General features: G+C 71.4%; 33 protein-coding genes and 1 tRNA gene (1 of these 34 cut by a window edge). 16 read left to right on the top strand and 18 right to left on the bottom strand.

Annotated elements, in window-relative coordinates:
• Positions 1 to 181: 181 nt before the first annotated feature.
• Both uvrB and ACZ6SA_RS33900 read right to left on the bottom strand, forming a co-directional pair.
• Entirely contained in the window at positions 182 to 2,290 is a 2,109-nt protein-coding gene (gene uvrB / locus ACZ6SA_RS33905; RefSeq protein ID WP_465832783.1) for an excinuclease ABC subunit UvrB, read from the bottom strand.
• Positions 2,291 to 2,326: 36 nt separating this feature from the next.
• Positions 2,327 to 2,560, bottom strand: a complete 234-nt coding sequence (locus ACZ6SA_RS33900; RefSeq protein ID WP_347642844.1) for a helix-turn-helix transcriptional regulator — start codon at positions 2,558 to 2,560, stop codon at positions 2,327 to 2,329.
• Positions 2,561 to 2,714: 154 nt separating this feature from the next.
• On the opposite strand from ACZ6SA_RS33900, the gene ACZ6SA_RS33895 reads away from it, so the two are divergent.
• The 3 genes from ACZ6SA_RS33895 (at position 2,715) to ACZ6SA_RS33885 (ending at position 6,498) form a co-directional block, all read left to right on the top strand.
• Complete coding sequence (locus tag ACZ6SA_RS33895) at positions 2,715 to 4,340, top strand: SPFH domain-containing protein (RefSeq protein WP_347642843.1); 1,626 nt, start codon at positions 2,715 to 2,717, stop codon at positions 4,338 to 4,340.
• Positions 4,341 to 4,475: 135 nt separating this feature from the next.
• Positions 4,476 to 5,714 carry an SPFH domain-containing protein gene (locus tag ACZ6SA_RS33890; RefSeq protein WP_347642842.1) on the top strand — a complete coding sequence of 413 codons (1,239 nt, stop codon included), beginning with the start codon at positions 4,476 to 4,478 and terminating at the stop codon, positions 5,712 to 5,714.
• 10 nt (positions 5,715 to 5,724) lie between these two features.
• A complete protein-coding gene (locus ACZ6SA_RS33885; RefSeq protein WP_465832780.1) occupies positions 5,725 to 6,498 on the top strand; it encodes a sporulation protein in 774 nt (257 codons plus the stop codon).
• Here ACZ6SA_RS33885 and ACZ6SA_RS33880 read toward each other — a convergent pair.
• The gene (locus tag ACZ6SA_RS33880) at positions 6,495 to 7,280 is read right to left on the bottom strand and encodes a class I SAM-dependent methyltransferase (RefSeq protein ID WP_347642840.1); all 786 of its coding nucleotides are present in this window, start codon (positions 7,278 to 7,280) and stop codon (positions 6,495 to 6,497) included. The two genes, ACZ6SA_RS33885 and ACZ6SA_RS33880, sit on opposite strands and share 4 nt — an antisense overlap.
• A gap of 183 nt (positions 7,281 to 7,463) precedes the next feature.
• Between ACZ6SA_RS33880 and ACZ6SA_RS33875 the strand changes: the two genes are divergently transcribed.
• Positions 7,464 to 7,706 (top strand): hypothetical protein, encoded by a 243-nt coding sequence (locus ACZ6SA_RS33875; RefSeq protein ID WP_347642839.1) that lies wholly within the window; start codon positions 7,464 to 7,466, stop codon positions 7,704 to 7,706.
• A gap of 42 nt (positions 7,707 to 7,748) precedes the next feature.
• On the opposite strand, the gene ACZ6SA_RS33870 is transcribed toward ACZ6SA_RS33875, so the two are convergent.
• Positions 7,749 to 8,333 (bottom strand): TetR/AcrR family transcriptional regulator, encoded by a 585-nt coding sequence (locus ACZ6SA_RS33870; protein ID WP_465832777.1) that lies wholly within the window; start codon positions 8,331 to 8,333, stop codon positions 7,749 to 7,751.
• Between the two features lie 97 nt (positions 8,334 to 8,430).
• On the opposite strand from ACZ6SA_RS33870, the gene ACZ6SA_RS33865 reads away from it, so the two are divergent.
• Complete coding sequence (locus ACZ6SA_RS33865; RefSeq protein ID WP_347642837.1) at positions 8,431 to 9,255, top strand: SDR family NAD(P)-dependent oxidoreductase; 825 nt, start codon at positions 8,431 to 8,433, stop codon at positions 9,253 to 9,255.
• A 3-nt stretch (positions 9,256 to 9,258) separates the two neighbouring features.
• Here ACZ6SA_RS33865 and ACZ6SA_RS33860 read toward each other — a convergent pair whose 3' ends face one another.
• From ACZ6SA_RS33860 to polA, 8 genes are all read right to left on the bottom strand, one after another.
• Positions 9,259 to 10,650 carry a glycoside hydrolase family 43 protein gene (locus tag ACZ6SA_RS33860; protein ID WP_465832775.1) on the bottom strand — a complete coding sequence of 464 codons (1,392 nt, stop codon included), beginning with the start codon at positions 10,648 to 10,650 and terminating at the stop codon, positions 9,259 to 9,261.
• Positions 10,651 to 10,757: 107 nt separating this feature from the next.
• Positions 10,758 to 11,360, bottom strand: coding sequence for a dephospho-CoA kinase (gene coaE / locus ACZ6SA_RS33855; RefSeq protein WP_465832773.1), 603 nt, complete (start codon positions 11,358 to 11,360; stop codon positions 10,758 to 10,760).
• Between the two features lie 42 nt (positions 11,361 to 11,402).
• Entirely contained in the window at positions 11,403 to 11,879 is a 477-nt protein-coding gene (locus tag ACZ6SA_RS33850; protein WP_465832796.1) for a GNAT family N-acetyltransferase, read from the bottom strand.
• A gap of 13 nt (positions 11,880 to 11,892) precedes the next feature.
• Complete coding sequence (locus ACZ6SA_RS33845; RefSeq protein WP_465832794.1) at positions 11,893 to 13,638, bottom strand: alpha/beta fold hydrolase; 1,746 nt, start codon at positions 13,636 to 13,638, stop codon at positions 11,893 to 11,895.
• A gap of 115 nt (positions 13,639 to 13,753) precedes the next feature.
• Positions 13,754 to 14,887 carry an epoxide hydrolase family protein gene (locus tag ACZ6SA_RS33840; protein ID WP_465832771.1) on the bottom strand — a complete coding sequence of 378 codons (1,134 nt, stop codon included), beginning with the start codon at positions 14,885 to 14,887 and terminating at the stop codon, positions 13,754 to 13,756.
• A 243-nt stretch (positions 14,888 to 15,130) separates the two neighbouring features.
• Positions 15,131 to 16,615 (bottom strand): 30S ribosomal protein S1, encoded by a 1,485-nt coding sequence (rpsA, locus tag ACZ6SA_RS33835; protein WP_347642833.1) that lies wholly within the window; start codon positions 16,613 to 16,615, stop codon positions 15,131 to 15,133.
• Positions 16,616 to 16,807: 192 nt separating this feature from the next.
• Positions 16,808 to 17,869, bottom strand: coding sequence for a polysaccharide deacetylase family protein (locus ACZ6SA_RS33830; RefSeq protein WP_465832769.1), 1,062 nt, complete (start codon positions 17,867 to 17,869; stop codon positions 16,808 to 16,810).
• Positions 17,870 to 18,036: 167 nt separating this feature from the next.
• Positions 18,037 to 20,727, bottom strand: coding sequence for a DNA polymerase I (gene polA / locus ACZ6SA_RS33825; RefSeq protein WP_347642831.1), 2,691 nt, complete (start codon positions 20,725 to 20,727; stop codon positions 18,037 to 18,039).
• Between the two features lie 92 nt (positions 20,728 to 20,819).
• Between polA and ACZ6SA_RS33820 the strand changes: the two genes are divergently transcribed.
• From ACZ6SA_RS33820 to ACZ6SA_RS33795, 6 genes are all read left to right on the top strand, one after another.
• Positions 20,820 to 21,203, top strand: coding sequence for a PaaI family thioesterase (locus tag ACZ6SA_RS33820; protein ID WP_347643138.1), 384 nt, complete (start codon positions 20,820 to 20,822; stop codon positions 21,201 to 21,203).
• A gap of 399 nt (positions 21,204 to 21,602) precedes the next feature.
• Entirely contained in the window at positions 21,603 to 22,892 is a 1,290-nt protein-coding gene (locus tag ACZ6SA_RS33815; RefSeq protein ID WP_465832766.1) for a branched-chain amino acid ABC transporter permease, read from the top strand.
• A gap of 16 nt (positions 22,893 to 22,908) precedes the next feature.
• Positions 22,909 to 23,907: a branched-chain amino acid ABC transporter permease gene (locus tag ACZ6SA_RS33810; protein WP_347642829.1), complete on the top strand. Its 999-nt coding sequence runs from the start codon at positions 22,909 to 22,911 to the stop codon at positions 23,905 to 23,907.
• 4 nt (positions 23,908 to 23,911) lie between these two features.
• Positions 23,912 to 24,835, top strand: coding sequence for an ABC transporter ATP-binding protein (locus ACZ6SA_RS33805; RefSeq protein ID WP_347642828.1), 924 nt, complete (start codon positions 23,912 to 23,914; stop codon positions 24,833 to 24,835).
• On the top strand, positions 24,832 to 25,617 hold the full coding sequence (locus ACZ6SA_RS33800) for an ABC transporter ATP-binding protein (protein ID WP_443151688.1): 786 nt from the start codon (positions 24,832 to 24,834) through the stop codon (positions 25,615 to 25,617). Before ACZ6SA_RS33805 ends, ACZ6SA_RS33800 begins: the two co-directional genes overlap by 4 nt.
• 71 nt (positions 25,618 to 25,688) lie before the next feature.
• On the top strand, positions 25,689 to 26,090 hold the full coding sequence (locus ACZ6SA_RS33795) for a hypothetical protein (RefSeq protein WP_347642827.1): 402 nt from the start codon (positions 25,689 to 25,691) through the stop codon (positions 26,088 to 26,090).
• A 56-nt stretch (positions 26,091 to 26,146) separates the two neighbouring features.
• Here the strand turns inward: ACZ6SA_RS33795 and ACZ6SA_RS33790 are convergent, their stop codons facing one another.
• Entirely contained in the window at positions 26,147 to 27,448 is a 1,302-nt protein-coding gene (locus ACZ6SA_RS33790) for an ABC transporter substrate-binding protein (protein ID WP_443151689.1), read from the bottom strand.
• A gap of 192 nt (positions 27,449 to 27,640) precedes the next feature.
• On the opposite strand from ACZ6SA_RS33790, the gene ACZ6SA_RS33785 reads away from it, so the two are divergent.
• Positions 27,641 to 28,480, top strand: coding sequence for a putative periplasmic lipoprotein (locus ACZ6SA_RS33785; protein ID WP_465832762.1), 840 nt, complete (start codon positions 27,641 to 27,643; stop codon positions 28,478 to 28,480).
• A gap of 45 nt (positions 28,481 to 28,525) precedes the next feature.
• Here ACZ6SA_RS33785 and ACZ6SA_RS33780 read toward each other — a convergent pair whose 3' ends face one another.
• Together ACZ6SA_RS33780 and ACZ6SA_RS33775 are read right to left on the bottom strand one after the other, a co-directional pair.
• Positions 28,526 to 29,827 (bottom strand): ABC transporter substrate-binding protein, encoded by a 1,302-nt coding sequence (locus ACZ6SA_RS33780; protein WP_347642824.1) that lies wholly within the window; start codon positions 29,825 to 29,827, stop codon positions 28,526 to 28,528.
• Positions 29,828 to 30,157: 330 nt separating this feature from the next.
• Positions 30,158 to 30,802: an ANTAR domain-containing response regulator gene (locus ACZ6SA_RS33775; RefSeq protein WP_347643136.1), complete on the bottom strand. Its 645-nt coding sequence runs from the start codon at positions 30,800 to 30,802 to the stop codon at positions 30,158 to 30,160.
• A gap of 47 nt (positions 30,803 to 30,849) precedes the next feature.
• On the opposite strand from ACZ6SA_RS33775, the gene ACZ6SA_RS33770 reads away from it, so the two are divergent.
• Together ACZ6SA_RS33770 and ACZ6SA_RS33765 are read left to right on the top strand one after the other, a co-directional pair.
• Positions 30,850 to 30,932 (top strand) — tRNA-Leu (locus tag ACZ6SA_RS33770).
• 269 nt (positions 30,933 to 31,201) lie between these two features.
• Positions 31,202 to 31,948 (top strand): YbaB/EbfC family nucleoid-associated protein, encoded by a 747-nt coding sequence (locus ACZ6SA_RS33765; RefSeq protein ID WP_465832760.1) that lies wholly within the window; start codon positions 31,202 to 31,204, stop codon positions 31,946 to 31,948.
• Positions 31,949 to 32,000: 52 nt separating this feature from the next.
• On the opposite strand, the gene ACZ6SA_RS33760 is transcribed toward ACZ6SA_RS33765, so the two are convergent.
• Positions 32,001 to 33,890 carry a LysM peptidoglycan-binding domain-containing protein gene (locus tag ACZ6SA_RS33760; RefSeq protein WP_465832758.1) on the bottom strand — a complete coding sequence of 630 codons (1,890 nt, stop codon included), beginning with the start codon at positions 33,888 to 33,890 and terminating at the stop codon, positions 32,001 to 32,003.
• 279 nt (positions 33,891 to 34,169) lie between these two features.
• Between ACZ6SA_RS33760 and ACZ6SA_RS33755 the strand changes: the two genes are divergently transcribed.
• Complete coding sequence (locus ACZ6SA_RS33755) at positions 34,170 to 35,111, top strand: methionyl-tRNA formyltransferase (protein ID WP_465832756.1); 942 nt, start codon at positions 34,170 to 34,172, stop codon at positions 35,109 to 35,111.
• Here the strand turns inward: ACZ6SA_RS33755 and panD are convergent.
• The gene (panD, locus tag ACZ6SA_RS33750; protein ID WP_443151694.1) at positions 35,098 to 35,505 is read right to left on the bottom strand and encodes an aspartate 1-decarboxylase; all 408 of its coding nucleotides are present in this window, start codon (positions 35,503 to 35,505) and stop codon (positions 35,098 to 35,100) included. The two genes, ACZ6SA_RS33755 and panD, sit on opposite strands and share 14 nt — an antisense overlap.
• A gap of 117 nt (positions 35,506 to 35,622) precedes the next feature.
• Between panD and ACZ6SA_RS33745 the strand changes: the two genes are divergently transcribed.
• Complete coding sequence (locus ACZ6SA_RS33745) at positions 35,623 to 36,591, top strand: ABC transporter substrate-binding protein (protein ID WP_465832753.1); 969 nt, start codon at positions 35,623 to 35,625, stop codon at positions 36,589 to 36,591.
• Here ACZ6SA_RS33745 and ACZ6SA_RS33740 read toward each other — a convergent pair.
• Positions 36,584 to 52,318, bottom strand: partial view of a non-ribosomal peptide synthase/polyketide synthase gene (locus ACZ6SA_RS33740; RefSeq protein ID WP_465832751.1) — the 3' portion only. Its footprint extends 6,828 nt past the window's final position; only the last 15,735 of its 22,563 coding nucleotides appear in the window; its start codon lies beyond the right edge, outside the window; the stop codon is at positions 36,584 to 36,586. The two genes, ACZ6SA_RS33745 and ACZ6SA_RS33740, sit on opposite strands and share 8 nt — an antisense overlap.

Raw genomic sequence — 52,318 nt, 5'->3', positions numbered from 1 at the left:
CCCCCCCCCCCCCCCCCCCCCCCCCCCCCCCCCCCCCCCCCCCCCCCCCCCCCCCCCCCCCCCCCCCCCCCCCCCCCCCCCCCCCCCCCCGGCCCTCATCCCGCTGCTCCCCCTGGTCACCGAGCGTCGGGAGGGAGCGGGCCGGGCCGTCGACGCGTGGCGCCAACCGCCAGGGGATCGGTTATTCGACGCCTGCCTCGCGCATGTCGCGCAGCTCGCGCTTGAGCTCCTTGATCTCGTCGCGCAGCCGGGCGGCCACCTCGAACTGCAGGTCGGCCGCGGACTGGTGCATCTGCTCGGTCAACGAGTCGATCAGGGACTCCATCTGCGCCCTGGGCATGTCGCCGGCGATGGCCTTGGCGTGCTGACCGGCCTGCCGGGCGGCGAAGCCCGACACCGGCGCCTTGCCGCGCGACTGCTGGCGCCCCCCGCCGAGCAACCGGTCGGTGTCGGCGTCCTCGCGCTGCAGCGAGTCGAGGATGTCGGCGATCTTCTTCCGCAGGGGCTGCGGGTCGATGCCGTTGGCTTCGTTGTAGGCGATCTGCTTGGCCCGGCGCCGGTTGGTCTCGTCGATCGCCCGCTCCATCGACGGAGTGATCTTGTCGGCGTACATGTGGACCTGGCCGGAGACGTTGCGGGCGGCACGGCCGATGGTCTGGATCAGGGACGTCTCCGAGCGGAGGAAACCCTCCTTGTCGGCGTCGAGGATCGACACCAGCGAGACCTCGGGCAGGTCGAGGCCCTCGCGCAGGAGGTTGATGCCGACGAGCACGTCGAACTCGCCGGTGCGCAGCTCGCGCAGCAACTCGATGCGGCGCAGCGTGTCGACCTCGCTGTGGAGATAGCGGACCCGGATGCCGAGCTCCAGGAGGTAGTCGGTCAGGTCTTCCGACATCTTCTTGGTCAGCGTGGTGACCAGGACGCGCTCGTCGCGCTCGGCGCGCTCGCGGATCTCGTGGACCAGGTCGTCGATCTGGCCCTTGGTCGGCTTGACCACGATCTCGGGGTCGACCAGGCCGGTCGGGCGGATGACCTGCTCGACGACCTCGCCCTTGACCCGGCCCAGCTCGTAGGGCCCCGGAGTGGCCGACAGGTAGACCGTCTGCCCGATGCGCTCCAGGAACTCCTCCCACTTGAGCGGCCGGTTGTCGAGCGCCGACGGCAGCCGGAACCCGTGCTCGACCAGCGTGCGCTTGCGCGAGGCGTCGCCTTCGTACATGGCGCCGATCTGCGGCACGGTCTGGTGGGACTCGTCGAGCACCAGGACGAAGTCTTCGGGGAAGTAGTCGAGCAGCGTGTTGGGGGCGCTGCCGGCCTCGCGGCCGTCCATGTGGCGCGAGTAGTTCTCGATGCCGGAGCAGGTGCCGATCTGGCGCATCATCTCGATGTCGTACGTCGTGCGCATGCGCAGCCGCTGCGCCTCCAGCAGCTTGCCCTGGCGCTCCAGCTCCGACAGGCGTTCGGCCAGCTCCGCCTCGATGCCCGCCACGGCGGCGGCCATGCGCTGCTCGCCCGCGACGTAGTGGGAGGCGGGGAAGATGTAGAGCTCTTCGTCTTCGGTGATGACCTCGCCGGTCAGCGGGTGCATGGTCGAGAGCTTCTCGATCTCGTCGCCGAACATCTCGATGCGCACGGCCAGCTCTTCGTATTTCGGGATGATCTCGATCGTGTCGCCGCGCACCCGGAACGTGCCCCGCGTGAAGGCGAGGTCGTTGCGGGTGTACTGCATGTCGACCAGGCGGCGCAGCAGCTGGTCGCGGTCGACGTCCATGCCGACGCGGAGCCTGGCCATGCGGTCGACGTATTCCTGCGGCGTGCCCAGGCCGTAGATGCACGACACGGAGGCGACCACGATGGTGTCGCGCCGGGTGAGCAGCGAGTTGGTCGCCGAGTGGCGCAGGCGCTCGACCTCGTCGTTGATCGAGGAGTCTTTCTCGATGTAGGTGTCGCTCTGCGGGACGTAAGCCTCAGGCTGGTAATAGTCGTAGTAGGAGACGAAGTATTCGACCGCGTTGTTCGGCAACATCTCGCGGAGCTCGTTGGCGAACTGCGCGGCCAGGGTCTTGTTGGGCTGCATCACCAGCGCGGGCCGCTGCAGCCGCTCGATCAGCCAGGCGATCGTGGCCGTCTTGCCCGTGCCGGTGGCGCCCAGCAGGACGCTGTCCTTCTCCCCGGCCTTGACGCGGCGCTCCAGCTCGGCGATGGCCGTGGGCTGGTCGCCGGAGGGAGTCATCTCGGTGACGACCTCGAAGGGCGCCACCTTCCGCTGCAAATCTGTGACCGGTCGCATGGTGCCCACTGTAGGCGGCCGGACTGACAGAAAACGTCAAGCGGACCGCTCGCCGATCCTGGGGAAGGGGCTGGTGGAGAAGACCACTTCGACGGGCACCTCGAAATAGCCGGCGATGCGCAGCGCCAGGTGGAGGCTGGGGCTGTACTCGCCGCGTTCGAGATAGCCGACGGTCTGGTAGTGGACTCCGAGGGCCTCGGCGAGCTGCCTGCGGGTCACGTTCCGCTCCGCGCGCAGCAGCGCGATGCGGTTGTGGACGGTCTCGCTCATGGAACTCCTTGCGCGCATCCCCGACATAGCACGTCCACTACATACGCAGCACACCTGCTACCAACAGCAATACATATGTGACGCCGCATTGCAAGCGAACAGTAAGTCATTCCCGATACGGTCGGAATCGCCTGTAGCGGAAAAGGAAGGTCCAATGTCACGTCCCAGAGAGGCACTACGCCAAGCAGGTCAGGGCATCGCCCAAGCGATGGCGCAAGGGGGTGACGTACGCCAGGCGATGGGTCAGGCCGCGGAGCAGTTCGCCGGCCAGATGGGGCCCCAAGGCGGTGGGGGCCAGGCCCCGGGCTTCGCGCTGAACCCGCACGACTTCGCGGCGGCCCGCGACGGCGGCGCCTCCATCGGCACCCTCATCGAGGCCAGGACGGCGTCGCTGAACGAGGCCGGCGAGATCGTCAACCGCAGCTTCGCCGACAACGGCATGCACGTCATCTCGCCCGTGGTGATCCCCAAGGGCAGCACCGCGAAAGTGCTCGTGCCCCTTGTCATCCTCGTGGTGCTCGGCCTCATCGGCGCCCTCGGCAACGTCATCCCCAACACCGACCTGATCTTCGGCCCGCACTACTGGTTCGTGCTGGTCCTGGCCGCCGTGTTCCTGTGGTGGCGGCGGAGCGTGGTGATGGTGCCCGAGGGATGCAAGGCGCTGATCACCAAGTTCGGCAAGCTGGTGCACATCGCGGACCCCGGGCGGGTGACGCTGTTCAACCCGTGGAAGCGGGTCAGCTACATCGTCAACACCACGCGCGAATACCCGTTCAACGCGCCGATCAGCGAAGCGCCGACCCAGCAGGGCGTCAAGGCGAGCGTGGACCTGTTCCTGCAGTTCAGGATCGAGAACCCGGCCGAGTTCATCTTCGTGCTCGGCTCGGTCAGCGGCTTCCAGTCGAAGCTCCAGAACGCCATCAGCGAGGTCACCCGCTCCCTCATCTACGCCCAGCGGGCCGAGGAGATCTACGACCTGGTGGGCGAGAGCACGCTCGGCATGCTGGAGAGCCTCAACCAGCAGTTCCTGCCCGCCGTGCGGCTCACCGACGTGAACATCACGCACGCCGAGCCCTCCAGCCAGGAATACCGCATGGACCTGGCGGCCCCCGAGATGGTGCGCGTCGCCAAGGAGGCCTACACCTACGAGTACGAGCTGAACCTGCGCAAGGAGCAGAACGAGGGCGACCTGATCAAGGAGCTGGCCGGGCTGCAGGAGACGCTGAGCGCCATCCAGGCCGAGATCGCCGGCTACCAGGCCCGCATGGACACCGCGCTCGAACGCGCCACCCACCAGGCCACGGCGCAGGCCAGGCAGCGGCTGGTCGAGGCCGAGTCCACGGCCAACGCCAACGCCGCGCTCCTGGAGGCCCAGGCCCTGGACATCAGGGCGCTGTCGGCCGCGGAGGCGCCCGAGATCCTCGACTACCGCTTCCAGCAGGACCTGCTGACCAGGCTGGAGTCCGTCTCGGCCCGGCTGCCGCAGGTGGTGCAGGTGGGCGAGCAGACCGACATCGACTTCCTGGCCCTGGCGCAGCAGCTGGTGGGCGGGAAGGGCGCGGTGCTGTTCTCCCCCGAGGACATGGCCGCCATCCGCTCCAGGCTCGACGAGATCGGCGCGCGCGTGGCGGGCCGGGAGGACGAGATCGTCGCCCTGCTCAAGAAGGCTGCCGCCGACGTGGGCGAGGCCGTGGAGACCCCGGAGCCGGACCCGGAGCTCGATCGGACCGTCGAACGCCTCCTGCCGGGCGGCCGGGCCCAGGGAAGTGAGCTCCTGTGAACAGAGAGCAGAACCGACGCGTGTTTGAGGAGCTGAGCGACCGATGAGCAGGGAGCGAACCCGACGCAGTGAGCGGAGTGGAGGGCCGAGGAACGAGGCACTCCGCGGAGCGAATGAGGAGCTGGTGAGCGACCGATGAGCAGGGAATTCTCGAAGATCAAGGAGTCGCTGGCCTCCTGGAGCGAGATTCGCCAGCTGCTGCGCGGAGGCGAGCAGGGCCAGCTCGTCCCCGTCGTGATCCCCAAGGACCGCCGCGGCTTCGCCTGGATGGCGCTGGTGTTCCTGGCGCTCTACTGCGCCGGCATGGCCGCGCTGACCGACCTCACCATCATCGCCGCGCTGGCGGCGCTGGTCTTCCTGGCCCTGGCGCTGGTCACGATGTGGCGCAAGGCGATCATCGAGATCGAGGAGGGCACCACCGGCGTGCGCAGCCGTTGGGGCGCCATCACCAGCACGCTGCCCCCTGGCCGCCACTACCTCTGGCTGCCGTGGGACCGGGTGGACGCGGTCGTCGACACCTCGACCGAGATCCCGTACTCGGCGCCGATCGTGGCCTGCCCCACGGCCGAGAACGTGCCGCTGAAGTCGATCGAGTTCTTCCTGAAGTTCCGCATCGTGGACCCGGTCGCGTTCGTCCGCACGATCGGCGCGGGCAACTTCGACCTGGTGCTCTCCAGCGCGGTGCAGGACGCGATCAGGCAGCGCAGCCGCAGGGTCCACACCGAGCGCGCGTACGACCTGCGCGGCTCCGACGTCGGCGACATGCAGGACGCGCTCAACCGCCAGCTCGGCAGGTACGGCGTGCGCATCACGGGCGCCAACATCCCCGACGTCCAGCTGCCCGACCAGTACCAGCAGCACCTGTCCACCCGGGAGAAGGTGGCCAAGGAGATGTCGGCTTACGAGCGTGAGTGGGAGCTGACCCGCAAGCGCCGCATCGACACCCTGCTGATGGAGATCGAGCGCTCCAAGAAGACCCGTGACGCCCGCGTGGTCGAGGTCAAGGCCGCCCACAACACCGCGCGCAAGGACGTGGCGCGCATGCTGGAGGAGCAGGAGACCGAGGCGCAGCGGGTGACGTGGGAGATCGAGGCGCGCGGCAGGGCCGAGCTGACCGCCGCCGAGAACGAGGCCAAGGCGCTGCGCCGGCTGGCCGAGTCGTACCGGGACAACCGGGCCGTGCTGCAGTACGAGCTGGCCCGCAAGCGCCTCGACGTGGGCGCCAAACTGGCGGAGAACGCGCCCCAGCCGCTGGTCGTACGCACCCAGCAGGGGCAGTCGGACTCCGCGCTCTCCACCCTCCTCCTGGCCCAGCTGCTTCCCCGCATCTCGGGCACGGGCTCCGGCCAGAACGGCCACACACCTTCCGCATAGGAGAACCCCCATGGTGTTCCGCAAGTTGATGGCCGCGTTCGGCGCGGGCGTCGAGGTTGACACGGTGCTGACCAACACGGGAGTGCGCCCTGGCGAGCTGCTGCGCGGGGTCGTCCAATTCCGCGGCGGCAAGGCGGACTACAAGGTCGAGGGCATCCACATCGACCTGACGGCCGTCGTGGAGGTCGAGTCGGGCGACAGCGAGTACAAGTCGACCTACAGCTTCCTGCGCCAGCAGGTCTCGGGGCCGTTCCAGCTCGCCGCGGGCGCGCAGCACCAGCATCCGTTCGAGGTGGCGATCCCGTGGGAGACGCCGATCAGCGCGATCGCGGGGCAGCCGCTGCGCGGGATGAGGCTGGGCGTGCAGACGGAGCTGGCGCTGGCGGGCGCGCTCGACAAGGGCGACCTCGACCCGCTGTTCGTCAGCCCGCTGCCCGTCCAGGAGCACGTGATCGCCGCGCTCGACCGGTTGGGCTTCCGGTTCAAGAAGGCCGACCTGGAGCGCGGCACGCTCTACGGCTCGACGATGCCGTTCTTCCAGGAGATCGAGTACTACGCCGGCGGTAAGTGGCGGCGCTACTTCAACGAGCTGGAGCTGACGTTCATCGCCGGGCCCGGGAAGATGGACGTCATCCTGGAGGCCGACAAGCGGGGCGGCTTCCTGACCTCCAGCCATGACGCCTACAACCGGTTCACCATCCGCTACGACGATCCGCCGGGCGCGGCGGAGCAGGCCCTGGAGCGCGGGCTGGAGAAGATGGCCCGCCACCGCGGGTGGTTCTAGACCCGTGTCACGGCCAGCAGGTGACCGCTGGCCCCCAGGAGCGACGGCTCGCACTCGACCTTGCGGGCGGCGTCGAGCAGCAGCTCGCGCCGCCCGTCGTCGTCCAGCCAGGCGTTCACGTCCCCGTAGAGCCAGAACACTCCCTCCAGGCCGTAGCGGCGCGGCTCGGGCAGCCCGGCGTCGGTGAACTCGCCGGGGATCTCCTCAGGGGTGTGCAGGTAACCCCGGAATCCCGTGTCCACGGTCGAGATGATCGTGCCGGTCTCGACGGAACGGTAGTCGGCGGCCCGCGCGGCCTGCTGCGTGAAGGTCCCGTGGTAGACGCTGTCGTGCAGGGCCGCGTACCTGCTGATGAAGGCTGCGGCGATCGTGCCGCCGGGCCGTGCGGCCCGCCGCGCCTCGGCCAGCGCCCGGACGCGGTCGGCCCGCTCGGGCAGGTGGTAGAGCGGCCCCAGCAGCAGCACCGCGTCGGCCTGCCCGCCGGGGACCGGCAGGTCGCGGGCGTCGCCGAGCCGCGCGCTCACCCCCGGCAGCGCCGCCGCCTCCTCGACGTGCAGGGGCACCGGGTCGATCACCTCCACGGCGTACCCGTCGGCCGCCAGCCACTCGGCGTGCACGCCGGCGCCGCCACCCACGTCGAGCACCCGGGCGGGCGGCGGGGGCAACGTGCGGCGCAGCACGTCACGGGTGCGGTGGAACTCCAGCCTGCCGCGCCCCTGGCGCAGCCTGGTCAGCTCTCCGCCGCGCTCGTAGTAGGCGCGGACTTCCGGATCCATGATCATGCCGTTGGATCCTACGTCGGGCCGCGATCCGGGTTCGACCTGTTATCCGGCCGGCCCTTGCTCTCGCACGGGTGTCTGAGGAAAAGTCCGCACCTGTTGTGTGCCGTATGCCGATGAGTTCCGCCGCCGTTCGCGGTCTATTCAGAGGGTGCCGGCGAACGGCACGTATGAGAGGAGCCCGACATGTTCACCACGACCGAGCTGGCCCAGGTGCTCTTCGCGACCGCTCTGCAGCCGTCGGACCGGCTGACGCCCGTCCAGATCCGCGAGGCCGTGAACGAGCGGCTGTGCGCGTGCGGCGGCGACCCGGCCTGGTGCGCGGCGTACGTGGCGCAGGAGGCCGGCGACCACCCCGAGACGTACGTGAGGCGGATGCGCTGGGCGCTGGGCGCGGTCGCCGGCGCCTACACGCTGGCCGCCGCCTGACACGCAGGGCGCTCGGCGGGCGAGCGGCGCCCGGCGGCGCCGTCACGCGTCCGAGGTGCCCGACATGGGACGGCCCAGCAGGTCTCCGGCCACGGCCGCCACGTGCGGGGCGAGGTCGTCGAGGCCGGCCTCGGCCAGCGCCGGGGTGGCCACGACCGAACGCAGGATGCCGATGCCGACCAGCCAGGCGCTGAGCAGCTCCGCCCGCAGCTCGGCGTCGTCGCCCTCGGCGAGGTCCTCAAGGGCCCTGACGTAGGTGGTGCAGACCTCCTCGCGGATGCGCTGCCTGGTGTCCTCGTGGGCCGAGGAGCGCAGCATGGCGAGCAGCGGGTGCTCGCCGCCGTAGCGGGTCCAGTCGGCGAAGACCACGGAACGCACCATGCGGGCGACCAGCTCCTCCTCGGGGCCGTCGAGCAGGTCGGCGGGAATGTCGGCGGGGATGTCGGCGGTGACCTCGTCGAAGAGCCGCTTCTTGTTGCCGAAGTAGCGGAAGATCAGGCCGGCGTCGACGCCGGCGTCTCCGGCGATGTCGCGCACGCTCGTGGCGTCGTAGCCCTCGCGGGCGAAGCGCAGCCTCGCGGCCTCCAGCAGGCGCGCCCTGGTGGCCTCCCGGTCTCTCTTCCGCACGTGGCACTCCCCTCATAGTCATCGATCGTTGACATTGTACGGCCATGGTGTGCTACGTTCCCCGTTAGTCAGCGTTCGATGACTTGGAGGATGGAATATGCGGACATATGTCGTGTCGGGCGGCACAACCGGTATGGGGAGAGGGTTGGCCCGCCACTTCCTGCGGCGCGGCGACCAGGTGACGATCATCGGCAGCGATCCCGCGAAAGGGCGGCGCTTCCTCGACGAGGCGGCCCGCGCCGGGGCCGGCGACCGGGCCGCGTTCGTCCAGGCCGACCTGACCTCGGTCGCGGAGAACGTACGCGTGGTCAAGGAGATCACGGCGCGGCACGACGCGCTGGACGGGCTCGTCCTCACCGCGATGCGGCACTTCCCCGGCCGGGTGGTGACGCCCGACGGCTTCGAGGCCACCTTCGCCCTCTACTACGTCAGCCGGATGCTGCTCAGCTACGGCCTGACCGGCCTGCTGGACAAGGGCGCGAACCCGATGATCGTCAACGTGTGCGGCGTCGGCGCCACCAAGGGCCGCATCCACTGGGACGACCTGTCTCTGGAGAAGGGATTCAACCGCATCAAGGCCGTGCTCCAGGCAGGTCGCGCCACCGACCTCCTCGGCGTCGCCTACGCCGCCGACCATCCGGACGGGCGTACGCGTTTCCTCCTGCACCACCCGGGCTTCACCGACAGCGGCACCGACAGCCTCCGCGGGCCGGCCAAGGCCGTCATCAAGGTGCTGGCCAGGTTCTTCGCCCAGCCCGTCGAGAAGAGCATCGAGCCGATCATCGAACTCATGGACGACCCACCGGGCGGCGGCCTGCTCGCCTACGACCGTCGCGCCCCGGTCGACCCGTCGCTGCCGACCCTCGACCCGGGTGACGCGCGCCGCCTGCACGAGCAGACCGCCCACCTGCTGCGGCCGTGAGGCTCAGTACACCTCGATCCGGTCCATGCTGATCACGGTGCTGCCCGAGGCGGGGTTCTTCTCCCCCGTGACGCGGACCCGCAGGGTGTGCGTGCCACGCGGCAGGACCGGGCTCAGGTAGTTGAGCTGCTCACCGACCCGGATGCCGCTGTAGTAGTCGACGCGCTGCTCGGGGCCCCCGTCGATGGAGATCGCGGCGATGCCGTTGCCGCGGTCGCGCACGCTCAGCAGGGCCACCCTGGTACCGGTGAAGGTGACGGTGGCGGTCGCGCCGGCCTGGCCGCTCCAGTGGTCGTTGCTCCAGAAACACTGGTTGCCGCAGCCGGAGCCCGACTGCCACGTGCCGGCGTACGACACCTGCGGGTCGAAGTCGTTGATCACCGAGGTGGCCGCGCCCGGGTCGCCGGACGGAAGATCCTGGGTGGCGCCGGCGGCCAGCGGGCGGCCGAAACCGGGCGTGCCGTCGGCGTTCCAGGTGAACTTCTGCACGCGGGTGGTGCGGAAGTCGTAGGTGTAGGTGCTGGTGTTCTTGCCGTGGTAGGCGATCCAGTCCTCGGTGCCGTCGGGCGAGCGGAAGAACGAGTGGTGACCCGGGCCCCACACGCCGGTGGAGTCGTTGCGCGAGAACACCGGCCCGGGATGCTGCCTCCAGTTGGCCGCCACCATCGGGTCGGCGCCGTCCGCGATGCTCTTCATCCACAGCTGGTAGTCCGGCTTGCCGGTGTCGCAGGTGGAGTAGGTCAGGAACGTCCTGCCGTTGCGGTAGAGCGGGGTCGGCCCCTCCCGCACCTCCGTGCAACCCCCGTCGGCGGGGATGGCCACCCGGCCGCCGGTCACCGTCCACGGGTTGCTCATGCGGGCGATGTAGAGCTGCGCCGGGCCGCCCATGCCGCGGCCCGGGCCGGCCCAGACGAAGTACTGCCGGCCGTTGTGGGTGATCGGCTCGCCGTCGATGGCGTACTCGCCGAAGTCGGCGATCTTGGCCTTGAAGGTGTACGGGCCCATCGGGTCGTCCCCCGCGGACTCCAGGACGTACATGCGGTGGTTGGCGTCGACGCCGTCGGAGGCGGTGTAGTAGACGTACCAGCGGGATCCGACGTGGCGGAAGGCGGGCGCCCACATCTGGGTGTTGCGGCTCGGGTCACTGTCGCGCCACACCACCTGCTCGGGCGCCGACAGCAAGGTGGCCAGGCTGGGCGACCTCCAGATGCCGATCCGGTCGCCGCGCGTGGTGGCCACGTAGTAGTTGCCGTCGTGGTACATCAGGCTGGGATCGGCGCTCGGGTTGACCGGGTTGCGGAACGTCTGCGTCGCGGCGCTCCCTGCGGCGGCGCCGGGGAAAACCCCCATGAACGCGATGAGGACTGCGGCTAAGACGGCGGACAAGCGCGGCATCGGGATCCTTCCACGAAACCTGTCGGGTGATCTTTCCGATGGTCATGGATGGGGGTCAGCCCGTCAACGCCCGGGGCGCGGCTCCCGCGGGCCTGGCCCGCCCGCGCTCAGTCGCGGCCGGCGCGTCTCGCCAGCTCGTCCCAGACCTCGGCCACGCGGGTCTCCAGCTCCTCCAGGGAACCCTCGTTCGGCACCACGATGTCGGCCGCCGCCAGCCGCTCCTCCCGGCTCGCCTGGGCGGCGATGCGGGCCCTGGCGTCGGCCTCCGGCATGCCCCGGTGCTCGGCGAGCCGACTGACGCGCACCTCGTCGGCCGCGTCGACGACGATGACGACGTCGTACATCGAGGCCAGGTCGTTCTCCACCAGCAGCGGCACGTCGTAGACCACGATCGCGTCGTCGGGCGCCTGGCCGCGCAGCTCCTCCACCCGCTCCCCCACCAGCGGATGGACGATCGCGTTGAGCTCGGCCAGCCGCTCGGCGTCGTTGAACACGATGGACCCGAGCCGCTCCCTGTCGAGCGAGCCGTCCGGGTGGAGCACCCCCTCGCCGAACGCGGCGACCACCTTGGCCAGGCCGGGCGTGCCCGGCTCGACCACCTCGCGCGCGATCTTGTCGGCGTCGATCACCATGGCGCCCCTGGCCGCGAGCCGCCTGGACACCTCGCTCTTGCCGGAACCGATCCCGCCGGTGAGCCCTGTCGTCAGCACGCACCCGAGCCTATCGGCCGCAGCGCGGGCACGGAGCGGTGGTCACGGCAGGGGTGAGGGCTCCGCGGGCCTGCGCAGGTGCACCAGGGTCAGGTGATCGTCCATCCGCTCCCGGTGCGTCTCCCGGTAGCCGAGGCGGCGGTAGAGCCGTACGTTGCCCTCCGACAGGTGGCCCGTGAACAGGTCGAACGCGGACACCTGCGGCACGGCCCCGTGCAGGGCGCGCAGCAGGGCCGTGCCCAGCCCCTGCCCCTGGCGGTCGGGCGCGACCACCAGCCGGCCGACCACGCACGTGGCCCCCGACAACTGCCCGCGCACCGCGCCGACGATCCTCCCCGGCCTTCCCGCGTCGAGCGCCTTGAGCACGACGGCGCCCTCGATGGCCTTGCGCATCTGCTCCAGCGACTCGACGAGCGGCGGGATGTACGGGTCGCCGTAGAGCTGGGCCTCGCTCACGTAGGCCGCCCGCTGCAGGGTGAGGATCTCGCCCGCGTCCGCGGCAACCGCCCGTTCGATCAGCACGCGCAGCACCCTACCCGGCGCTCGCGCCTCTCGGGTTCATACCGTCCACCAGCGCTCCCCTACAGGCTGTGCCGCGAGCGGGGAGCGTGCCCTTGACGAAGTAGTCGTGCACGCGGGTGCGCAGGCAGCTGGCGCGGAGCTTGCGTACGCCCTGCAGCAGATAGGCGTCATGCCCGTCGCCGTGCCACAACACCACCGCGCCGGGGATCCGCCTGGCCGCCCGTGCCGAGCCGGAGGCGGGCGCCTCGATGTCCAGCCGCCCGATGCCCACCAGCACCCGCGTCCCCGCGGACGGCGAGGACGGCCGGGACGGTCGGGGCGGCTGGGACACTGCGGAGGAGGGCCCCGTGCCCGCCAGGCCCAGGCACCCGCCGGCCTCGTGCCTCCCGCTCATCCACCCCACGCGGGGCGCGACCGCGCGCAGCCTCTCCTCCACGGCGAGAAAATCCCGGTATCGAGGCATGGCGGGCACGTCCTGGCACCTCATCATCCGCAGCGTCGTACCGTTCGCACCGCCGCCCGGGGCGAGCCCGCTCAGCGGCAGCCGAGGCGCGTCGTCCGCGCCCGCCGACGCCGGGAACGGAGACGCCAGGGAGGCCAGCTGGCGGGCATCGCCGGACCTGGCCGCCGACAGAGCCCTGGCCAGTTCGGGCCAGCGTGCCGGGGTGAGGCCGGCGTACACGGCGGCGACCAGCCGCCGGGCGTTCACCTCGCTTCGCGGCCCGTCGGGCAGCGGCACGCGTGCGGCCAGGTCGTCGAAGACCGACACGGCGTCGTCCTCGCCCAGAGGGCAGCCCAGCCGGCCACGGCACCAGTCGCGGAAGGCGTACAGCTGGCGCTCCACCGCGCGGGCCCTCGTGGTCATCCGCCGCTCCAGCCCGGATCCGGTGAGGTCGGGTACGCCTTCCAGGTACATCCGCCCCACGCGGCCCGGGAACGACTCCGCGTACGCCTGCCCGTAGACGGCGCCGTAGGAGTTGCCGAAGTAGCGCAGCCGTGCCTCGCCGAGGGCGGCCCGCAAGGCGTCGAGGTCGCGGGCGACCTGCCAGGACGTGAGCCGGGTGGCTCCCGCGGCGGCGCGGCAGCTCCTGCCGTGGGCGGCGTTGGCGCGGGCGTGGGCGCGCCAGCCGGCCGGGCCCCGGGACAGCTGGAGGCGCAGCACGTCGGGGGGCGGCACCGCGCATCGTACGGCCGCCGCGCTGTCGTGGTCGCCGGACCCGCGCGCCTCCATGATCACGACGTCGAACCACCGCGCCAGCTCGCTCACGGTGTCGGGCCGCGCCCGCACGTCCTGGATGGAGGACCCCGCACCGGTGTTCACGACCAGGTGGCCGCGACTGCGCCGCGGGTCCCGCGCGGGCATCCGGGCCACGTCGATCTCGGTACGGGCTCCGCCCGGCCTGGCCCAGTCGGCGGGCACGGACAGCTTGGCGCACCGCAACCCGTCCCCGCAGTCCCACCAGGCAAGCCCTCGCCGCGCCCCGCCCGCCCGCCGCAGCGCCGCGCGGCCACCGCCCACCTGCCGACCCGCCGCGCCGCCACCGCCCGTCTCCCCCACCATGCGAGCGTCGCCGGCCTGCACCGCAGGAGTGCCGCCGGCCTCCGGAGCGCCGGTCACCACCGGCACGGCACCCGTCCCATGGGCCTCCGGCGGGACCGGCGCGGGGCCCGCGCCGGCCGCTCCCGGTGCGGCGAGTACGCCACCCGCGCCGGCGACCGTCAGAGCGGTCGTCATCCGCAACATCCGCTGACCCATGCCCACCGCGTCGCTCCTGCAGAGTAGTGCCGACAGCGCAGGTCAGCAGTCTGTCAGCGCCCTGCGGGCCGGTGGACGGCTTCGCCGAAGGCCGTAGGGGAAATCTCCGGCAGCCTCAGCGGATCGTCCGGAAAGCGGCGCGTATGCCCGCCACCAGGGAGTCCGGCGCCGCCATGGCGACCATGTGGCTGGGGCTGTGCGCCTCTCCCCAGTAGACGATGTCGTTGCCGCGTTCGGCGATCCGCCGCATCACCGCCGGCCCGCCGTGTGTCACCCCGGTCGGCACGGCCCGCTGGTCGACGGGCAGCCCCGCGGCGCCTTCGTAGTAGGGCCACGACGACGACCCACCGGTGCCGGTCAGCCAGTAGAGGCTCGCGTTGGCCAGCACCAGGTCGCGCTCGACGGGCTCGGACCCCGCCCCCCACCCGTCGAACTCCTTGAACCTCTCCACGAGGTAGGCGAGCTGCGCCACCGGCGAGTCGGTGAAGCCGTACGCGAGCGTCTGCGGCCTGCTCGCGAGGTAGGGGCCGTACCCGCTGCCCTCGGTCATCCAGGCGGCCATCTCCGCCAGCTCGGCCCGCTCGGCCTCGCTGAACCCCTCCAGCTGCGCCGGGTCACCCGTGTGGAGGCCGAGCCCGGCCGTGATGACGGAGCCGATCACGTGCTCGCTGTCGAGCGCGGCCAGTTGCGGGGTCACCAGCGCTCCGGCGTCGTTGCCGTGGGCGCCGTACCGCTCGTAGCCGAGCCGGCGCATCAGCTCGGCCCACGCGCGCGCCACCCGCTCGATGGTCCACGGCCGCTCGTCGGCGGGCTCGGGGAACGGCGAGAAGGCGAACCCGGGCAGCGATGGCGCCACGACGTGGAAGGCGATGTCCGGGTCGAGCCCGTGCCGGCGCGGGTCGGTGAGGGGCCCGATGACGCTCAGGAACTCGGCGACGGAGTTCGGCCAGCTGTGCGTCATGATCAGCGGTATGGCGCCGGGCTCCGGGGAGCGGGCGTGCACGAAATGGATCGTCTGCCCGTCGATGCCGGTGGTGAACTGCGGGAAGGCGTTGAGCCTGGCCTCCCACGCCCGCCAGTCGAAGCCGTCGGCCCAGTGTTCGGCGAGCTCGCGCAGGTATGGTGCGGGCACGCCCCGGCTCCACCCGCCGGGCAGCGCCCTCGCCCATCTGGTACGCCGCAGCCGGTCGCGCAGGTCGTCGAGGTCGATCTGCGGAATGTCCAGATGAAAGCGCTTGATGACGTTCATGCCCGGCACCCTAGGAACCCTTGCGGCAAGAAGGCTTCCGCATCGACCCGCTCGGCCGGAACGTCCGGAGGATGGCGTACGCGTGGGGTGCCGCCCGAGCGTCACCGGCGCGGCCCGGGCGCGAGCCGGAGGGCCGCGTACCGCAAATGCTCCGGGACACCCGCATACGAAGAACCCCGCACGGGTCGTCCGCGCGGGGTTCTCGTTCAGGCCAGGGATCGAGCCGCAGCCTTCAGTGAAGCGTCAGCTCTGGCCGCCGGCGAGCTTCTCGCGCAGGGCCGCCAGCGCCTCGTCAGAGGCGAGCGCGCCGCTGGCGGGAGCCGACGACGAGCCGCCGCCCGACTGGGCCGGCGAGTCGCCGGTGTAGGACGAGGGAGCGGCCTCGCCGGCCTCCGCCTCGGCCTTGCGGGCCTCCTCGATCTGCTTCCTGTGGGCCTCGAAGCGCTGCTGGGCCTCGGCGTACTGCCGCTCCCACTCCTCACGCTGCTTGTCGAAGCCCTCGAGCCACTCGCCGGTCTCCGGGTCGAAGCCCTCGGGGTAGATGTAGTTGCCCTGGTCGTCGTAGGTGGCCGCCATGCCGTAGAGGGTCGGGTCGAACTCGACCTCGGTGCCGACACCCTCGTTGGCCTGCTTCAGCGACAGGCTGATGCGACGGCGGTCGAGGTCGATGTCGATGATCTTGACGAAGATCTCGTCGCCGACCTGGACGACCTGCTCCGGGATCTCCACGTGGCGCTCGGCCAGCTCGGAGATGTGGACCAGGCCCTCGATGCCCTCCTCGACCCGGACGAACGCGCCGAACGGCACCAGCTTGGTGACGCGGCCCGGCACGACCTGGCCGATCTGGTGGGTGCGGGCGAACTGCTGCCACGGGTCTTCCTGGGTGGCCTTGAGCGACAGGGAGACGCGCTCGCGCTCCATGTCGACGTCGAGGACCTCGACCGTGACCTCCTGGCCCACCTCGACGACCTCGGACGGGTGGTCGATGTGCTTCCAGGACAGCTCGGACACGTGGACCAGACCGTCGACGCCGCCGAGATCGACGAAGGCGCCGAAGTTGACGATCGAAGAGACGACGCCCTTGCGGACCTGGCCCTTCTGGAGGGTGTTGAGGAACGTCTGGCGAACCTCGGACTGCGTCTGCTCGAGCCAGGCACGGCGCGACAGGACCACGTTGTTGCGGTTCTTGTCGAGCTCGATGATCTTGGCTTCGAGCTCGCGGCCGACGTACGGCTGCAGGTCGCGGACACGCCGCATCTCGACCAGGGACGCCGGGAGGAAGCCACGGAGGCCGATGTCGAGGATGAGACCACCCTTGACGACCTCGATGACGGTGCCGGTGACGATGCCGTCCTCGTCCTTGATCTTCTCGATCGTGCCCCAGGCGCGCTCGTACTGGGCGCGCTTCTTGGACAGGATCAGGCGACCCTCCTTGTCCTCCTTCTGGAGAACCAGGGCCTCGACGTGTTCGCCGACCTCCACGACGTCAGCAGGGTCGACATCGTGCTTGATCGAAAGCTCGCGCGAGGGGATGACACCCTCGGTCTTGTAGCCGATATCGAGAAGGACCTCGTCTCGATCGACCTTGACGACGGTGCCCTCGACAATGTCGCCGTCGTTGAAGTACTTGATGGTCTCGTCGATCGCTGCGAGGAAGGCTTCCTCGGACCCGATGTCGTTGACCGCTACCTGCGGGGTGCTCGAGGTGGCCTCAGTGCTGGACGTCATGTGTGGAATTGCTCCGAACGCGGACAGGATGTCGATGTGGCGGATGCGCGGCAGGCCCTCTTCCGCATCAAGCCGAGGAATGACGACATCGACGTGACCGAGCGCGAGCCCGCTCCGTCTGAGGCGCGCGCGAGCCCACAGCGCAGCGATCAGCATATGAGACCTTGGCCACGGGGTCAATCCAGGGAGGCGTCAGTACGCGATGACCTGGAGCCCTCGCTTGGCCCTGATATTACCGCGTAGTTTCTTCGGTATGGAGATCCGGTCGGGATCGCCGTCGGAGACGTAGCGCTCACCAGGGTGCTTACGCAGCCAGTCGAGCCAGTGTTGCGAACACCACTTGCGGCACTCGCCCTTCTTGGCGTTGCTCTGGATGCGCTGGATCGCCCCCCGGTCGAATTTTTTCGCGTAGGGCGAAAGTGACGGCTCGGCCCCGGCGAGGAACACGCCTGCGAAATCATAACGCGTGCCGTCCCACTTCCCGACCCGAGCGGGCTTCTTCCCGCGGGGCAACGAGCCGTACGGCAGCGCCATGGTCCTGGAGGACGGCACGCCGAGCTTCTTGAGCAGGCGTTCGAGCCGGACGATCTGCTCGTGCACCTTCTTCCGCTTGATCGTCCGCAGGTCGGGGTGGCTCCAGGTGTGGTTGGCGACCTCGTAGCCGCGGTCGACCAGCCACCGCACGGCCGCCGTCTGCGACGGCCTGTCGCGCAGCCCGAAGGGTTCCTTGTTGATCCAGAACGTGGCGACGGGCCGGAAGGACGGGTGTTTCCTGGCCACCTCCTGGATCACGGCCACGGCCGTGCCCGCCGCCGGGTTGCCCGCGGCGTCGAGGGCGAAGTGGCTGGGGTGACCGTCGTCGAACGTGAGCACCACCGGGAACCTCCCCGCGGGGACCGGGATCTCGCCGGTGACGAACTCCCTGGCGGTGATCGGCACGTAGCCCTCCTTCGCCAGCCGCTCCAGCTCCTTCCTGAGCTGGGCGGGGGTCCTGTCGATGGAGGCCCGCCGTTCGGCGACGATCCGGTGGTACATCAGGACCGGCACCAGGCCGGCCTCGTTGGCGCGCACCTGACGGGCGAACTCCGGCGTGGACACGACGCCGGGCGGCTGGCCCACCGGCGACGGGGTGGGCGGCGAGCTGGGCGGCGGAGAGCTGTCGCCGACCTCGGCCGCGTCGTCCGGCCGCGCGTGCGGCCGCGGCTCGTCCGGTAACAGGCTGAGCCCGACGATGGCCACCGTTATCACCACCACGTTCGCTATGCCGATGATCCGCGTGAGGGACGCTGGTAACCGCACAGAACTCCCGGGCCGCTCGGGTGAGAAACACGATCAGGCTAGTGCAGATCCCCCACGACGGGCGGCCCTCGCCGTCAGTGGCAGGGCCAGTGACAGCGTCAGTGACAGGGCCATGGGCAGGGTCAGTGGCCGGCGTCCTCCCAGGTGCGCCCGACGCCCACGGAGACCTCCAGCGGCACGCGCAGGTGGTAGGCGGCGTTCATCTGGTCGCACACGAGCTGCGTGAGCGGCTCCAGCTCGCCGGGCGCCACCTCGAACACCAGCTCGTCGTGGACCTGCAGCAACATCCGGGAGGCCAGCCCCTCCTCGCCGAGCGCCTGGCGCACGTGCAGCATGGCGACCTTGATGATGTCGGCCGCCGAGCCCTGGATGGGGGCGTTGAGCGCCATGCGCTCGGCCATCTCGCGGCGCTGGCGGTTGTCGCTGGTGAGGTCGGGGAGGTAGCGGCGGCGGCCCATGATGGTCTCGGTGTAGCCGTCGGCGCGGGCCTGCTGGACGATGGCGTGCAGGAAGTCGCGCACGCCGCCGAACTCGGTGAAGTATTCCTCCTTCAGCGCCCGCGCCTCGGCCACCGGGATGTTGAGCTGCTGGGCCAGCCCGAAGTCGGACAGGCCGTAGGCCAGGCCGTAGTTCATCGCCTTGATGCGGGCGCGCAGCTCGCCGTCGATCTGCTCGGGCGGCAGGTCGAACACGCGGGCGGCGGTGGCCTGGTGGAAGTCGTGGCCCGACTCGAACGCCTCGATCAGCGACTCGTCGCCCGACAGGTGGGCCATGATGCGCAGCTCGATCTGGCTGTAGTCGGCCGTCAGCAGCGTCTCGTAGCCCTCGCCGACCACGAAGCCCTGCCGGATGCGGCGGCCCTCGGCGGTGCGGATCGGGATGTTCTGCAGGTTGGGCTTCTCCGACGACAGCCGGCCCGTGGCGGCCATGGTCTGGTTGAACGTGGTGTGGATGCGCCCGTCGTCGGCGATCTCCTTGATCAGGCCCTCGACGGTGATGCGGAGCTTGGCCTGGTCGCGGTGGCGCAGCATGATCGTGGGGAGCTCGTGCTCGGTCTGGGTGGCCAGCCAGGCGAGCTGGTCGGCGTCGGTGCTCCAGCCGGTCTTGATCTTCTTCGTCTTGGGCAGGTTGAGCCGGACGAAGAGGATCTCCTGCAGCTGTTTGGGCGACCCGAGGTTGAACTGCTCGCCGACCGAGCGGTGCGCCTCCTCCACGGCGTGCTTGACGGCGGCGCCGAACTCGGCCTCGAGGCCCGCGAAGTATTCGCTGTCGACGGCGATGCCGGCGCGCTCCATCTCGGCCAGCACCGACAGCAGCGGCAGCTCCACGTCGGTCATGAGCTGGGTGCCGCCCCTCCCGGCCAGGAAGCTCTCCAGGGAGTCGGCCAGCTCGCGCACGGCGTGGGCGCGCAGCGCGAGATCCTTGGCCGGCGCGTCCTCGTCGTCGCCGAACAGCGCGGCCTGCCCGTCGGGCTCCTCCTCGGCGCGCAGGTCGCGGTTGAGGTAGCGCCTGGCCAGGTCTTCCAGGGCGAACGTGCGCTGCCCCGGCATGGCGAGGTAGGCGGCCAGCGCGGTGTCGCAGCTCAGGCCGCGCAGCTCCATGCCCTGCGCCCAGAGGGCCAGGATGGGACCCTTGGCGTCGTGGACGGCCTTGGGGCGGGCGTCGTCGCCGAGCCAGGCGCGCAGGGCCGTCTCGTCGGCCTCGGTGAGCTTGACGAGGTCGATGTGGGCGGCCGTGCCGTCGGGCGAGGCGATGGCGACGGCGTCGACGCGCCCGCCGCCGCTGCCGTAGGAGCCCTTGAACGCCAGGCCCGCGCGGCCGGCGGGCAGCGCCGACAGCCAGCCCGCGACGCGGTCGGGGCCGAGCAGCACGGTCTCCACCTCGAAGCCCTGCTCGGGCTCCTGCTCGCCGGTGCCGAGCACCTTGAACACCCGCTCGCGCAGCTCGCCGCGGATCTGCAGGGTGTCGAACAGTTTGTTGATCTCCTCGCGCTCCCACGTGCCCTGGCTGAGCGCGCCGGGCTCGACCTCCAGCGGGACGTCGCGCAGCAGCTCGGTGAGCCGGCGGTTCATCAGCACCTGGGCGACGTGCTCGCGCAGCTTGTCGCCGACCTTGCCCTTGACCTCGTCGACCCGGTCGACCAGCGCGGTCAGCGAGCCGAACTCGCGCACCCACTTGGCCGCGGTCTTCTCCCCCACGCTCGGGATGCTCAGCAGGTTGTCGCTGGGGTCGCCGCGCAGTGCCGCGAAATCAGGGTATTGAGCGGGCGTCAGGCCGTATTTCTCCTGGACCGCCTCGGGCGTGAACCTGGTCATGTCGCTGATGCCGCGCCGGGTCATCAGAACGGTGACGTTCGCGTCGACCAGCTGGAGCGCGTCGCGGTCGCCGGTGACGATCAGGACGTTCATCCCCTCCGCCGAGGCGCGGGTGGCCAGCGTGGCGATGAGGTCGTCGGCCTCGAAGCCCGCCTTGGACAGCCGCGGGATGCGCAGCGTGTCGAGCAGCTCGAAGATCAGCTGCATCTGCCCGCGGAAGTCTTCCGGCGTCTCGCTCCTGTTGGCCTTGTAGTCGGAGTATTCCTCATGGCGGAACGTCGGCTCCGACCTGTCGAAGGCCACCGCCACGTGGGTCGGCTGCTCGTCGCGCAGGATGTTGGTCAACATCGAGGTGAACCCGTAGACCGCCTCGGTGTGCTGACCGTCGGTGGTCATCAGGTTGGCGTCCTTGAGCGCGTAGAACGCGCGATAGGCCAGGGAATGCCCGTCAAGCAGCAACAGGCACGGGCGGCTGGGGGTCACTTCACTCTTCGGCACACCCGCAGCCTAGTCTGCGTCTGCGACAGAAAACCTGAGCTCGGAAGAGTGGAGGCGTCCCTTTGACACAGACCAACCCCATGGATGCGGCGATGGTCGGCGACATGCACGCGGGCACGCTTCCCGAGCGGATGGGCGTCGAGTTCCTCGAGGCCACGCCGGAGCGGGTGACGGGCCGGATGCCGGTCGAGGGCAACACGCAGCCGTACGGGCTGCTGCACGGCGGGGCGTCTGTGGTGCTGGCCGAGACCCTGGGCTCGGTGGCGGCGGCGATCCACGCGGGGCCCGACCGCATCGCCGTGGGCATCGAGATCAGCGCCACCCACCACCGCCCCGCGACCTCCGGCCATGTGACCGGCGTCGCGACCAGATTGCACGCGGGCCGGACGCTGGCGACGTACGACATCGTGATCAGTGACGAGCAGGGGCGTCGCGTGTGCACCTCGCGCCTCACCTGCATGCTGCGCGACCGCTGACACACCGGCCACTTGCGCGCAGCCTTTGCGCGCGCCCCCCGCGGGTCGCTACGGTTGACCGGACAGAGCCCCGCGGGGAGGCTCAGTAGAAAACGTGTACGGCCGGGGAAGCCTTACACGGCCCCAAAGGCCACCCCGCGGGCTCGTCAACATCCACAGACGATCGTTATTCCATCGTTTTCCCCACGTGCCAGGCGTCTCCCCTGATTTAGCCCCTGACCTGCCTCGTTGGTTCCTCACATCAGTGACACACACATGTCACTAATTGGTGACGAACGATACTGAAACGGGCGCACCCAGAATAAGCTCCCGCCATTGCATTCCAGTTGTGCCTGCGATGCGCGCGTGTCGAGATGGAGGGGCACAACCCCGCCTTGACCTATTTTCGAGGGAGCACCATTGCGCAGAGCCGTGATCGCGTTCACGGCCTTCCTGGGTGGACTCATCTTCCTGCTCGCCGGTCCGGCCCACGCGGGGCCGGCCGACTGCCAGGGCTTGAGGGGAACACTCAACTTCCAAGGCCAGCCAGTGAACGGCGCCAGAATCTCCGTGACCACCGAGGACGGCAAACCCGTCTCGGAGGCCACCACCGACGCTCAGGGCAAGTGGGATGTCCAGGTCGAGGATCCAGGCAGATACAAGGTCACCCTGGATCCCGGCAGCCTGCCGCAGAACGCCGAGCCGCGGGGCGGCACGAACGTCCGCACGCTGAGCGTCCATGAGGGCAACTGCTCCACCGCCCTCTTCCCCCTCCAGCCGAAGGGCGGCGGCCAGGACCAGGGGCAGCAGAGCGACAACGACAGCGCGTTCTGGACCCGCGCCGCGCAGCTCACCTTCGAGGGCTTCAACCTCGGCCTGATCATCGCCCTGGCCGCGCTCGGCCTCTCGCTCATCTACGGCACGACCGGCCTGACCAACTTCGCCCACGGCGAGCTGGTCACCCTCGGCGCGATCCTCGCCTACGGGTTCAACGCGGGAATGGGCCTCGGCCTCATCCCCGCCGCCGCCATCGCCGTCATCGTCGCCGGCCTGCTCGGCTATCTGCAGGACCGCTTCTTCTGGGGGCAACTGCGCAGGCGCGGCACCGGCATCATCGCCATGATGATCATCTCGATCGGCGTCGCGCTCTTCCTGCGCTACCTGTTCCTCATCGTCTTCGGCGGCCAGACCGAGGCGTACACCGAGTACAACGCCCAGCCCGGCGTGCAGGTGGGGCCGATCTCGGCCGCGCCGAAGAACTTCGTCGCCATGGGCATCGAGCTGGTCGTGCTGATCATCGTCGGCATCGCCCTGCTGCGCACCCGCACCGGCAAGGCGGCGCGCGCGGTCGCCGACAACCCGGCGCTCGCGGCGTCGTCCGGCATCAACGTCGACCGGGTCGTCCGGATCATCTGGACCTCGGGCGGCGCCATCGCCGCACTCGCGGGCATCATGCTCGGCCTCTCCCAGAACCTGAAATACACGATGGGGCAGGAGATGCTCCTGCTCATCTTCGCCGGCGTGACGCTCGGCGGGCTCGGCACCGCGTTCGGCGCGCTGATCGGGTCGCTGGTGGTCGGCCTGTTCATCCAGGTCTCGACACTGTGGGTGCCGCCGGAGCTCAAGAGCGTCGGGGCGCTGGCCGTTCTCATCATCGTGCTCCTCGTCCGGCCGCAGGGCATCCTCGGCCGCCGCGAGCGGATCGGCTGATCGGGGGAGGATCAGAATGGACTGGATCACGATCTTCAGCACCACCATCAAGTCCGCGGTCGGCGTGGAGACAGTGCTGTACGGCATCGCCGCCATCGGTCTCAACATCCACTTCGGCTACACCGGGCTGCTCAACTTCGGCCAGGCCGCGTTCATGGGCGTGGCCGGTTACGGTCTGGCGGTCACCGTCGTCGTCCTCGGCATGCCGTTCTGGGTCGGCATCATCTTCGGCCTGATCGCGGCGGTGATCCTGGCGTTCCTGCTGGGCATACCGACGCTGCAGCTGCGCGCCGACTATCTGGCCATCGTCACCATCGCGGCGGCCGAGATCGTCCGGCTCGTCTTCCGCTCGGTGCAGTTCAAGGACGTCTTCGGCGGCTCCGACGGCCACCGCGGCTTCACCGAGGGCTTCTACGCTCTCAACCCCTACCCCGCGGGAAACTACGGCTTCAACCTCGGCCCCATCCCGCTGTTCTTCAACCACCGCACGATGTGGGTGATCACCGTCGGCTGGGTGCTGATCGCCCTGGCCTGCCTCATGGTCCACCTGCTGATGAAGAGTCCGTGGGGCCGCGTGCTCAAGGCCATCCGCGAGGACGAGGACGCCGTGCGCAGCCTGGGCAAGAGCGTCTTCTCCTACAAGATGCAGGCGCTGGTGCTGGGCGGCGTCATCGGCTGCATGGGCGGCTTCATCTACGGTCTGGGCTATGCCTCGGTGCAGCCTGACGTGTTCGGCACCGAGACGACGTTCTACATGTACACGATGGTCATCCTCGGCGGCGCGGCCCGCGTGCTCGGCCCGGTCATCGGCTCGATGCTCTTCTGGGTCCTGCTCGTGCTCATCTACGGCGTGCTCTCCGAGGCCGTCCGCGTGGGGTACATCACCTTCATGGACACCAACCAGGTCGGCGCCCTGCGCTGGATCCTGGTCGGCGCCGGTCTGATCCTGTTGCTTGTCTACCGGCCACAGGGCATCTTCGGTGACAAGAGGGAGATCGCAATCGATGCACGCTGAGACCATGAGCACCGACCGCAAGGCCGCCGCCCTGGCCGCCTTCAAGGACCTGGCGCGCGATCCGGGCGTGCCCAAGCCCGACCCCATCCTCGTGGTGGACCGCGTCGTCCGCCGCTTCGGCGGCCTGACCGCCGTCGACGTCGGCCACGTGGAGATCCAGCGGGGCTCCATCACGGCGCTGATCGGCCCCAACGGCGCCGGCAAGACCACGTTCTTCAACCAGCTCACCGGGTTCGACAAGGCCGACGCCGGCTCGTGGACGTTCAACGGGCGGTCCATGAACGGCGTTCCCGCCCACAAGGTGGCCAGAAGCGGCATGGTCCGCACCTTCCAGCTCACCAAGGCGCTGTCGCGCCTGACGGTGCTGGAGAACATGCGCCTCGGCGCCCAGAGGCAGAAGGGCGAGAACTTCTGGCAGGCGCTCGTGCCGCGCCTGTGGCGTGCCCAGGAGGACGAGATCACCGAGCGGGCCGAGGAATTGCTGGCCCGCTTCAAGCTCGACGCCAAGCGCGACGACTTCGCCGGATCGTTGTCCGGCGGCCAGCGCAAGCTGCTGGAGATGGCCCGCGCGCTCATGGTCAACCCCGAACTGGTCATGCTCGACGAACCCATGGCGGGCGTCAACCCGGCGCTGACCCAGTCGCTGCTCGGCCACGTCAAGGACCTGCGCGAGCAGGGCATGACGGTGCTGTTCGTGGAGCACGACATGGACATGGTCCGCGACATCAGCGACTGGGTGATCGTCATGGCCCAGGGCGCGGTCATCGCCGAGGGCCCGCCCTCGACGATCATGTCCGACGAGCGGGTGATCGACGCCTACTTGGGCGCCCACCACGACGCGCCCCTGTCCGAGGGCGAGCTGGAGGCCCAGCTGCACGAGGCTGAGGCGGCGCTGGAGGCCGAGATCGAAGAGGAGACGCAGAAGTGAACGCCGGCGCAGAGTCGAAGGCGGCCGTCACCGACCGCAGCGCGCATCTGGAAGGCGCCGAGGACGCCGTGCTCCGGTGCGACGAGCTGATCGCCGGCTACCTGCCGGGCGTCAACATCCTCAACGGCTCCGACCTCTACGTCAAGGACGGCGAGCTGATCGGCATCATCGGCCCCAACGGCGCCGGGAAGTCGACGCTGCTCAAGGCCATGTTCGGGCTGGTCAACATCCGCAGCGGAACGGTGCTGCTCAAGGGTGAGAACATCACGAACATGAAGGCGCACACGCTGGTCGCCCGCGGGGTGGGCTACGTCCCGCAGACCAACAACGTCTTCCCCAGCCTCACCATCGAGGAGAACCTCGAGATGGGCGCCTTCCAGACACCGGGGAAGTTCAAGGAGCGCTTCGCGTTCGTCGCCGAGTTGTTCCCCGCGCTCAAGGAACGGCGCAAGCAGCGCGCCGGATCCCTGTCCGGCGGCGAGCGGCAGATGGTGGCGATGGCCAGGGCCCTGATGACCGAGCCCTCGGTGCTGCTGCTCGACGAGCCGTCCGCCGGCCTGTCGCCCAAGCTGCAGGACCTGGTCTTCATCCAGGCCCAGCAGATCAACAAGGCGGGCGTGACGGTCATCATGGTGGAGCAGAACGCGCGCCGCTGCCTGCAGATCTGCCACCGCGGCTATGTCCTCGACCAGGGCCGCAACGCCTACACCGGCACCGGGCGGCAGCTCGCCAACGACCCCAAGGTCATCGAGCTCTACCTCGGCACGCTGGCCAAGGCGTAGATCCGGCGATCGTTCGCGAGAACGGCGAAAGGGCTCCCCGTGAGCCCCTTCGCCGTTCTTTAATGATCGATGTGAAACGTTTGGCGACAGTCGCGCTCATGCTCCCCGTCCTGCTCGTCGGCTGCCAGGACGCCGCCTCGTCGGCGGGGAAGTACAGCACCGGAGGCGATCCCACCGACAGCCCCTGCGCCCGCGTGGTGTCCGCCATCGGGTACGCGGGCCTCATGCTGGGTCCGAAGGGCCAGGAGGACCGCCAGCACTTCGAGGACGCCCTGACCGGCCGCCTGGCGGAGGTGCACGGCATCACGCGGGAGTTCGGCGGCCGGCTGCCCGGCTCGCTGAGCGGGGCCGTGGAGACCGTCGAGACGACGACCGCGGGGCTGTCCAGGAACGACGTGCCGCGCGAGCGGCGGGTGGCGCTGCTGAAGCGCTACCGCGCGGCCGCCGACCGCATCGTGGCCGGCTGCGCATGAAAAGGAGAAGGGCCCGGTCCTGACGACCGGGCCCTTCTCCGTCACGCGCGTGCCGGTCAGCCCTCGATGTTGCCGGTGCGGTACTCCAGCGCCTTGACCGGGTACTTGTTGTCGTCGGCGTACTGGTAGATGCCGATGGTGGCGACCGCCGGGTCACCGGCGTCGTTGAACTCGACCGGGCCGCTGACGCCGTCGTAGTCGATGTCCTTGCCGGCCTTCAGCAGGTCGACGCACTCCTTGAAGTTCTTGCACTTCTCGCCGCCCTTGCTGACCTCGGCCAGCTTGGCCGCGATGTCGGCGCCCGCGTCGCTCTTGGCGGCCTCGGCGGCCAGCGCGATCAGGTTGGCCGCGTCGTACGACTCGGGAGCGTAGGTGTAGTCCTCGAGCTTGGGGTCGACCTCGAGGAGGTTCTTCCTGAACGCGTCGGGAGCCGAGGCGCCGGGGTAGGTGCCCTTGACGCCCGTGAGCGTGCCCTTGGGCATCTTCTCGTAGTTGGTGTTCGACATGTTGCCGTCGACCATGTACCACTTGTGCTTGCTGGCCGGCATGCCCTGCTTGACGAGCTCGCCGATGACCTTCGCGGTCTCCTCGAAGCCGATGAGGACGATGCCCTTCGGGTTCTTCGCCTTGATCTTGGCGACGTCGGCGGAGAAGTCGGGCGCCTTCGGGTCGTAGTCGACCCGCTCGACCACCTGGGCGCCGGCGTCGGTGACGGTCTTCTCCACCTGGTCGGCCAGGCCGGTGCCGTACGAGTCCTGCATCGCCATGATGGCGACCGTGTCGTTGCCGTCGGACACCACGAGGTCGCCCAGCACGCGGCCCTGCAGCTTGTCCGGCGGCGCGGTGCGGAAGTAGAGGCCGTTGTCCTTGATCGTGGTGAACTTGTCGGAGGTGTTGGCGGGCGAGAAGTGCACCACGCCGGCACCCGTGATCTTGTCGATCACCGACTCCGACACCGACGACGACGCGGCGCCGATGATGGCGTCGGCCTTCTGCGCCAGCAGCTTGTCCACCGACTGGGAGGCGATGTTGGTCGTCGTGTCACCCGAGTCGGTGTCGAACTTCTCGACAGGCTTGCCAAGCACTCCGCCGGCCTCGTTGATCTCCTTGAGCGCGAGATCGACCCCGGCGAACTCGGGCGGGCCGAGGAAGGCCAGCGAGCCGGTCTGGGGCAGCAGCGTGCCGAGGGTGAGAGTGCCGTCACCCTTCGCCGCGGCCGGGGCCGACGAGGATGAGGCGGGCGCGGCACTTTCGGAGGTTTGCGTGGCCGTGTCGCCGCCACCACCGCAGGCTGTCAGGGCCAGGCTGGTGGCAGCCGCGACAGCCAGCGCCCGTCCCACGGGAGCAATGCGGATCATGAAGTGTCTCCTTCATTTCAGGCCGGGGATCCGTCAGCACCGCCGAACGTTCCCGATCGAATGACGGAAACGTACAAAACTGTCGCATGCTCCAACCAGATGCCGCGAGGAACTGTCGGCACTTGGATGCGGAGTCGTAATCAGTCCTCAACTTACGGGACCTGCGGAAGCAGGCTTAATGTGCGTCAGGTGATGCGTAACACCACATTCTTGGCCGCGGTGGCCCTTCTCGCCGGGTGCGGTTCCAGCGGGCCGTCTCCCGCGGCTGTCTCGGGCCCGCCCGCCGGCGTCTCCGTCACGCTCGGGCAATGGCGTTCCGACGAACCGGCACACCGGCTTCAGGTGGCCGTGCGCAACACCCGCGACACCCCCGTCTATTTCGCCGACGTCCAGCTGGTGACGCCGTCTTTCCGTACGGTGCCCGCGAGCCAGGCCCGCGCCGCCATCGGCAGGACCGAGCGCACCGACCTGCCCATCCCGTACGGCGCCGCCAACTGCTCGCCCGGCGGCCTGCCCCAGGTGCGGCCCGCCACCGTCGTGGCCCATCTCCGCACCGGCGCGGAGCCGCTGCGCAAGGTCGCCTTCGAGCTGCCCCATCCCGACCCGCTGCTGGCCAGGCTGCTGCGCGACGAGTGCTCGGAGTTCCTCATCAAGCAGGCGGTGAACATCACGTTCGGCCCGGAATGGACGGAGTCCGGCAAGGTCATGCGCGGCGACCTGGTCGTCACCCGGCGCGGCGCGGGAGCGGTGACGCTGGCCGCCATGGGCGGCACGACGCACTACAACGTCGCCTACGACGGCCGGCGCCTGGGCCTGCTGCGGGCCACGGAGCAGCGCCTTGAGGTGCCGATCGAGCTCACCCCCGCACGCTGCGACGGCCACGCGTTCGGCGAGGCCAAGAAGGCCTTCCAGTTCCCCGTGCGGGCCGGCATCGACGGGGGCGAGGAGCGGGTGGTCGTCGTGGCCCCGCCCAAGCCGCTGCAGGACCGCCTGATCGGCTACGCGTTCAGGGCGTGCGGCTTCGGCCGCTGAGCGACCCGCCGCACGCGGGGTCGCTCAGCGGCCGGATCCGCAGGGTCAGCCCTCGATGTTGCCGGTGCGGTACTCCAGCGCCTTGGTGTCGTAGGTGTTGTTCTCGCCGTACTGGTAGATGCCGATGGTGGCGACCGCCGGGTCACCGGCGTCGTTGAACTCGACCGGGCCGCTGACGCCCTCGTAGTCGATGTCCTTGCCCTCCTTCAGCAGGGCGGCGCACTCCTCGAAGTTCTTGCACTTCTCGCCGCCCTTGCTGACCTCGGCCAGCTTGGCCGCGATCGACGCGCCGGAGTCGTCCTTCGCCGCCTCGGCGGCCAGGGCGATCAGGTTCGCCGCGTCGTACGACTCCGCCGCGTACGTGAAGTCGTCGAGCTCGGCGTTGAGCTTCTTGAGCTTCTTCCTGAAGTCGTCAGGGGCCTCGGCGCCCGGGATGGTGCCCTTGACGCCCGTGAGCGTGCCCTTGGGCATCTTCACGTAGTTGGTGTTCGACATGTTGCCGTCCACCATGTACCACTTGACCTTGTCGGCCGACAGGCCCTGCTTGACCAGCTCCGCGATGACCTTGGCGCCCTCCTCGAAGCCGATCAGCACGACCGCCTTCGGGTTCTTCGCCTTGATCCGCGCCACGTCGGCGGAGAACTCCGGCGCCTTCGGGTCGTAGTCGACCCGCTCCACGACGCTCGCCCCCGCCTCCTCGGCGGTCTTGGTGACCTGGTCGGCCAGGCCGGAGCCGTAGGAGTCCTGCATGGCCAGGATGCCGATGGTGTCGTTGCCGTCGGCGGCGATCAGGTCGCCCAGCACGCGGCCCTGCAGCTTGTCCGGCGGCGCGGTGCGGAAGTAGAGGCCGTTGTCCTTGATCGTGGTGAACGCGTCGGAGGTGTTGGCCGGCGAGAACTGCACCACGCCTGCGCCCGTGACCTTGTCGATGATCGACTCCGACACGGACGACGACGCCGCGCCCACGATCGCGTCCACCTTCTGCGCCAGCAGCTTGTCCACCGACTGCGACGCGATGTTGGTCGTCGTGTCACCCGAGTCGGTGTGGACCGTCTTGACCGGCTTGCCGAGCACGCCCCCGGCGTCGTTGATCTCCTTGACGGCCTGGTCGACGCCGGCGAACTCGGGCGGGCCGAGGAAGGCCAGCGAGCCGGTCTGCGGCAGCACCGTGCCGAGGGTCAGCGTGCCGTCGCCCTTCGCCGCGGGTGCCGAGGACGCGGCGGACGACGCCGGCGCGGACTGCTGCGCCGACGTGTCGTCGCCACCGCCGCCGCCACAGGCCGTCAGAGCCAGGCTCGCCGCGGCCGCGACGGCCAGCAGACGTCCCGCTGGAGCAATGCGGATCATAAAGAAGACTCCCCCAATCTCAGCGAAGGAACGTCCCCTTCGCCGGGTTCTCCGAGCTCAGCATGCCGCTCGAATGGCACACCAGGGAGTTGTTACGCGACTTTTATACTGATTCGTAATGTCCCAAATACCCATAGTAATGGGATGTTCCACCACAGTTACGGACACTTCACACAAAGAACGGCCCTGACCCGAAATTTCGGGTCAGGGCCGGAATGATGGGGAAGGTGGGACGTGAGGGAATGCGGAGGCCGCGCCATGACAGCGCCCTGACCGCGGCCCGCCCCGACGGCTAGGACGCGACCGGGCACACCGCGTGGTGCGGGCGCCTCAGCCCCGCTCGGCCGCGTCGTCCATAACGATCTGAGCAACCTCGCGCATGCTCAGCCGCCGGTCCATCGACGCCTTCTGGATCCACCGGAAGGCCTGGGGCTCGCTCCAGCCGTGCTGCGTCATCAACCGCCCCTTGGCGCGCTCGACCAGCTTCCGTGTCTCAAGCCGCTCCGACAGGTTGGACACCTCGGCGGCCAGCGCCACCATCTCCTCGTGCCTGCTGACCGCCATCTCGATGGCCGGCACCAGGTCCGCCTTCGTGAACGGCTTGACCAGATAGGCCATCGCCCCCGCGTCCCTGGCGCGTTCGACCAGGTCACGCTGGGAGAAGGCGGTCAGGATGAGGCACGGCGCGATGCGCTCGCCCACGATGCGCTCGGCCGCGGATATGCCGTCGAGCACGGGCATCTTGACGTCGAGAATGACGAGGTCGGGTTTCAGCTCGGCAGCCAGCCGGATCGCCTGCTCGCCGTCACCGGCCTCGCCCACGACGACGTAGCCGTCCTCCTGGAGCATCTCCTTGAGGTCAAGGCGGATCAGGGCCTCGTCTTCCGCGATCACTACTCGCCGCTGCGTACTCACGAGCGCAAGAGTACAGACGTCCGGTAGATTAGATCCACGCTGGCACCCGTTGCTGATCATCTTCAGCGGTGGAGCGCGGCGTTGATCCGGACAAGTCCGGAAAATCAGCCGGAATGATGGAATGGCAGACATGGACGCCTCAAAAGCGTCTGCTCGAAAGGGCGTGCGGGTTCGAATCCCGCTTCCGGCACCTCATCCACGCGCGACGGCTCCATCCGCTGGAGTCGGCTCCCCTCCGTGCAGGCCCGGCCCTTGCACATCGCCTGCGCCGCCGGCGGGCCCGTCCTCGTGCAGGAACGTGCCGGCGCCCGCGAGCCGTCCACCCGATCAGCACGGGCCGCGTGATGCGGAGGCCGGGGTGCGGGCACCGTCCGGCCGTCATCCGGGCTGCTGGGGATGGGCATATCGGGTGCCCTAAACTGGCGCGCTGACAGGGACGCATGATCATTGGAGTGCCGCATGGCTACGCTCTCCGGGCAGGATGACGATCGCGAGATCATGGCCGCGATCGACGGCAAGGTCGACCAGATGGTGCGGGAGTCCTTGGCGGCACGGGATCGCGATCGGGTGATCGCCGGGGTCGGCGAGAGCGACGACGGGATGATCAGGGCGAAGGCCGACGCCGACGGCGCGATCGTTTCGCTCGCTCTCGATCCCCGCGTGATGCGGCGCGAGGCGGACCGTCTCGCCGAGGATGTGGCCGCGGTGCTCAGCGCGGCGCAACGGGACGCGCGGGAGCAGGCGCGCGAGATCCTGGACGGCGCCGCCCTTTCCTCGATCACGTCCGACCGGCTCGGCGAGAGCCTGGCGACCGACAGGGACGGGCGGGCGGTGAGCGACGTTCTCCGCCGCCTCCTGGAGATGTCCGGCTCCGGCGCCGAGGCGGACGAGGACGAGCGCCGGGTGCCCGATGTCCTGGAGAAGCGGTACGACGAGCTGGAGAGCCTGGTCGGCACGGGCACGAATGCGTCCGGGCACGTCACGGCGACCGCGGACGCGCACGGACGCGTCCGCGAGATCAGCATCGGGGCCCGTGCCATGCGGCTGGACAGTCACGTGCTGGCGGAGGAGGTCCTGGCAGCCGTCCGCGACGCCCGGCGCGAGGTCGTCGCGAAGGCGGAGGAGAAGGTGGTCGACGCCCTCCCGGATCTCGATCCCGAGGCCGGCATCGACGTCGTGACCCAGGATGGCCCCCCGCGCCGGTGACCCGGGACGGCGCCTCGTGTCACGCCGGTGAGGCGCCGTCCCGGTTTCGTCCCTAGGAGACCTCCTCCTTCTTGAGTTCCGGGATCACCAGTTGCTGGCCTGGGGACAGGTGGCCCTGGTCGATGCCGTCGAGATGCCAGTTGGCCTGCTGGAGGAGCGACACGTAGCGCTCGCTGCCGTATTCGCGCTGAGCGATCGCCGACAGCGTGTCGCCGCCCTGCACCGTGTGCGTGGTGGCGCCGACCGGTTGCCTGGAGCCGGATCGCGGCGGTTCGCCGTTGGAGCCGTGATCCCAGTTCCGGTAGTCGGGGATGTTCAGGTCGACGGGCTCGCTCTGGCCGCGGGGCACCAGGGTGTAGTTGATCGTTCCGGGAATAAGGCCGAGGATACGGTTTTTCCAGAAGGGGTCCATATTGAGGAAGGCGTTGACCGGCCCGATCTGCCTGGCCCGGTAGGTGAGGCTGTCCTTCGGGAGCCAGATCCTGGTGCCGTCCTTGAACTTTAGCTGGGCGAGATGGTTCCCGGGCAGAGCTCGTCCGTAGCGGACGTTGGTGGCCGACATCGCACGGCTCGCGTCGATGGGGTAGACCTTATTGAGTCCCCATTTGTCCGCCTTGCGCCAGGCGAGGTGCTTCAGGCCCGTCGCGTCACGGAGCAGTCCGTAGGTTCCCAAGCCGAAAGCCGCGCTGACGCCTCCGACGATGAGGCCGTCCTTGAGCGCGGCGCCGAAGCCCTTCTTCTCGTAGATCATGCTCAGGAGGGTGGCGGCGCCGACGTTGACCCCGAATTCGGTCATCACACCGAACGTCTTGGGGTTGGTCTGCGCGAATCTGGTGACCGCACCGATGTTCTTCACGAGCGCGAAGCCGCCGCCGAGGCCGAACAGGAAGGTCAGCGTGCCCAGCATGCTCGGGGAAACCGAGAAGGCCGAGACGAACGAGGAGAGACTCAGGATGTCCCCGCTCCTGAACCAGTTCGCCAGCGAGGAGTTGACATAGTTGGCGCCGGCGACGCCGAGCCCGTTCTTCAGGAATCCGCCCAGCACAGGGCCGCGTCCGGCCACGGTCGACCCGAACGCCTTGCCCAGCAGTCTTAGCCTGGCGCGCAGGAGTTTGATCATCTGCATGGCGCGCTGCCTGAGCCGCTTGACCATCCTCACGAGGAAGGCGCGCACCGCCGGATTGAGGATCGCCGCTCCGGCCATGATGACGCCGATCGCCGCGAGCGTCTGCAGGGTGCGCTTGACGAGGTACTTGGACCTCTGGGTCTCCTCGACGGCGGTGCCGAGGATCTCGGCGGAGTGTTCGGAGCGCGCCGCCCACTGTTCCAGGGTCTGGGCCTGGTCTGTCCCGCCGCCGGAAGGGTTGACGTATCTCGTCCAGGCCGCGTGGTAGGTCTGGGCGGCGTCTCCGCCCCATCGCGCCTTCTCGACCTCGTCCTCGACCGCGTCGATGTCGGGTTGCAGCGCCCGGAGCCGACGGGCCGTGTCCTCGCACGCCTGCTGCATCTCGAGGAGCTTGCGCTCGTAGTCGTCGCCGAGGCCCAGCAGGTCGAGTGTCGCGTTGAACGTCACGGACATGGTGCCGGGATCGGGGAGCTCGACGGTCTCACGGATGGGGGGCGGGTCGTCGGGCGGGAGGAGCCGCTCGCTCCAGCCGTAGTTGGCCGCGGAGTACTTCAGGTTGCTGCCGCAGTTGCTCAGAGCGCTGGCACGCCGGTACATGGAGTCGGACAGGTCGCCGAAGAACTGGTTGTAGCCGCTGGCGAGTTCCGCCGCGCCGTCCTGGATCAGGGCGTACGTGTTGACGTCGCCCTTCGCGTGTGTGACGAACGACCTGCGGATCCCTACGAGGCTCTCGCCGGCGTCCTGGCTTCTCAACCCCGCCCGCTTGAGATGCTCAAGACCCTCCGGACCGGCGTAGCTGAAACCACTACTGGCCATGCACTTCCTTATTGACTTTGACGACGTGTCCGCTCGACGGGGTCACCGCCGCGGTCTCATGCCGGCACTGCGCCGCTGAGGAGGAGCGGCTTGTTGGGCCATAATCCGCTAGACATTAGTTGATCAGCAATCTTTCGGTCAACTGATCTTTTAGTAGCTGACGTCGGTCGTTTCACGACATTTCCTACATGTCGCAGCCCATCCAGTGGCGAACATGATCGTCGCACGCTTATCTTTTAGGTTAGGCTTACCTAATTAGACTCACCACAGGAGGCGCACATGCGGGTTGCGATGTTCGGCTACCAGACCTGGGGACACCGTACGTTGCAGGCACTGCTGGAATCCGGCCACGACGTGGTGCTCGCCGTGACGCACCCAAGGAGCGAGCACGCCTACGAGAAGATCTGGGACGATTCGGTGGCCGGTCTGGCGGCCGGGCACGGCGTTCCCGTCCTGCTGCGCGCCAAACCGGACGACGAGCTCGTCACCGCGCTCAAGGAGGCGGCGCCGGACATCATCGTCGCCAACAACTGGCGCACCTGGATCCCGCCGGAGATCTTCGGGCTGCCCCGCCACGGCACGCTGAACGTGCACGACTCGCTGCTGCCCGCCTACGCCGGCTTCTCGCCGCTGATCTGGGCGCTGATCAACGGGGAGGAGGAGGTGGGCGTCACCGCTCACCTCATGGACGAGGAGCTGGACGCCGGCGACATCGTGCTGCAGCGCGCCGTGCGCGTCGGGCCTTCGGACACGGCCACGGACCTGTTCCACAGGACCGTCGCGCTGATCGGCCCGATCGTGCGGGACGCGCTCGCGCTGATCGAGAGCGGCCGGGCAGCCCCGGTCGCCCAGGACCGGTCGAAGGCGAGCTTCTTCCACAAACGGTCCGTCGAGGACAGCCGCATCGTCTGGACCTGGCCTGCCGAGGACATCGAGCGGCTGGTGCGCGCGCAGTCCGACCCGTACCCGAACGCCTTCACGTTCTACAGGGGTGAGCGCATCCGCGTGCTGAGGGCGTCCGTGTCGAAGGGTCTGTACGGAGGCACCCCCGGCCGCGTGTTCATCCGGGAAGGCGACGGAGTGGTCATCGTCGCCGGCCCTGAGGCCCGGAGAGGGCGCGGCCACGGGCTCGTGATCGAGCAGGTCCGCACGGAGTCGGGCGCGGACCTGCCCGCCGCGGAGGTCTTCCGCACGATGGGCGGCTATCTCACCGACCGGTGACCTGGGAGGCCGAGCCGGGGACGGGGGCGGCCGGGTCGGCTCCGAGGCCGACGATCCGGTTGCGCTCGTCGACGTGCACCACGAAGGGTACGTGCGATCCCGCCTGGTCGTCGGCGACATGCCGGAAGGACATGATGATCACCAGGTCTCCGGGGGACACGAGGTGCGCGGCGGCCCCGTTGATGCCGATGACGCCTGAACGCGCCTGGCCTTCGATGGCGTAGGTGACGAGCCGTGACCCGTTGGCGATGTTCACGACATGGACCTGCTCCCCCTCGATGAGCCCGGCCGCGTCCATGAGGACCTTGTCGATGGTGATGGATCCGACGTAGTGGAGGTCGGCCTGGGTCACGGTGGCCCGATGGATCTTCCCGCCGAGCAGGATGCGCTGCATCTTCAGCTCCCATGATCAATATTAGGTAATGCTATCCTAAGTTCCATCCCATCACCTGGCCAAGAAGGACCACAGATGATCAGTTTCCGCGCGCTCCGGCGAGCCTTGATCAGCACCGTGTCAGGCCTTCTCCTGGCGGCTTCGCTGATCTCCTGCTCGGCGGGAACGCAGGCCGGGGCGCCGCGGGCCGCCGCGCCCGCCGATCCCGCCTTCCCGGTCACCATCGACCACAAGTTCGGCAGCACCACGATCGAGGCCAGGCCGTCCCGGGTCGTCACCGTCGGTTGGAACGATCAGGACTTCGCGCTCGCGCTGGGCGTGGTGCCGGTCAGCACGCGCGCGTGGTTCGACGAGTACACGAGCTTCCCGTGGGTCAAGGCGGCGCTGGGCGGCAGGCAGCTGTCCACGTTCTCTGCGGAGCTGAACTTCGAGGCCATCATCAAGCAGCGGCCCGACCTCATCATCGCCATCTACGAGACCGTCAACAAGGAGACGTACGACAAGCTCTCCCAGATCGCGCCCACGGTGATCCAGTCGGGCGACCACGCCGACGAGCAGACGCCGTGGGACGTCCAGACGCTCACCACGGGCAAGGCGCTGGGCAGGTCCGCCGAGGCGCAGGCGCTCGTCGACAAGGTCAACGCGAAGATCGCCGAGGCGAAGCAGGCGCATCCCGAGTTCGCCGGGAAGGTCCTCGTGGTGGACTTCGGGCCGGAGAACGGGCAGCACTGGCTGATCCCGGCCCGCGACCCCCGCCGCGCGCTGTTCGACGCGCTCGGCTTCGCCGCCCAGAGCGAGTCGGAGGAGATCAGCGAGGAGCGGCTCGACCTGCTCGACAGGGACGTGCTGTTCGTCAACGGCGCGACCAAGGCCACGATGCTGGAGTCGCCGGTCTTCTCCCGCCTGAAGGTGGTCAAGACCGACCGCACGATCTACACGGACTTCTCCACCCCGCTCGGCGGCGCGCTGTCCTACAGCGGGCCGGACGCGCTGCTCTACGCGCTCGACGTGCTCGTGCCGCAGCTCGCGAACGCCGTCGACATGGACTCCTCGACCCCGGTCAAGGACCTGTCCGCCGTCACATGAGGCGGGCCAGCAGCGGCCCGAGGATCTCCAGGGTGCCGGCGTCCAGCAGCTCGGAATGCCGGCACCCCACCGCGACCACGCGCAGCTCCCCCGCCACGTACGGCCTCCACCGCTCCGAGGCCGCGCCGGCGAACCCCTGCTCGGGCACGGTCGCGTCGACGAAGAGCACGTCGCCGGGGTAGACGTCGTACGTGGCCCGCTCCATCATGCGGTCCCCGGCCAGATAGCTCTCCACGACCCGCTCGATCTGCTCGTCCTCCAGCACCGCGACGCCGTCGCCCATGCCGCGCAGGAAGGCGACGGCGTCCGCGGCGGACATGCGCTCGTCCGGCACCCGGTACCCCATCTCGGCCAGCAGCGCGGCGACGTCCCCCGCGACCCCCGGCACCTCCACCGGCGTGTCGAGCATGCCGAGGAGGTGGATGTCGCGGCCCTCGGCCGCCAGCCGCACCGCCACCTTGTGCGCGACCGCGCCGCCGAACGACCACCCCAGCAGGGCGACCGGCCCGTCCGGGGCCACCCCGGCGATGAGGCCGGCGTACTCCGCTGCGAGCTCGTCCATGGTCGCGGGCAGGCCGCTCTCGCGGCTCAGGCGGGGCGACTGCAGGCCGTACAGGGGGACGCCCTCCGGCAGGTGGCGCTTGAGCGGGGCGAACGGCCAGCTCAGCCCGCTGGCGGGCGGGAAGCAGAACAGCGGCGGCCGGGTGCCGTCGCCCGGCCGCAGGGTCAGCAGTTCCGCCATGGCGTCGGACGTGGCAACGCCGCCGCTGATCCGCCTGGCCAGGGCGGCCGCGGTGGGAGCGGCGAACAGCTCCGCGACCGGGATGTCCGCGCCCAGCCGGGCGCGCAGGGCGGCCGCCAGGCGCACGAGCAGGAGTGAGTGGCCGCCGAGGGCGAAGAAGTCGTCGTCGACGCCGACGGAGCCGGCCGGGCCGACGCCCAGCACCTCCGCCAGGACGGCGCAGACGGCCTCCTCGGTACGCGTGCGCGGCTCGGCCCGGGTGGCCGCCGGCGCGACGTCCACCTCGGGCAGGGCCGCGCGGTCCACCTTGCCGTTCGGGGTGAGCGGCAACGCGTCGAGGACGACGACCGCGGCGGGCACCATCCAGGAGGGCAGCCGCCGCGCGAGATGGTCGCGCAGCGCGGGAGCGGGGGCGGTGACGTACACGACGAGCCGGTCCCGCCGGGCGGCGACCGCGACCCGCGACACGCCCGGGCAGGTCGCCGCGACCGCCTCGACCTCGCCCGGCTCGATGCGGAAACCGCGCACCTTGACCTGCTGGTCGGCCCGGCCGAGGAACTCCAGCTCGCCGTCGCCGTTCCAGCGGGCGAGGTCGCCGGTACGGTACATCCGCCCGCCGGTGAAGGGGTCGGCGACGAACCTGGACACGGTGAGACCGGGGCGGCGCAGGTAACCGCGGGTGACCTGGGCCCCACCGAGGTACAGCTCACCGGCGACGCCGGGAGGTGCCGGGCGCAGCGCCGGATCCAGGACGTACGCGGTCGTTCCCGGCAGCGGCCGGCCGAGCGTGGGAGGCTCGTCCCGGCGGACGGTCGCGGCGGTGGCCCACACGGTCACCTCGGTCGGGCCGTACACGTTGGTCACGGAGGCGGCGCGCGCGGTCAGCTCGCGGGCCAGGACGGGCGGCAGCGCCTCGCCGCCGACCAGGACGCGCACCCCGCCCAGATCGACACCGCCCAGATCGACGCCGGGCTGATCGACGCGGGCCGGATGGACGTCGGGCGACAGGGTGGACCACAACGACGGCGTGGCCTGCATGACGGTGATCCGCTCCGCACGGAGCAGCCCGGCCAGCAGGTTCGGGTCGCGTACCTGCGCGCCGGAGGCCAGCACCACGCAGCCCCCCGCCTGCAGCGGCCCCATCAGCTCCAGGACGGAGATGTCGAAGGAGAGCGTCGTCACGGCGAGCAGCCGCTCGCCCGGCCCGGCCACCGGGAGGGCGCCGAGGAAACACTCCAGGTCGTGCTGGGTCACGACCACGCCCTTCGGGCGGCCGGTGGAGCCGGAGGTGTAGATGACGTACGCGGCCGAGCGGGGGTCGCGCGGCGGCGGAACGAAGGACGCGGGCCCGCCGCCGAGCGTGATGCCCTCGGGGAAGAGCTCGCGGGTCCGGTCGTCCACCACGATCGCCGCCGGTCGCGCGTCGGCCACCATGAAACGCAGCCGTTCGGCGGGGAACGCGGGGTCGAGGGGGAGGTAGGCGGCCCCCGCCTTGGCCACGCCCAGCACGGCCACCAGCAGCCCGGCCGAGCGCGGCAGGGCGATCCCGACGAGGTCCTCGGGGCCGAGGCCGCCGAGCCGGGCGGCGAAGGCGTCGGAGGCGGCGTCGAGCTCGGCGTAGCTCATCGTCTCGCCCTCGAAGACGCAGGCGTCCGCGTCGGGGGTGCGCCGTGCCTGCGCCGAGAAGCGTTCGTACCACAGGGACCCGCCGGCCCGCGGCGGCCCGCCGTCCTGCCACCGGGCCAGGTCGGCCCGGTCTCGCTCCGCGAGCACGCCGGCGGTCTCGACCGGCTCGTCCGGCCGGGCGGCGACCTCGCCGAGCAGGACGAGGAGACGCTCGACGAGCCGCCGCGCCGTCTCGGGCCGGAACCGGCCGGCGTCGTACTCGAGGATCACCTCGAACGGCTCTCCGTCGACGAAGGTGACGTTCAGGTCCACCTTGGGATCGGCGGCGACCGCGGGCGCCTCCCCCACCGGCAGGCCGAGCAGGGTGTCGCGGCCGGCCGGCCGGTGCAGGTAGCCGAGCATCACCTGGAACAGCGGGTTGCGGCCCTGCGCCCGGGCCGGGTTGACCGCTTCCACCACCTGCTGGAAGGGCAGGTGCGCGTGCTCGAACGCGGCCAGGTCGCTCTCGCGCACCCGGCGGATCAGCTCGGTGAACGTGGGCGAGCCGGACAGGTCCGTACGCAGCACGACGGTGTTGACGAAGAAGCCGACGAGGTCGCCCAGCGCGGGGTCGGCACGGCCCGAGGTGGGGGTGCCGATCGGGATGTCGGTGCCGGCGCCGAGGCGGGACAGCAGGGTGGCGAGCGCCGCGTGCAGCACCATGAACATGCTGGCCGACCCGGCCCGTCCCAGCCCGCGCAGCGCGTTGACCAGCTCGGGCGGCAGCTCGGCGGTCACCTGCCCGGCAGGCCGGGAGCCGCGGGCCTGCGAGGCCCCGTGACCGGGCAGGCCGGCAGGCAGGGCGGGCGTGTCGACGGGCGTGTCGACGGGTGTGTCGGCGGGCAGGGTGATGCGGGTGGGCAGGCCGCGCAGCCGCCGTTCCCAGTAGGCGCGGTCGTCGTCGTGCCGGTGGTCGAGCCGCGACCAGAGCGCGTAGTCGGCGTACTGCACGGGCAGCGGCTCCCAGCCGGGGGCGTGCCCGGCCAGCCGGGCGGCGTAGGCGGCGCCGAGGTCCCGCAGCAGCGGGCCGTCGGACCACTCGTCCATCGCGATGTGGTGCATCACCAGGGCCAGCACCGTGTCGCCGGTGTCCTGCTCCTCGATCAGGGTGGCCCGCAGCGGCGGTTCTGCGGCCAGGTCGAAGGGGCGGGCGAGCGCTTCGGCGAGCGCCGGAGCGGCCGTGGCGCGGCGGACGACGGCCAGGTCGATGCGGGGCTCGGCCAGCACCCGCTGGGCGGGCCCTTCGTCGATGACCGTGCGCAGGACCTCGTGTCTGCCCGCCACGTCACGGAGCGCCGCCCGCAGGGCGGCGGCGTCGACGCCGCCGCGCAGGCGGACGAGCAGCGGGTAGGTGTAGGCGGTCGAGGCGGGGTCCAGCTGCTGGAGCAGCCAGAGCCGCTCCTGCGCGGGCGACAGCGGCACGCGGTCGGGGCGCGGCCGGCGGACGAGCGCGGGCCTCGCGTTCCCCGCCGCCGGACCCGCCGCTGCACCCGTTGAGAGGCTCGCCGCTGAACCTCCTGAAGGGCTCGCCGGCAGGCCGGCAGGCAGAGCCGCCACCTCCGCCAGGCGGTCCGCGAGGCGGTCGGCGAGCCGGGCGGGGGTACGCGCGTCGAACAGGTCGCGCAGCGACAGGTCGGCGTCCGTCGCGGCCCGGACGAGGCCGAGCAGCCGGATGGCCAGCAGCGAATGGCCGCCCCTGTCGAAGAAGTCGTCCTCGGGCCGCACCTCCTCGCCGTCGCCGAGGGCCTGGCGGAACAGCGCGCACAGCAGCCGTTCCCGCTCGTTCGCGGGCGGCCGGGAGCTGGAGGCGAGCGCGCGGGGCGGGGGCAGCGCGGCGGTGTCCAGCTTGCCGTTGACGGTGAGCGGCAGCGCGTCCACGACCGCGTACGCCGCCGGCACCATGTGGCCGGGAAGTGCGGCCCTCAGCTCGCGATGCACCTCGGCGGCCAGCGCGTCGGGGTCGACCGGGCGGTCGGGGACGAGGTAGGCCACCAGCCGGCCGCCCCCCGCCTGGTCGGGCACGGCGAGCACGGCGCTCTGGTGGACGCCCGGCCGGGCGGTGACGGCCGCCTCCACCTCGCCCGGCTCCACCCGGTGGCCGCGGATCTTGACCTGGTCGTCGGTGCGGCCGAGGAAGTCGAGGTTGCCGTCGCCGCGGACGCGGACCAGGTCGCCGGTCCGGTACATGCGCCCGCCGGGCACGAACGGGTCGGCCACGAACCTCCCGGCGCTCATCCCGGGGCGGCCGAGGTAGCCGCGGGCCAGCCCGGCGCCGGCGATGTAGAGCTCCCCGACGGGAGCCGGGCGGAGGAAGGCGTCGAGTACGTGGCAGCGGGTGTTGCGGATCGGCCGCCCGACCGTGGTGGTGGCGCTGTCGGCGGTGCCCGCGCCGAGCGTGTTGATGGTGTACTCGGTCGGTCCGTAGAGGTTGTAGCCGTGCACGCCTTCGGCCTCGCGCAGCTCCGACCACAACGACTGGGGCACCGCCTCGCCGCCCAGGAGCACCAGGGGCGGCCGGTGGGGCCCGTCGAGGAGTCCCTCGTCGAGCAGGTGCCGGGCGTAGGTGGGCGTCACGTTCACCACGTCGACGCGGTGGCGGTGGCAGTAGGCGACGAGCGCCGTGGCGTCCCTGCGCAGCTCCTCGTCGCAGACGTGCACGTGGTGGCCCTCGACCAGCCACAGCAGCTCCTCCCACGACATGTCGAAGGAGAACGAGACGGTGTGGGCGATGGTGAGGACCCGGCCGCCGGCCGCCGCGACCGTCGGCGTGAAGATCGCCTCGCGGTGGTTGAGCTGCATGTTGGTCAGGCCGCGGTACGGCGTGACCACTCCCTTGGGACGGCCGGTGGAGCCTGAGGTGTAAATGACGTACGCGGGATGGTCGAGCCGTCCCGCCGTGCGGGGGACGTCGACCGGGCCGGTGGGCCCCGACACGTCGTCCAGGAGCAGCCCGGCCACGGGGTGGGAGGCGAACCTGGGCGCCACCCCCCGCGTGGTGACCAGCAGGACCGGCCCGGCGTCGGCCAGCATCGCGAGCAGCCGCTCGTCGGGGTGGTCGAGTTCGAGCGGCAGGTACGCCGCCCCGGTGCGGAGCACGGCGAACAGCGCGGCGACCATGTCGACGGAGCGGGGCACCGCGAGCGCGACGATCTTCTCCGGCGCCGCGCCCCCGGCCAGCAGCGACCGCGCGATCTGGTTCACCCGCGCGTCGAGCTCGGCGTAGGTCAGGGTCCGGTCCTCGAAGGTGAGCGCGGGCCGGTGCGGGGTCCTGCCGGCCTGGGCCGCCAGGAGGTCGGCGATCGTGTCCTCGCCGACGGGCCCGGTGACCCCGTCCATGGAGGTGCTCTCCCCCGCCGGGAGCAGCGGCACGTCGGCCACGGTCGCCCGGGGGTCGGCGGTGAGGCGGAGCAGGACGTGCTCCAGCCGGGCCAGCAGGGCCTGCGCCTGCTCCCGCGCCACGACGTCTCCCCGGTACTCCAGCCGCAGGGTGAGCCGCGCGCCGGGGGTGACCACCCACGTGAGCGGGTAGTGCGTGGCGTCCACGCTGGACACGCCGACGACGCCGTGCGCCTCCTCCAGGTCGGTGAAGGTGTCGTCGTCGAGGAAGTTCTGCAGCACGTAGAGGCTGTCGAACAGGGCGCCGCGGCCCGCCGCCCGCTGGATGTCCCCGAGTCCCAGATGTTCGTACGGCATCAGCTCCACGCGCTCGGCCTGGACCCGCTCCATGACGTCCAGCGCGCGATCGCCGGGGGCGAGCCGGACCACGGCCGGCACGGTGTTGAGGAACACCCCGATCACCGACTCGATGCCGTCCAGCTCGGTCGGCCGCCCGGCGACCGTCGTGCCGAACACGGCGTCGCGGCGGCCCGACGCGTGGGCCAGCACCATGCCGAGGGCGGTGGTGAGCATCGCGTTGAGCGTCACGCCGCAGCGGCGGGCCCGGTCGGTGACCTGCCGGGTCTGCTCCTCCGTCAGCCGCGCCGACAGGCTGGTCGCCGGCACGGGGGCGGTACCCGCCGCCGCCGGGAACAGGACGGTGGGCTCCACGCCGGCCAGGGCCCGCGCCCACGCGCTGCCCGCGGCCCCGGCGTCCTGGCGGTCCAGCCAGGCGAGGTAGTCGGTGAACGTCGCCCCGCCCGTGGGGAGGGCGCCGCGCTCGCCGCGGGAGTCGTACAGGGCGAACAGCTCGCGCAGCACCAGCTCGCGCGACCAGCCGTCCCACAGCAGCAGGTGGTACGTGAGGACCAGGCGGTCGCGCCCGCCCGGCAGGTGGACCACGGTCAGGCGGCACAGCGGCGGGCAGGCCGGGTCGAAGGGCCGCCTGCGGTCCTCCGCCATCACCTCGGGCAGCCCGGAGCCGTCCGCGGACAGGTCGACCACGCCGACGGCGGCGTCGAGGCCGGTGCCGACCACCGCCACGGGACGGTGCCCCTCGCCGGCGGTGAAGCCGAGACGCAGCGTGGGATGGCGGTCGAGGAGGGCCGCGTACGCCAGGCGGAGGGCCGGCAGGTCGAGGCGGGTGGCGAAGTCGAAGGCGTTCTGCGCCACGTACACGTCGGCGTCGCCGGCGTAGCGCGCCTGGAAGAACAGCCCCTCCTGCAGCGGCGACAGCGCCCACTGCTCCGGCCCGGCCTGACGGCCCGCGGCCAGGTCGCGCAGCGCGGCGCCCCAGCCGTCGGCGAGCAGGCGGGCGTCGTCCGCGCCCAGCCCGCCCTCCGCGTACGTGAACACCGCGTGCAGCTCGGGACCGTCCGGGGTGTCGTGGCAGGCGACGTTGATCTCCAGCAGGTACGGGGTCCCCAGGTCAGGGTCGGGGGCCACGCGCAGCGCCGCGGCCTCCGGCGCGGTGTCCCAGTCGCGCGTCCCCCCGGCGGGGAACCTGCCGAGGTAGTTGAACAGCAGCTGGGGCGTGCCGAGCCGGGCGAGCGCGGCGGCGGTCCGCGGGTTGCAGTACCGCAGCAGCCCGAACCCGAGCCCTCCGTCGGGCGCCGCCCGCACCGCCTCGCGCACCTCGCCGGGCGTGGCCTGGCCGCCGGGCAGGCGTACGGGGGCGATGGCGGTGAACCAGCCGACCGTCCTGGACAGGCCCGCGTCGCCGGCGCGGCCGTGCCGTTCCAGGTCGAGCACCAGCGGCGCGTCCGTGTCCAGGCCGCGCGCGGAGCGCCAGCGGGCGACCGCGGCGTGCAGCGCCGCGACGAGCGTCCCGGTGACGTCCCCTTCTTGCGCGGCCGGGACGGTGGTGAGCAGCGGCTCCGTCACGTCGGGCGGCAGGCGGAGCACGTGGTCGCGGGTGGCCCCGACGGTCAGCCCGACGGTGAGCCCGACGGCCGGGGCGGCCGGGTCGAGCTCGCCGCCCGGGCGCAGCGTGTCCGCCCAGTGCTCGAACTCCGCCAGCCTGGCCGCCTGGGCGGCGTTCTCGGTCAGCGCCCGCGCGTGGGCGCGCAGGGAGGTGCCGGCCGGGTCGAGCGCGGGCCGCTCCCCCACGGCGACGGCGTCCCACCCCTGCCGCAGGTCGTCGACGAGGATGCGCCAGGACACCCCGTCCACGGCGAGGTGGTGGGCGACGATCAGGAGCCTGCCCTGCCGGTGCGGCCCCCGGTCGAACCACACCGCCTGGAGCATCCGGCCGGCGTCCGGGTCGAGCCGGCCGGCGGCGGCGTCGGACTCGGCGGCGATGAGCGCGCGCAGGCCGTCGTCGTCGTGCCCGGTCGCGTCGACCGCCAGCACGCCGGGCTCCGGCGGGTCGCCGGCCGGACGGGCCTCCAGCGACCACAGCAGCGGCGAGGGCCTGCTGAGCTTCAGGCGGAGCGCGTCGTGCCGGTCGGCGAGCGCGCGGATCAGCCGGGCGGCCTGCTCGCGTGTCATGCCCGGCGGGGTGCGGAGCAGCTCGGCCTGGTTGAGCCGGGAGATCGTGCCGCCCAGCTCGGCCAGCCGGTGCACGACCGGCATGAGCATGATCTCGCCGACGCCGTCGGACGCGGCGTTCTCCGGCGCGGCGGGCCCGGCATCGGAGCCCAGGGCGCGGGCGAGGGCGGCCGGGGTCCTGCGGACGAACACGTCCTGCGGTGACAGGTGCAGCGCCCGGCGCCTGGCGAGGTTCACCAGCTGGATGGCGATGATGCTGTCACCGCCGAGGTGGAAGAAGTCGTCGTCGGGGCCGGCCGCGTCCACCTGCAACACCTCGTCGAACAGCGCGCACAGCGCCGCCTCCGCGTCCCCGCCGGCCGGCGCCGACGCGGAGGCCGCGGTGCGGGCGGCGGGTGCCGGGGCGGGCGTACGGGCGGCGGTCGCCGTGAGCGGGACGGCGGCCAGCGCGTCCCTGTCCAGCTTGCCGTTGACCGTGAGCGGCAGCGCCTCCAGCGGGACGACGGCCGCCGGGACCGCGTACGAGGGCAGCGACCGCGACAGGTGCGACCGCGCCGCGTCCACGTCGATCCGCGTGCCCGGCCGGGCGACCACGTAGGCCACCAGCCGCCGCCGGCCTTGCCGGTCCTCGCGCACGGCCGCCGCGGCGCCGGCGACGCCGTCCAGCGCCAGCAGCGCGGCCTCGATCTCGCCGAGCTCGATGCGGTAGCCGCGTACCTTCACCTGCTGGTCGGCCCGCCCCATGTAGACGAGGTCGCCGCCGGGAGTCCGGCGTGCGAGGTCGCCGCTGCGGTAGAGGCGGCCGCCGGGGGTGGACGGGTCGGCCACGAAGCGGGCGGCGGTCAGCGACGGGCGGCCGAGGTAGCCGCGGGCCAGCTGGTCGCCGGCCACGTACACCTCGCCCGTCACCCCCGGCGAAACCGGCTGCAGGTAGCGGTCGAGCAGGTGGACGCCGAGGCCGGGCAGCGGCCCGCCGATGGTGCCGGCCGGCTCGCCCCGGGTGTCGTCCTGGGTCAGCTCCCTGAAGGTGACGTGCACGCAGGTCTCGGTGATGCCGTACATGTTGACCAGCCGGGCGGCCGGGTGGCGGCGCTGCCACGACGCCAGGCGGGAGGTGTCCAGCGCCTCCCCGCCGAAGACGACGTACCGGAGGGCGAGCTCGCCCTGCGCCGCCTCCGCCAGCGGGTGGAACGCCGACGGGGTCTGGTTGAGCACGGTCACCCGCTCGCGCTCCAGCAGGCCGAGGAACCGCCGCGGGTCGCGGGCCACCTCCCGGTCGACGACGACCAGCCGCCCGCCGTGCAGCAGCGCGCCCCACAGCTCCCACACCGAGAAGTCGAACGCGGCGGAGTGGAACATCGTCCACACGTCGGCGTCCCCGAAGTCGAACAGCTCGCCGGCCGCGGCGAACAACGACAGCACGTTGCGGTGCGTCACCTCGACGCCCTTGGGCGTCCCCGTCGAGCCGGAGGTGTAGATGACGTACGCCGTGTTGTTCGTCCCTGCCGGGATGAGAGGGGCGGCGTCACGGTCGTCCGGCTGGTCGTCCAGCAGCACGATCGGCACGCCGGTCCCGGGCAGCTCCGCCAGCGTGGCGGGCTCGGTCAGCAGGCACGCCGGCGCGGCGTCGTCCAGGATGAAGGCCAGCCGGGCGGCCGGGGCGTCCAGGTCCAGCGGCACGTAGCAGCCGCCCGCCTTGACGACGGCCAGCAACGCGACGACGAGGCCGGCCGAACGCGGCAGCGCCACGGCGACCCGCGTCTCCGGCCCCACTCCCCTGGCGGCCAGGACCCGGGCCAGCCTCGTGGCGGCGGCGTCCAGCTCGGCGTGGGTGAGCGAGGTGTCGCGCCAGGTCACGGCGGTCGCGGCGGGCTCGGGCCTGGCGGCGGCGTACGCGCCGGCCAGCGTCCCCGCGGGCGCCCCGGCGGCCGAGGAGGCGGCCGAGGAGGCGGCCGAGGAGGCGGCCGAGGAGGCGGCCGAGGAGGCGGCCGGCGCAGCGGAGGGCCGGGACGGGACGGCCTCGTGTTCGGCGCCGGTGAGCAGGGCCAGCCGCGAGACAGGCGTGTCCGGGGCCGTGACGAGCTGGTCGAGCACCCGGGTGACGAGGTCGAGCAGGGTCCTGGCGCGTTCCTCCCCGACCAGCTCCACGTCGTACTTGATCTCCAGGGCGAGCCGCTCGCCGGGGAAGGCGACCAGCGAGACCGGGTAGTGCGGCGAGTCCGTGCCGGTGAAGCCGCGCAGCGCCAGGCCGGACCGCTCGCCCGCGCGCGCGGCGGGGAAGTTCTCCACCACGACCATGGTGTCGAAGAGCTCGCGGACGCCCGCGAGCCGGGCCAGCTCGGCGAGGCCGACGTGCTGGGCGTCGAGCAGGTCGCCCTGCTGCCCGTGCAGGCGGTGGAGGATCTCCCCCAGGGTCTCGTCAGGCCGCCAGGACATCGGCACGGGGATGGTGTTGATCAGCAGGCCGACGATGGTCTCGACGCCGGGCAGCCGCCCGCCGCGGCCGGACACCGTGGAGCCGAAGACCACGTCGTCCCGCCCGAGCAGCCGGCCCAGCAGCAGGCCCCACGCCGCGTGCACGAGGGTGCTCACCGTCACGCCCCGCTCGCGGGCCGAGGCGGCGACCGGGCCGGCGGGCAGCTCGCGGTGGACGCTCGCGTGCCTGGACACCGCGTACGTGGCCGAGAACAGGCGCGTCCCGGAGCCGACCCCGGCCAGCGCGGCGGCCCACGCCTCGCGGGCGGCGGCCCGGTCCAGCCCGGCCACCGCCTCCACGTGATCGCGGAACGTCACCACGGGCGCGGGCAGCGCGGCGCCGCGCTCGTAGGCCTCGACGACGTCGCCGAAGACCAGCGGGTACGACCAGCCGTCGGCGATGATGTGGTGCATGGTCTCCACGAGCCGGTGGTCGGTGTCGCCGAGCGAGACCAGCGCGTAGCGCAGCAGCGGCGCGGCCGCCAGGTCGAACGGCTCGGCCAGCTCGGCGGCGGCCAGCTCGGCCAGCCGTTCGCGCGCCTCGTCCGCGTCCAGCCCTCTCAGGTCGGCCGTGCGCCACGGCACCTCGACCGTGCCGGCGACCACCTGGACCACCCGGCCGTCGGCCAGCTCCTGGAAGCTCGCCCGCAGGGCGTCGTGGCGGTGCACCGTCGCGGTCACCGCCCGGCGCAGCGCCGCCGGGTCGACCGGGCCGGACAGCTCGGCCACCTGCTGCACCACGTAGGTGTCGGTGTGGCCGGCGCCGAAGGACGCGTGGAAGTACATGCCCTCCTGGAGCGGCAGCAGCGGCAGGACGTCGCGGGCGCCGGCGAACCGGTCGACGTCCTCCTGCGTGAGCGCGACCAGAGGGAAGTCCGACGGGGTGTGCCCGGCCAGGTCGCCGCAGCGGGTCAGGGCGGTCAGCGCGGCCAGCCACAACCCGGCCAGGTCGGCGACCTCGCCGTCCGCCATGAGGCCGGACGGCCAGGACAGCGTGGCCGAGAACGAGGGCCCGTCCGGTCCGTCCTGGGCCAGGGCGTTGACCTCCAGCCCCATCGCGGGGTTGTCCGGGTGGACGCCCTCGCGCAGGGTCTCGCCGCCGCCGGCGAAACGGCCCAGGTAGTTGAAGAGGATCTGCGGCGGCTGCGGGAGATCGAGCCCGTCGAGGTGGCGCAGGACACCGTGGCCGAACCCCTTGCGCGGCACCGCGCGCAGCTGCTCCTTGACGGCCCTGGCGGCCCTGGCCAGCGCCGGGCCGGCCGCGGTGACCTCGTCCCAGCTCAGCGGCCCGGGATCGAGGCGTACGGGGTGGATGGCGGTGAACCAGCCCACGGTTCGCGACAGGTCGGCGCCGCCGGCGAGGTCGCCGTCGCGGCCGTGGCCTTCGAGGCTGAGGAGCACGGCGGAGCCGTCGCCGCGCCCGTGCACGCGCCGCCACCGGGCGAGCGCGACGGCGAAGCCCGTCAGCAGCACGTCGTCGACGCCGCCGTGCATCGCGGCGGGCACGGCTCCCAGCAGGGCCGCGCTCGTCTCCACGGGCAGGGACACGGTCAGCGACCGGACGGTGGCGGCCGTGTCGACCGCGGGGTCCAGCGGGCGGGCGCCCAGCGGCGGATCGTCGGTGGCCAGGACGTCGCGCCAGTATCCGGCCTCGTCCCGGAAGGAGGGACGCGCGTCCTGGATCGCCGACGCCCAGGCGCGGAAGGACGTCGGCACCGGGTCCGGCGCGGGGTCGCGGCCGGCCGCCAGGTCGGCCCAGGCGCGGGCGAGGTCGTCGGCGATCACGCGCCAGGAGACGCCGTCGATGACCAGGTGGTGGACGACCAGCAGCAGGTGACCGGGGTTGGGGCCGGCGTCGGACCAGACCGCCTGCAGCATGATCCCGCGCTCCGGGTCCAGCCGCCCGGCCACCTCCTCGGCGTCCTCCCCTGCGTCCTCTCCGGCGTCCTCCCCGGTGCGGGGTGCTTCCTGCCGCGTGCAGAGCGCGGACGCGTCGAACCCCTCCGGCGGCGGCACCGACAACGTCCACGTGTCGCCGTCGCGGTCCAGCCTGGCCCGCAGCAGGTCGTGGCGGACGCAGAGCGCCCGTACCGCCCGTTCCACCTGCCGTGCGCCGAGGCCGGCGGGGACCGGCAGGACCATCGACTGGTAGAAGCGCTTCAACGGCGTGCGGGCCAGCATCGTCTCGGCGAGCATCGGGGTGAGCGGCACGACCCCGGTCGCGGGCACGCCGGGATCGCGCGCCTCCCCCGGCGGCGGGTGCGGGAGGGCGGCGGCCAGCGCCCGCACGGTGCGGCGGCGGAAGACGTCGCGCGGGGTGAGGTTCATGCCCGCCCTGCGCGCCCGGCCCGTCACCGCGATCGAGGAGATGCTGTCACCGCCGATGGCGAAGAAGTCGTCGTCGGCGCCGACCTCGGCCAGGCCGAGGACCTCGGCGTAGATGGCCGCCAGGATCTGTTCCCGCTCGCCGCGCGGCGCCTGCCGCGCGCCGCCGCCGGGCGCGACGGGCTCGGGGAGCGCCGCCACGTCGAGCTTGCCGTTGACGGTGAGCGGCAGCTCGTCCACCACCCCGTACAGGGCGGGGACCATGTAGCCGGGCAGCCGCTCGGCCAGCGCCGCGCGCAGGGCGGCGGCGAGCTCGTCGCGGGCGCCCCCGGGCGCCGGGATCACGTACGCGACCAGCTTCCTCAGCCCCGGCACCGCGGGATCGGGGCGGGCGACCACGGCGGCCTGGCGCACCCGCGGGTGGGCCGACAGCGCCGATTCGACCTCGCCCAGCTCGACCCGGTACCCGCGGATCTTCACCTGGTCGTCGACGCGGCCGAGGAAGTCGAGGTTGCCGTCCTCGCGCCGGCGTACGAGGTCACCGGTGCGGTACATGCGCCCGCCGGGCACGAACGGGTCGGCGACGAAGCGGGCGGCCGTCTGCCCGGGGGCGTGCAGGTATCCGTGCGCCAGGCCGGCGCCCGCCACGTGGAGCTCGCCGATCACGCCCGCGGGCACGGGGCGGAGCCACCCGTCCAGCACGTACGCGCGGGTGTTCCAGATGGGACGGCCCACGGTCGGGGTGGCGCTGTCGCGGGTGCCCGCGCCGAGCGTGTTGATCGTGTACTCGGTGGGCCCGTACAGGTTGTATCCCTCGGGGCCGTCCGGCTCGCTCAGCCGCTCCCAGACGCTCTCGCTGACGGCCTCGCCGCCGAGCAGCACCAGGCACGGGGCGTGCCCGCCGTCGAGCAGGCCCTCCTCGAACAGCAGGTGGGCGTACGTCGGGGTGACGTTGACGACGTCGATCCCGTTGGCCTGGCAGTACGCGACGAGCGCGGTGGCGTCCCTGCGCAGCTCCTCGTCGCAGATGTGCACCTCGTGGCCCTCGACCAGCCACAGCAGCTCCTCCCACGACATGTCGAACGAGAACGACACGGTGTGCGCGATGCGCAGCCGCTGCCGCCCGGTCCGGCGCGCGGCCGGGCCGAAGATCTCGGCCCGGTGGTTGAGCTGCATGTTGGTCAGCCCGCGATAGGGCGTCACCACTCCCTTGGGCCGGCCGGTGGATCCGGAGGTGTAGATGACGTAGGCGGGCAGGTCGCCCGGCACGTCCACGGTGAGCGGGCCGGCCGCGAAGCCGTCCAGGTCCGGGAGCACGCACCGTCCGCCGAGCCGCCGCTGGTGCTCGGCCAGCGCCGAGCCCGGGTCGGCGCAGACCAGGAGGACGGGCCGGGCGTCGTCGAGCATGGCGGCCAGCCGGTCGAGCGGATGGTCGAGCTCCAGCGGCAGGTAGGCGGCGCCGGCGCGCAGGACGCCGAAGAGCGAGACGACCATCTCGACGCCGCGGGGCAGCCCGAGCGCGACGATCCCGCCGGGGCCCGCGCCCTGCGAGCGCAGCAGCCGGGCGCACTGGTTGATCCGGCCGTCCAGCTCGGCGTAGGTCAGTCGCCGCTCCCCGAAGACGAGGGCCACGTCGTCGGGGCACGCGCGGGCCCGCTCGGCCAGCAGGTCGGCGATCGTCGCCGTGCCGATCGGATGCTCGGCCGCCGCCCACTGCCGGGCCAGCTCGTCGCGCTCCTCGTCGAGCATCAGGTCGAGCGCGCCGACCGGCACGGCGAGGCCGTCGGCCAGGGTCGCCAGCAGCCGGGTGAACCGGCGCACCATCCGCCGGGCGTCGCGCTCGGGCACGTCGGGCCGGTACTCCAGCTTGATCCGCAGGTTGGCGCCGGGGGTGAGCACCCAGGTGAACGGGTAGTGGGTGCTGTCGGTGTAGTCCACGCCGACGATGCCGTGCTCGCGTTCCAGGTCGGTGAACGTGGTGTCGGTCAGGAAGTTCTGCAGCACGTACAGCGTGTCGAACAGCTGCTCCTGGCCGCACGCGCGGTGGATGTCGCCGAGGCCGAGGTACTCGTGCGGCGCCAGGTCGACGCGGTCGTCCTGGGCGCGGCGGGCCAGGTCGAGCACGGTGGCGCCGGGCGAGGGCGCGACCCTGGCGGGGACCGTGTTGAGGAACAGGCCGATCACGTTCTCGATGCCGGGCAGCTCGGCCGGGCGGCCGGCCACGGTCGTGCCGAACACCACGTCCTGGCGGCCGGACTCGTAGCCGAGCAGGATGCCGAGCGCGGCGGTCAGCAGCGCGTTGAGCGTGACGCCGCCGCGGGCCGCCTGCTCGCCCAGCCGCGTGGTGACCTCGGCGGGCAGCGCGGCGAGGACGCGTTCGGACGGCACCGGTTCGCGGCCGGCGGCCTCCGGCGCCAGGACGGTCGGCCCGTCGACTCCCGACAGGGCCGCCCGCCAGGCGGCCGCGGAGGCGTCGCGGTCGCGCGTGCCGATCCAGGCGAGGTAGTCGGCGAACGTGCTCTCCGCCGGAGGGAGCGCGGCGCGCGTGCCGCCCGAGCCGTAGAGCGCGAACAACTCGCGCAGGACCAGCTCGCGCGACCAGCCGTCCCACAACAGGAAGTGCGAGGTCAGCAGGAGCCGGTCGCGCCCGTCCCG

It is taken from the genome of Nonomuraea sp. NPDC049378 (genome assembly GCF_055586745.1).
The sequence above is the reverse complement of the archived record's forward strand: the minus strand, read 5'-3'. Positions and strand labels throughout refer to the sequence as shown.

What these genes read in the sequence shown, in the direction of transcription:
- ACZ6SA_RS33790 (WP_443151689.1), bottom strand. Translation starts at nt 27,448, where the DNA reads ATGATCCGCATTGCTCCCGTGGGACGGGCGCTGGCTGTCGCGGCTGCC.
- ACZ6SA_RS33820 (WP_347643138.1), top strand. Translation starts at nt 20,820, where the DNA reads ATGGTCGGCGACATGCACGCGGGCACGCTTCCCGAGCGGATGGGCGTC.
- ACZ6SA_RS33880 (WP_347642840.1), bottom strand. Translation starts at nt 7,280, where the DNA reads ATGATCATGGATCCGGAAGTCCGCGCCTACTACGAGCGCGGCGGAGAG.
- ACZ6SA_RS33805 (WP_347642828.1), top strand. Translation starts at nt 23,912, where the DNA reads ATGAGCACCGACCGCAAGGCCGCCGCCCTGGCCGCCTTCAAGGACCTG.
- ACZ6SA_RS33885 (WP_465832780.1), top strand. Translation starts at nt 5,725, where the DNA reads ATGGTGTTCCGCAAGTTGATGGCCGCGTTCGGCGCGGGCGTCGAGGTT.
- ACZ6SA_RS33875 (WP_347642839.1), top strand. Translation starts at nt 7,464, where the DNA reads ATGTTCACCACGACCGAGCTGGCCCAGGTGCTCTTCGCGACCGCTCTG.
- ACZ6SA_RS33775 (WP_347643136.1), bottom strand. Translation starts at nt 30,802, where the DNA reads ATGATCAGCAACGGGTGCCAGCGTGGATCTAATCTACCGGACGTCTGT.
- panD (WP_443151694.1), bottom strand. Translation starts at nt 35,505, where the DNA reads ATGCAGCGCATCCTGCTCGGCGGGAAGATCCATCGGGCCACCGTGACC.
- ACZ6SA_RS33840 (WP_465832771.1), bottom strand. Translation starts at nt 14,887, where the DNA reads ATGAACGTCATCAAGCGCTTTCATCTGGACATTCCGCAGATCGACCTC.
- ACZ6SA_RS33890 (WP_347642842.1), top strand. Translation starts at nt 4,476, where the DNA reads ATGAGCAGGGAATTCTCGAAGATCAAGGAGTCGCTGGCCTCCTGGAGC.
- ACZ6SA_RS33780 (WP_347642824.1), bottom strand. Translation starts at nt 29,827, where the DNA reads ATGATCCGCATTGCTCCAGCGGGACGTCTGCTGGCCGTCGCGGCCGCG.
- ACZ6SA_RS33760 (WP_465832758.1), bottom strand. Translation starts at nt 33,890, where the DNA reads ATGGCCAGTAGTGGTTTCAGCTACGCCGGTCCGGAGGGTCTTGAGCAT.
- ACZ6SA_RS33895 (WP_347642843.1), top strand. Translation starts at nt 2,715, where the DNA reads ATGTCACGTCCCAGAGAGGCACTACGCCAAGCAGGTCAGGGCATCGCC.
- ACZ6SA_RS33860 (WP_465832775.1), bottom strand. Translation starts at nt 10,650, where the DNA reads ATGCCGCGCTTGTCCGCCGTCTTAGCCGCAGTCCTCATCGCGTTCATG.
- ACZ6SA_RS33810 (WP_347642829.1), top strand. Translation starts at nt 22,909, where the DNA reads ATGGACTGGATCACGATCTTCAGCACCACCATCAAGTCCGCGGTCGGC.
- rpsA (WP_347642833.1), bottom strand. Translation starts at nt 16,615, where the DNA reads ATGACGTCCAGCACTGAGGCCACCTCGAGCACCCCGCAGGTAGCGGTC.
- ACZ6SA_RS33755 (WP_465832756.1), top strand. Translation starts at nt 34,170, where the DNA reads ATGCGGGTTGCGATGTTCGGCTACCAGACCTGGGGACACCGTACGTTG.
- ACZ6SA_RS33845 (WP_465832794.1), bottom strand. Translation starts at nt 13,638, where the DNA reads ATGGGTCAGCGGATGTTGCGGATGACGACCGCTCTGACGGTCGCCGGC.
- ACZ6SA_RS33900 (WP_347642844.1), bottom strand. Translation starts at nt 2,560, where the DNA reads ATGAGCGAGACCGTCCACAACCGCATCGCGCTGCTGCGCGCGGAGCGG.
- ACZ6SA_RS33785 (WP_465832762.1), top strand. Translation starts at nt 27,641, where the DNA reads ATGCGTAACACCACATTCTTGGCCGCGGTGGCCCTTCTCGCCGGGTGC.
- uvrB (WP_465832783.1), bottom strand. Translation starts at nt 2,290, where the DNA reads ATGCGACCGGTCACAGATTTGCAGCGGAAGGTGGCGCCCTTCGAGGTC.
- ACZ6SA_RS33865 (WP_347642837.1), top strand. Translation starts at nt 8,431, where the DNA reads ATGCGGACATATGTCGTGTCGGGCGGCACAACCGGTATGGGGAGAGGG.
- ACZ6SA_RS33765 (WP_465832760.1), top strand. Translation starts at nt 31,202, where the DNA reads ATGGCTACGCTCTCCGGGCAGGATGACGATCGCGAGATCATGGCCGCG.